Origin of the sequence: Streptomyces sp. LS1784, from assembly GCF_020103755.1 — a bacterium.
Taxonomy (GTDB): domain Bacteria; phylum Actinomycetota; class Actinomycetes; order Streptomycetales; family Streptomycetaceae; genus Kitasatospora.
Genome location: NZ_JAHSQD010000007.1, coordinates 1 through 50,681, shown reverse-complemented (window position 1 = coordinate 50,681; position 50,681 = coordinate 1). Strand labels below are relative to the sequence as shown.

Here is a 50,681-nt window from a genome sequence, read left to right as displayed (position 1 = left end):
AGCGCCTCGTAGGCCTCGGCGCGGCGCACCTGCGGCAGCCCGCCGCCGGGGCCGGCCGGGGCCGGCTCGCGGACCAGCGGCTGCTCGTCCAGGTGCGGGAACTCGCTGACGCCGGTGACCGGTTCGCGCCGCTTGGCGAGCCGCACCGAGCGCTCCGCCCAGGTCGCGGCGATCCGCTCCTCGACGAGACCGGACGCCAGGGCGGCCTGCTGCCCGCCGGCCCGCTCGATCTCCTGGAACCAGGCCCAGGCCGCCCGCGCCAGCTCCTCGCTCAGCTGCTCGACGTACCAGGAGCCGCCGGCCGGGTCGATCACCCGGGCCAGGTGGGACTCCTCCAGCAGGATCGCCTGGGTGTTGCGGGCGATCCGGCGGGCGAAGGCGTCCGGCAGGCCGAGCGCGCTGTCGAAGGGCAGCACCGTGACGGCGTCGGCGCCGCCGACTCCGGCGGCCAGGCAGGCGACCGTGGTGCGCAGCATGTTCACCCACGGGTCGCGGGCGGTCATCATCACCCGGGAGGTGACGGCGTGCTGGCGCTGCGCCGAGGCGGCCGCGCCGGCCCCCGAAACCTCGGCGACCCGGGCCCAGAGGCGGCGCGCGGCACGGAACTTGGCGATGGTGAGGAACTGGTCGGCGTCCGCGGCGTAGCGGAACTCCAGCTGGCCGAGCGCGTCGTCCACCGGGAGCCCGGCGGCGGTGAGGGCGCGCAGGTAGGCGACGCCGGTGGCCAGCGAGCAGCCCAGCTCCTGGGCGGGGGAGGCGCCGGCCTCGTGGTACGGCAGGGCGTCCACGGTGAGCGCCCGCAGGCCCGGGTACCCGGCGGCGCAGCGGGCGGCCAGCGTGGTGGCCTCGGCGAGCAGTGCCTCGGTGCGGGTGCTCTCGCCGGTTCGGGCCTGGAGGCCCAGCGGGTCGGCGCCGAGGTTGCCGGCGGCGGCGCCGGGGGAGACCTCGCGCTCCTCGTAGAGCTTGAACAACTGCTCGGCGGCATCGGTGAATTCGGGTCCGGCGTCGAGCGCCAGGGCGGCGAGGTCCAGGTACACCCCGGCCAGCGCCTCGGGCAGGGCCTCCACCGGCAGGCCCGCGCCGCCCAGTTCCAGCCACAGCGAGCTCACGCCGTGCTCCAGGTCGGCCAGCACGGCCTCGTTGGTGCGACGGCGGTCCGGGTCGGCATGCCGCTGGCGGACGTCCCACCCGGCCACGGCGGAGCCCTGCGGCCGGCCGCCGCGCACGAACGGCGGGAAGCCCGGGTAGCCCGGGTCCGCGGCGGTGTCCTCGGCGGTGTACAGCGGGCGGGCGCTCAGCCCGTCCTGGAGCCGGGTGGTGAGCGCCTGCTCGGCGGCGGGGCCGTCCTCGGGCTGGGCACCGGACTTGCGCAGCACACCCTGGACGAGCTGCTGCCACTGCTCACGGTGCACGGCCGGGAACTCGGCGGCGAGGGGGAGCCTTTCGGGCGGGACCTTCATGTGCGCAGGTTAGCGCTCGTTCGCAGGGCCGCAGGAGGGGGATCCCGTGTGACCTTTCCCTCGATTCGGCCGATTTCGAGCACTGCCCGGGAGGGGGAGTGCCACGGGCGTCGGGGTGGTGACACCCGGGGCCGGAGGAGGTGTCGTGACGGGTGGTCTGCGGGGCCGAGCGGGTGCGTCCCCGCCGTCGGCGGCGGTGGGCGGCGTCCGATCAACGCCGATGGCGCGGAACGCGATCGATGTCCCGTCATGCTGCCAAAACGTCATGATCAGGGGGATTGCGGAACCCGGCCCCTCATCTATTAAGTTACTTCGAAGAAGGTGGGCGGGGCAGCACCCCCCCGTTGCTCGCCCTGCCCGCCTTCGCCGTCCCCGGCCCCGGCCGAGCCGTCCCCCGGCTCGGTCCGGACCGTCCCCAGATTCCCCCGAAGGAGAGCGACCGCCATGGGAAAGCGTCGCAAGCCCAGCCCCCCGAGCCGGGCCCGCATGGCAGTCCTCACCACGGCCATGGCGGCCGGCGGCGCGGTCCTCGCCTCCGGCACCGCCCACGCCGAGCCCGCCCCGAGCCTCGCCTCCGTCAAGGAACAGGTCGACCAGCTCAACGAGGACGCCGAGCAGGCGATCGAGAAGTACAACGGCTTCCAGGCGAAGCAGCAGAAGCTCCAGGGCGAGGCCAACCAGATCCAGGAGAAGGTCGCCCGCGGCCAGGAGGCGATGAACGAACTGCGGACCCGGCTCGGCGCGGTCGCCGCCGACCAGTACCGCACCAACGGCATAGACCCGTCGGTCCAGCTGATGCTCGACTCCGACCCGTCCGCCTACCTGGAGCGCGCCGCGGTGCAGAACCAGGTCTCCGACTCCCAGGCGAGCCTGCTCAAGCAGGCCCAGGACGAGCAGCGCAAGCTGGACCAGGACCGCGCCGAGGCCACCGCCACCCTGGCCGCGCTCGACTCGGTGGGCACGCAGCTGGCGGAGCAGAAGAAGGACATCCAGACCAAGCTGGCCCAGGCGCAGGAGATGCTGAACAAGCTCAGCGCCGAGGACCGGGCCAAGATCAACGCCCAGCAGAACGCCGAGAAGGCCAAGGCCGAGGCCCAGCAGGCCGCCGCCGCGGCCGCCAAGGACCGCGCCTCCCGCGGCGCCGAGCGCCCGGACATGAACGCCCCGGTGCCGTCGGCGAGTGGCCGGGCCGGCACCATCATCGCGTTCGCCCAGGCACAGCTCGGCAAGCCGTACGGCTGGGGCAAGAACGGTCCCGCCAGCTTCGACTGCTCCGGCCTCACCAGCCAGGCCTACCGCGCCGCGGGCGTCACGATCTCCCGGACGTCCGAGGCGCAGTGGAAGGACGGCCCGCACGTCGACCGCGCCAACCTCCAGCCCGGCGACCTGGTCTTCTTCTACGACGACCTGCACCACGTCGGCCTGTACATCGGCGACGGCAAGATGATCCACGCCCCGCGCACGGGCAAGAACATCGAGGTCCTACCGATCTCCGCGATGCCCTACATGGGCGCCGTCCGGCCGGCCTGACCGCACGCCTCCGGTGGCCCGCTCCCGCTTCGGCGGGGGCGGGCCACCGTCGTTGTGGAGGCGTCGGCTCAGGCTCGCCTTGAGAATCCCGCCTGTGCGGGCCTGCGCGAGACCGCCGGAGCGTACCTGCGGCACCGGTGGCAACGCCGGCCCGGGCGCGCGGGTTCAACCGCGCGGGTCAAAGTCCCGGCAAATCTCACGGACCCCCACCCCCGACCCCCCCACCCGGGGCCCGTCGGCACCCCCACGCCCACGGGCCCACAGGGGTGTCTCAGGGGTGCGGCGCGCAGACCAGCAGGTACGGGAGCAGCGGCAGCACCGACACCCCGAGCCGCCAGGTCAGTCGGCGGCGTCCGCTCCCCGGCCGGGCCAGCCGCCGCACCCGGGCGAGCACCCCGGTGGACGTCGCACCCAGCGTGGCGCCGTCCGCCGAGGCTTCCCGGACAGGAGCGCCGCCGGTCGCCAACGCGCAGAGCGCGGAGGCCAGTTCATCCCGTGAGACCCGCTCCAGCGCCGCGTCGTCGGCCGCCATCTCCAGCAGCAGCGCCACCTCGGAGCGCCCCAGCCGGGCCAGCGGCAGTGGCCCGAGGAGCAGCGCGAAGGTGTCGGCCGGCAGCCGGAACAGATGGTGTCGGCCGCGGATGTGTCCGTGCTCGTGCGCCACGGCCGCCGTGAGCTGCCGCTCGTCCAGGAGCCGCAGGGCCCCGCGCGACAGCACCACCCGGGAACGGCGACCGGGCAGGCAGTAGACGGTCGGACGGGCGTGCTCCAGCACCAGGGCGCCCCAGCGCCGGTCCGGTACGGCGATCACGTCCAGCACCGCCCGGTGCCGCCGCCGGGCGCGTCCGGTGCGCAGGCCGACGGCCGTCACCAGGGTGGCCGACAGGGCTCCGCCGGCGGTGAGCAGCCACCAGTCGTGGGTGTGCGGCAGCACCGGCTCCGCCGGTTCGGCGTGCGGGAGCAGGCCGAGCAGCCCGGCCGGCGGGTGGGCGAAGGGTTCCAGCGCGTGGTGCGCGGTGAGCAGCAGGGCCACGGTGAACGAGGCCATCAGCGCGAGCCAGAGCGCCGCGCCCGCCGCCGGACGGGCCTGGAGCCGGGCGGAGCCGGCCAGCCGCCGGGGCAGCAGGACGCCGGTCACCGCAAGGTGGAAGCAGAGCAGCGCGAGCGTCACTCAGGGCCCCGGGACTTCACCTGTTCGAGCGCGGCGAGCAGGGCCGAGGCCTCGTCCCCGCTGATCCGGTCGACGAAGTGGAGCAGCGCGCCCGCCCGGTCGGGGGTGGTCTCCAGCGCCTGGTGCATCAGCTGGGCGGTGTACTCCTCGCGGGTGCAGGTCGGCTCGTACACCCAGGCGCGGCCGACCTTGTCGCGGCGCAGCCAGCCCTTGGTGTGCAGGATGTCCGCGACCGTGGTGACGGTGGTGTACGCGACCGCCCGCTCCTGCTGGAGGTCGTCCACCACCTCGCGCACCGTGGCGGGCCGGCCCCAGGACCAGAACCGGTCCATGATCTCGGCCTCGAGATCGCCGAACCCCCGTAGCACCGCCCTCTGCTCCCTCGCCGAGCCGACCACCGGCGCCCTTCGCCGGCCGGAACGCGGCCCATGCTACGGCGAGCGCCGGGCGCCCGCCCCCGGACGAAGGGGGCGGACGCCCGGCGCGGCCCGGGTGGTGCCCGGGTGGTGCCCAGGTGGTGTCCAAGCGGTGTCAGCCGGTGGTCGGCGAGTGTCCGAGCCGTGTCCCAGGCCGACCGTGAGCACTCAGGACAGCCGCCGCCCGAGCGGGATGCGGGACCGGGTGAACAGCGCCGCGAGCAGCCCCGCGACCACCGGCAGCACCAGCACGACCAGCAGCAGCTCGCCCCAGGGCGCGGTGACCAGCGCCGGCTTGGCCCCGAATCCGCTCGCCCGGGACTTCAGCAGCCCCACCGCCGGCACGAACCCGTTGACCGCCCCGAGCAGCGCGCCCAGCAGGGCGATCAGCGTGCACTGGAGGCCCGCCATGCTCCGCCGGATCCGCGGCGGCGCGCCGACCGCGGCCAGGGTGGCCTGGTCCTGCCGGGAGTCGGCGGCCGCCAGGCCGGTGGCGATCCCGGCCGCGCCGAGCACGACCAGCCCGGCGAAGCCGGTGAGGGCCAGGGTGAGCGCGTCGCTCTTCGGCTGGTACCCCCGCTCCACCTCCAGCCTGGCGAAACGGTCCAGTTGGACGGTGGCCGCCTCGGCGCGCTGCTGCGCCTTGCGGTCGGGCGGGGTGGCGGGCAGCCAGACCGAGCCGGTCGGCTGGGAGGAGAGCCCGAGCCCGGGCAGGGCGGAGGGCAGTACCAGGCCCTGGGCGAAGCCGGCGGCGGCCGGGTTGTCCACCAGCACCGCGTCGACCGGGACCTCCTGAAGGTCGGGCTTGGGCACCTCGCCCGGCTGCACCGGGGCGCCGCCGCCACCGCGCAGCATCATCACGGCCTTGCCGTCGGCGCCCACCAGGGCCCGGTCGAAGACCAGCAGTTTGCCGGTGGCCAGCGCCTGTTCGGCGGCCGGATCATGGACGGCGAACAGGTTGTGCAGCACGTTCGCGTCACCAGTGGCCAGGTGCGGCGGGGCGCCGAGGCCGCGCCGCTCCACCGGGCCCTTGAGCTGGACGGTGCTGGAGCAGTTCTCGCAGAAGCGGTACAGCACCTCGCCGAGGTCGCCGCGCGGGCCGAGCCCGGTCAGCTGCTTCTCCAAGGAGGCGCGCTCCTCGTCGAGCCGGGGGCCGTCGACGTAGGTGATGAGCTGGACGGCGCCGTACGGGGCCTGGGGCCGGTAGTCGCGCCGGTTCTCGGCGTCGGTGCTGGCGGTGTAGACGCCGATGGCGACGGCACCGGCCACCGCGGCCATCACCGCGGCCACCGCCGGAGCGGTGCGCGAGCGGTGCCGGGCGGAGTCCCGCAGCGCGAGCCGGGGCCCGAGCGGCAGCCGGCCGGCGGCCCGGCCGATCAGCGCGACCAGCATCGGGGTGCACAGCAGCAGGCCGAGCTCGGCGGTCACCGAACCGCCGAGCACGGTGAGCGTACGGGTGTCGTAGCCGCCCACGCCCGGCTGGTCGCGCTGGATCGCGCCCGCTCCGTACATCGCGAGCACGGCGCCGAGGGCGACCAGTACCGCGCCGCACACGGTGACCCAGCGGCTGGGCCCGCGGACGGTGTCCCGGCCGGTAAGCCCGGCGGTGACACTGCGGCGGGCGGCCTGAAGCGCCGGCAGCGCGGCCGCGAGCAGCGCGGTGGCCAGGCCGATCCCGGCGATCGCGATCAGGTCCAGCGGCGGCACGGCGAAGTGACCGAAGCGCACGCCGCCGATCTGCTCGATCCACGGCCGCAGCAGGGCGACAACCACGGTGCCGAGCACCACGCCGACCACCGCCCCGGTCGCGCCGAGGACCACGCCGCCGCCGAGCACCACCGCACCGACGTGGGTCCGGCTGCCGCCGGCCGCGCCGAGCAGGGCGAGTTGGCGGCGCGAGCGGCGGGCGCCGACCGCGAAGGCGGGCCCGGCGAGCAGGGCGACCTCCAGCAGCGCCATGCCGGTGACCGTGGCGACGACCACTCTGGTGTTGTCGGCGCCCGTCGGACCGCTGTAGCGGTACGAGTCGCGGTAGTAGGGGACGGCCCGCTCCGGCGGCGGGGCGAGCGCCACCGAGCGTGCGGTCAGCGTGTAGCCGTGGGCGTTGAACCGCTGGACCGTGGCCCAGTCGAGGGTGGCGCCGGACGGCAGCCGGACCAGCCAAGCGGACCGGGTGGCCGAGGGCTTCTCCGCGGCGGGCCCGCCGACGGCCGTCGCGCTGCTCAGCGGGTCGATCAACTCGCCCGGCCGGGAGATGAGTTCGACTCGGCCCAGCTCACTCGGGTGCTCGACCACGCCGGTGATGGTGTAGGTGGTGCGCTCCAGGCCCTGGACGGTGGTGGTGGCGCCGGGCTTCAGCCCGGAGCGGCCCAGGAAGGCCCGGGTGACGGCCACTTCGTGCGGGGCGCTCGGGGCGCGGCCCTCGACCAGGTCGAGCCGGCCGCGCCAGATCGGGTCACCGAGGTCGGCCTCGGTGGTGAGGGTGCGGACCAGGCCCTCGGGCGAGGTCGCGCCGGTCTCCGGCCCGGGCCGGGCCGGGGTGAGCGCGCTTCCGGGCGGCAGCAGCGAACCGATCAGGGCGGTCGGGTCGGTGCTCGCCCCCTTCTGCTGTTCAGGTGTCGGCTGTTCCCCAGGGCGGGGCGGGACGGAGAAGACGCCGTCCTCGGCGATCGGGGCCTGCTCGACCAGCCGGCCCGGGTCGAGCGACGTGACCAGGGCGTCCGCGCCGCCCACCACCCGCTCGACCCGTTCGGCCGGGGTCAGCTGCCCGCTGCGGTGGACCACGTCGGCGCCGGTGACGCCGAGGACGGGCAGCGCGATCATGGCGGCGATCAGCGCGCTGCGGCCCTTGGCGCGCAGTGCGTCGCGGCGGGCGATGCGCAGGGCGACCCGCCAGGCTCCGATCCTCACGGCGCCACCTCGCCGACCGCGCCGGACCGGTGCACCGCCGCGAGGCGGGCGGAGGAGCGTCGACCGGGGGTCTCCGAGGCGATCGCGCCGTCCCGCAGGTGGACCACGCGGTCCGCCCAACTGGCGTGGGCCGCCTCGTGGGTGACCATCATCGCGGCCGCGCCGGCGTCGCAGCGGGCGCGCAGCACGGCGAGCACCGCCTCGCCGGTGGTGGAGTCGAGGGCGCCGGTGGGTTCGTCGGCGAGCACCAGCCGGCGCTCGCCGATCAGCGCCCGGGCGATCGCGACCCGCTGCTGCTGGCCGCCGGACATGTCGTCGGGGAAGCGGTCGGCGAGCTCGCCGATGCCCAGCTCCTCCAGCGCGGCCAGCGCCTCCCGACGGGCCCGGCGTCCCGGGACGCCGTCCAGTTCGCGCGGCAGGGCGATGTTCTCGGCGGCGGTGAGGGCCGGGATCAGGTTGTAGTCCTGGAAGACGTACCCGATCGAGCGCCGCCGCAGGTCGGCGAGCCTGCCGCGGCCGAGGCCGCCGAGCGCGACCCCCTCCACCAGCACCTCGCCGTCGGTGGGCTGGTCCAGCCCTCCGGCCAGGGTCAGCAGGGTGGACTTCCCGGAGCCGGACGGGCCCATGACGGCGACGAACTCGCCGGGGTGGACGGCCAGGTCGATGCCGCGCAGGGCGTGCACCTCGGCGGCGCCCCGCCCGTGCACGCGGGTGACGTCGGCCAGGCGCAGGACGGGCGCGGGCCGGGTCGGATCGGTGTGGGACACACTTCCCCCTCGTGAGCTTCTCAACTGCATATGTCGGTGAACTATATATGCCGGAGGACGTGGCGCAGGGCGGGGTGGTTCCCGGGTGGGAGTGATCGGATTCGGTCAAACTTCTACAAAGCTGTCGAGGGTGCGGATGGAAACCCGACCCGGGTCGTTCGGGGTCGGTCTATGCTCGGGAAGGTTCACGGCTCCGGGCCGCCGGCGCCCGGCCATGGCGCGAGACGCGTCGCCCGACGCGCGGTCAGGTGCGCGTGCGCCGGCCCGCAGGGCTGGTGCGGCCGCCCTGCGCGCCTACCCGCCGGGCGCGACGGCGGTGGTCATCATCGAGGTCGTCCCGATCGCGCGCCGAACCACTGACCATGTGTCACCGCCCGTACGGACGGGCGGTGTGCGGTGGCTCGCCACCCGTCCGTACCCTCCTCCCGTGAAGGAGGTGCCGTCGTGCACACCCTGACCACCGCCGACTTCCTCGCCCGGACCGCCACCGGTGTCGCCTGCGGCGCGCTGATCGGCGTCGATCGCCAGTGGCGGTCCGGGACGGCCGGCCTGCGCACCAACGTCCTGGTCGCCGCCGGCGCCACCCTGGTCGTGCCGTACGGCGAGGCCGTCGGCGACGTCGGCGGCGAACAGGTCGTCACCCGGCTGTCGTCGGAGCCCGGCGTACGCGATCTGCACCGGCACCTGGACGACGAGCCGGAGGAGCCGGGGAGCCCGGCGCTCGCCTGAGGGAGTGGAACGGAAGGCCCGCCACCACCCGAAACCGTCACCCGAACCGTCTGGAGGCCCGATGCCGACCCCCGAACCCGAGCACGGGCTGCTGGTGTCGATGCTGCTGGTGCTGACCGTGGTCACCGGAGTGGTGGACGCGGTCAGCTACCTGGAACTCGGCCACGTCTTCGTCGCCAACATGACCGGCAACGTGGTGTTCCTCGGCTTCGCCCTGGCCGGCGCGGCCAACCTCTCCGCCACCGCCTCGCTGGCCGCTCTCGCCGCCTTCGTGCTCGGCGCCCTGGCCGGTGGCCACCTCGCCCGCCGGCTGCCCGGCCACCGCGGGCACCTGCTGACCGCCGCCGTCGCCGTCCAGTCGGTGCTGGTCGCGGCGGCCACCGTGCTGGCGGCCGTGGCCGGCCACACCTCCGACCCGGCCCGCTACACCCTGATCGGGCTGCTCGGCTTCGCCATGGGCGGTCAGAACGCGGTGGTCCGTGCCCTGAAGGTGCCCGACCTCACCACCACCGTGCTCACCATGACCATCACGGCCCTCGCCGCCGACCGCGCCGGCCCCCGCCGCCTCGCCTCCGCGGTCTGGATGTTCGCCGGAGCCCTGTTCGGCGCCCTCCTCGTCCTCCGTGTTGACGTTCCGGTCGCGCTCGCCCTTGCCTTCGCCCTCCTTCTCGCCGTCGCCGCCCTCACCCACCACGCCGCCAGACGTACCCCCACCCCGGCCTGGACCCGCCCGCTCTGACCGGCCACGTCGGCCCCGGAGCCGACGCCCGCCCCTCCGCCCGTCGCCCGTCTCCGATCGGCCCGCGTCAGCGCTGGGCCCAGCCACGGTCCTGCCGGTGCGCTACCGTCCCGGCAGGTCCGCGGCCTGCGGATCGTCGTGAAAGGACAAGTGAGTTGAATGGGCGCCAGCGCCTGGTCGTACGCGGTTCCCTACCGGGAGGATCTCCAGGCCGCCCTGGATGCGCTGAGGGAGAAAGTCCTCACGGAGCACGAGTACTACCGGGAGGAGGGGATCGAATCGCTCGCGGAGCTCATGGACTCCGGTCATCTGGAGGAGGAGGGCGCGCACTCCGTGCTCGACGTGGTCACCGTGGTCCACTGCGCCGTCGACGAGGAGGACCACGGCGACGTCCGGGTGGTGGAGGGGGCCGAGGTCGCGGAGCTGTTCGGTACCGACCGGCCTTCGCTGGACACCGTCCGCGCCGCGGAGGAACAGGGCGGGGGCGACATCGACTTCCCGCCCTCCTTCCGGGGCTCGGGATGTTGCACGATCACCTACGGACCGGACGGCGCTCCTGACGGCCTGTACTTCTGGGGCACCACCGGCGACTGACGGGATGCCGGGTCGGCGCCGGGCTCCCGCCTCGGCCCGGTCAGTCCTCCCGGCGGTGGCCGGCGCGGCCGCTCCAGAGGGGTTCGAGGCGGGCCCAGTCGGAGGTCCAGGCGGCTTCGGCGCGACGGTCGAGGGTGTGGAGGCGCACGCGGAGGGCGAGGGCGAGCAGGGCCAGCAGGGTGAGGAGGGCGCCCGCGCCGGTGCAGGCGGCGGAGACGGCGAGGGCCGCGCGGTCGGCCGGGGGATCGGAGACGGCGCCGGCCGGGTCGACCCAGACGGGGACGCGGCTGCCGACGACGGCCGAATGCGGGGCCTGGACGGTGCCGAGGTGCTGGGTGCCGTCCGGGGCGGTCCAGGCGGCGTCGACGTCGACGCGGTCGCTGTAGCCGCCGGCGAAGCGGCTGCCGGCGGCGGTGCGGTCCGGGACGTTGCGGACCACCGCGTCGACCTGGCGCAGCCGGGCGCGGTCGGCGTCGGCCCGGGGCGCGGTGGAGCGGTAGAGGAGCAGGCTGCCGCCCACGGACAGGGCGAGGGCGAGCACCACGCCGAGCACGGCGGACAGCCAGGCGCGGGCCCGGGATCGGTCGAGGGGGCGGACGAGCGGCTCGTGCCGGGCACCGAGGGCCCGCCGCAGCCGCCGGCCGGTGCGCCGCGGGAGCGACGCGGGCCTGGCCGGACGGGGTGTGCTGGACACGGTGAGTGCTCCTCAGGGGCGCGGGGACGCGGGGAGGTTCCGCCCCCAATGTCCACCAGGCGGCCCACCGCGCACAAGAGTCGTGCGCGTCCGTAGGACCGCCAGGGCCGCTCGGCCCCGCGGGCGGGACGTTCGGCCCCTCGGCGGTCGCCGCCCGGTCCGGCAGGCTGGGAACCGGCGGCGTCCTCCCGGTGCTTGGGCGCGGCCGTGGCCCGGTTCGACCGTGGGGGCGCCGGGCCGAGGTGCGGAGCAGGGGGTGGTCGTGGGGTCACCCCCTGCCTGTGCCGTGTCCGGCTCCTGCCCGTTCTCCGCCCCTGCTCTGCCGGGAAGCTGACGTTGCCCCAGCTCGGGGCCGTATTCTGCCCAGATATACACTCGGAGTATACGCCGGGTGTATGTTTCTCTCATGAGTGTTCCTTTGACCCTGCTGGGGCTGCTGGAGCGTGAGCCGAGCCACGGCTACGACCTCAAGCGCGACTACGACGCCCTCTTCGGCCGCGGCAAACCCCTTCCGTACGGCCAGGTCTACGCGACCCTCGGGCGGCTGGCCCGTGACGGCAAGGTGGTGGCCGGCGAGGCGGAGCCCGGCGACGGGCCCGAGCGCAAGCGGTACGTCATCACCGAGACCGGGGCGACCGAGTTCGAGACCTGGCTCCAGGAGCCGGTCGCGCCCGAGCCCAACCTCCAGTCAGTGCTGTTCACCAAGGTGGTGCTGGCCCTGATGCTGGGCCGCGACGCCGAGCACTACCTGGACACCCAGCGCGCCGCCCACCTGCGCCGGATGCGTGAACTCACCGAACTGCGCCGCACCGGCGCCCTGGTGGACGCCCTTCTCGCCGACCACGGCCTGTTCCACCTGGAGGCCGACCTGCGCTGGATCGACCTCACCGCCGCCCGGCTGGACGCGCTCGCCGCGGAGGTGAAGGCGTGACTGCGATCATCGAGGCCCGCGACGTCGCCCTCGCCTTCGGCGAGACCCCCGCCCTGCGCGGGGCCGACCTGTCCGTGCAGGCAGGTGAGGTGCTCGCCATCATGGGCCCCAGCGGCTCGGGCAAGTCGACGTTACTGCACTGCCTGGCCGGCATCCTGGTGCCCGACGCGGGGGAGGTGCTGTTCAACGGGCAGCGCCTGGACACCATGCCGGAGGCCCGGCGCAGCGCCCTGCGCCGGGACCAGTTCGGCTTCGTCTTCCAGTTCGGCCAGCTGGTGCCGGAGTTGACGGCCGAGGAGAACGTCGCCCTGCCGCTGCTGCTGAACGGCGTACGTCGTGCCGCCGCGCTGGCCGAGGCCCGTCCGTGGTTCGCCCGGCTCGGCCTGGACGGCCTGGAGCGACGCCGCTCCGGCGAGCTGTCGGGCGGTCAGGCCCAGCGGGTCGCGCTGGCCCGCGGCCTGGTGGCCCGTCCGCAGGTGCTGTTCGCCGACGAGCCGACCGGCGCGCTGGACTCGCTGACCGGCGAGCAGGTGATGGAACTGATGGTCGCCTCGGCCAAGGAGCAGGGCACCACCGTCATCCTGGTCACCCACGAGGCCCGGGTCGCCGCGTACGCGGACCGCGAGGCGGTCGTCCGGGACGGCCGGGCCCGCACCCTCTCCGCCGGACCGGTGGCCTCGTGATCCCCTTCTCGCTCCGGCTGGCCGTCAGAGGCGGCCGGGAGGCGGTGGCCCGGCTGCTGATGATCGCGGCGGCGGTCGCGATCGGGGTCGGGCTGCTGCTGTCGAGCCTCGCCAGCCTCAACGCGGTCGAGCACTCCAACGGGCGGCTGCTCTGGATGAACACCGGCGCCAAGGGGTGGACCGGAACGGCCCAGGCGGACCCGCTCTGGTGGTACGGCCACGACCACTACTACCAGGGCAAGCGGATCGTCGAGTTCGACGTCGCCCCGGCCGGTCCCACCTCGCCGCTCCCGCCGGGCCTGAGCAGGCTACCGGCCCCCGGCGAGTACTACACCTCGCCCGCCCTGGCGGAACTGCTGCGCAAGACCCCGGCCGTCGAACTGGGCGACCGCTTCCCGGGCCGGCCGGCCGGCACCATCGGGCCCGAGGGGCTGGCCTCCCCGGACGCGCTGGCCATGGTGGCCGGCCGCACCGTGGACGAGCTCGAAACCGTGCCGGAGGCCAGGCCGGTCACCGCGATCGCGACCGCGATGCCGGCGGTCTGCGAGGCCGACTGCTTCGGCTTCGGCATCCACGGCGACGCCCTGACGCTCACCCTCAGCGTGGTGATCGGCGCGCTGATCTTCCCGGTGCTGATCTTCATCGGCACCGCGACCCGGCTGTCCGCCGCCACCCGGGAGCAGCGCTTCGCCGCGATGCGGCTGGTGGGGGCGACGCCGCGGCAGGTGTCGGTGATCTCGGCGGTCGAGTCCACGGTCGCCTCGGTGATCGGTACGGTCACGGGCTTCGGCGTCTACCTCGCGCTGCGCCCGGCGGTCGCCGACATGCGGCTCACCGGGGACCGGTTCTACCAGGCGGACCTGGGTCTGCACGTGGGTCAGGTGCTCGTGGTCGCGCTGGGCGTGCCGGTGGCGGCGGCACTGGCCGCGCGGTTCGCGCTGCGCCGGGTCACCATCTCTCCGCTCGGGGTCACCCGCCGGGTCACCCCGAAGCCGCCGCGGGCCCGGCGGCTGGCCCCGCTGCTGCTCGGCCTCGCCGAGCTCGGCTACTTCGTCGACAACCGTCCGCCGACCTCCAACGGGCAGGCCGCCGCGTACCTCACCGGGTTCCTGCTGGTGATGCTCGGCCTGGTGATCGTCGGGCCCTGGCTGACCATGACGGCGGCCCGGGCGGTCGCCCTGCGCACCAGCCGTCCGGCCGCGCTGATCGCGGTGCGCCGGCTCGCGGACGACCCGAGGGCGGGCTTCCGCGCGGTGGCCGGCCTGGTGGTGGCCCTGTTCGTCACCAGCGCGACCATCGGCATCATCGGCACCATCAATGTCAACCGGGGAGCCCAGCTGAGCGGCGACCCGGAGGTCCGTAAGGCGCTCGTCCTCACCCCGCACCAGCTGCGCTCCGCGGAGACGCTCGGTGCCGTACCGGACGGCCTGGTCGCCTCCGCCCGGTCCGTCCCCGGCTTCCGGGGGCTGGCACAGGCGCACGACAACCCGGCCCGGATCGGCGCGGATCCGGACCAACCCCATCTGCCCACACCCGCGTTGGTGCTCTGCTCGGAGCTGGCGCAGGTGCCGGTGCTGGGCCGCTGCGCGCCCGGCGCGGCGGTGGCCGTCGTCGCCCTCGGCCAGTTCCTCGACCTCCAGGAGGGCACCGCACAGCAGTGGCCGACCGCGCCGCTCTCGGCCGCGGAGGCCGCCGCGCTCCCGGTCAAGCTGATGTACGCGACCACCGACGGCTCCTCGTCGGCCAAGGAGCAGCTGCGGACCCTGTTCGCCAAGACCTACCCGAGGTACGAGGCCCGGATGGCCGAGGACTGGGGCACCGAGGTCCAGAAGAAACTCCAGGGCTGGCGCCAGCTGGCGAACGTGGTCCTGCTGACCACCCTGCCGATCGCCGGGTGCAGCCTCGCGGTGAGCGTGGTGGCCGGGCTCTCGGACCGCCGCCGCCCGTTCGCGATGCTGCGGCTGACCGGGGCGCCGCTGCGGCTGCTCCAGCGGGTGATCGGACTGGAGAGCGCGCTGCCGCTGCTGGTGGTGTCGGCGATCGCGGTCGGGACGGGCTTCGCGGCGGCGGCGATGTTCCTCAAGTCGCAGATGCAGTACGACCTGGTGTCCCCGGGGGTGCTGTACTTCGGGCTGACGGCCTTCGGACTGGCCGCCTCGCTCGGGATCATCGCCTCGACGCTGCCGCTGCTGAAGCGGATCACCGGGCCGGAGGCGGCCCGCAACGGCTGATCCCCTCCGGCCCGGAGCCAGCCCCGTCGCCCGCCGTCAGCGGTCCGCCTTTCGCAGGCCGTCGTCAGCGGGCGACGGGGTAGCCGTGCGTCCCGTCCGCCCGCACCACGTTCAGCCCCGGCAGCCAGCTGCCGAGCACCAGCGCGGACGGGTAGAACATCGGCTCCGGCAGCGCGTCCACCGGGAAGCGCTCCCAGCCGGCGCAGGCGTGCGGCTCGGTGACCACGGCCTCGGCCAGGCTGGGCGGGGCCAGCACGGCGGCGGTCAGCCGGGGGCGGCCGAGCTCGTGGTCGAGGTGGACGGCGAGCACCCGCATCCCCTCGGCGGGCAGCACGATGCCGGTCTCCTCGGCGAGTTCGCGGGCCGCGGTCTGCTCGAAGGACTCGCCCGGGTCGACCTTGCCGCCGGGCAGGCTCCAGGTGGGCGGCTCGCCGGCGGTGATCCGGCGGCCGATCAGCACCCGGCCGTCCCCGGTGGGCACGACGATCCCGGCGCCGAGCAGTGGTGCGGTCGGTGCTGTGCTCAACTCGCCATCTCCTTCAGCTGGTTACCAGTTGGCGCGCTCGTAGTCCTTGAGGAAGCAGCCGTACAGGTCCTCGCCCGCCTCGCCGCGCACGATCGGGTCGTACACCCGGGCCGCGCCGTCGACCAGGTCGAGCGGGGCGTGGAAGCCCTCGTCGGCCAGGCGCATCTTGTCCGGGTGCGGACGCTCGTCGGTGATCCAGCCGGTGTCGACGGCCGTCATCAGGATGCCGTCGGACTGGAACATCTCCTGCGCGCTGGTGCGGGTGAGCATGTTCAGCGCGGCCTTGGCCATGTTGGTGTGGGGGTGCCCCGCACCCTTGTAGCCGCGCGAGAACACGCCCTCCATCGCGGAGACGTTGACCACGTACTTGCGGCGGGACGTGGAGGCGGCCATCGCCGGGCGCAGCCGGCTGATCAGGATGAACGGCGCGGTGGAGTTGCAGAGCTGGACCTCCAGCAGCTCCATCGGGCCGACCTCGCTGACGGTCTGCACCCAGCTGTTGGTGTCGGCGAGGTCGGGCACCAGGCCGCCCGCGTCGATCGCGGTGCCGGCCGCGATCCGGGCCGGGGTGGCGGAGCCGGTGACCAGGGCGAGCGAGGTGACGTCCTCCGCGGTGATCCGCCGCTCGTCGCCGCTCGCCTGGTGGGGGAGGGCGGGCAGGTCGACGCTGCCGCTGCCGAAGCGGCCGATCGTGGTGGCCTGCGGCAGCTCGCCGGCCGGCAGCGGCGCGGACTCGGCGTTCACCAGCTCGCGGTAGGACTCCGGCGGGCGGCGCACGGTCTGCGCGGCGTTGTTGATCAGGATGTCCAGCGGGCCGTCGGCGGCGACCTCGTCGGCCAGCGCCATCACCTGGGCCGGGTCGCGCAGGTCGATGCCGACGATCTTGAGGCGGTGGATCCACTCGGCGCTGTCCGGCATCGCCTTGAAGCGGCGGATCGCGTCGTTGGGGAAACGGGTGGTGATGGTGGTGTGGGCGCCGTCGCGCAGCAGCATCAGCGCGATGTACATCCCGATCTTGGCCCGGCCGCCGGTGAGCAGCGCGCGCTTGCCGGTGAGGTCGGCGCGGGCGTCCCGGCGGGCGCGGTTCTTGACGGCGCAGTCCTGGCAGAGGTTGTGGTAGAAGGCGTCGACCTCGACGTACCGCTGCTTGCAGGTGTAGCAGGAGCGCGGGCGCTCCAGGATGCCGGCGATCTCGGTGGTGGTGACGGTGGTCAGGCCGAAGGCGCCGGCCGTCTCGTCGTCGATCCGGGTGGGCGCGCCGGTGGCGGTGCGGGCGGTGACCGCACGGTCGTTGGCGGTCTTGCGGGCCCGGGTCTCCTGGCGGCGGCGCTGCTTGAGGGTGCGGAATATGCCACCGACGGCCTGGCGGACGGTGATCGCGTCCGGGTGGTCCACGTGCAGCTCGTCGAGCTCGGCGATCACCTCCAGGCAGAGCCTCAGCCGCTCGGGGTCGAGGCCGGGACCGTAGTCGACCTCCTCCTCGGTGTCCTCGATCCGGCCCTGCTCGATGTCCGTCTGCCCGATGCCCACGCCTGCTGTCGCTTTCCCGTTCGCCACGCCCACGCGTGAAGCCCTGCCCATTACCGCGTGAATGCTACGGGAGCGGTCCGGACCAGGGCGAAAGTCGGACGTCGGAAGGGGTCTTTGGATGATCCTCCATGTCTACGCGCGGAGCGCTGGTCACGGTTTGTGCACAGCCCCAGCAATGCCCCTCGAACTGGCATTTGCCCCCCGTCCTCACGGAGAATCGAACGCTGGGTGCCGGGCGCCCGAGTGCGCCCCGGCGGCATCGCCGCAACCGCACCCGAGGTGTATCCCCCAGCCAGAGAGCCCTTCTTCATGCGCTTCCTGAACGACCTCAAGCCCTCGTACGACCTGACGTACGACGACGTCTTCATGGTCCCCAGCCGTTCCGCCGTGGGCTCCCGGCAGGGCGTCGACCTCTCCTCGAACGACGGCACCGGCACCACCATCCCGCTGGTCGTGGCCAACATGACCGCCATCGCCGGCCGCCGGATGGCGGAGACCGTCGCCCGCCGCGGCGGCCTGGTCGCCATCCCGCAGGACATCCCCACCGAGGTCATCGCCGAGGTCGTCTCCTGGGTCAAGCAGCGCCACCTGGTCTTCGACACCCCGATCACGCTCGCTCCGGGCGCCACCGTGGCCGAGGCGCTCTCGCTGCTGCCCAAGCGCGCGCACGGCGCCCTCGTGGTGGTCGAGGACGGCAGGCCGGTCGGCGTGGTCACCGAGTCCGACTGCCAGGGCGTGGACCGTTTCACCAGCCTGGCCGACATCATGTCCCGCGAGCTGCTGGTGCTGGACGAGGACGTCGACCCGCGCGCCGCCTTCGACAAGCTCTCCGAGGCGCATCGCAAGCTCGCCCCGGTGGTCGACGCCGAGGGCCGACTGGTCGGCATCCTCACCCGCAAGGGCGCGCTGCGCGCCACCCTGTACACCCCGGCCGTGGACGCCGACGGCAAGCTGCGGATCGCCGCCACCGTGGGCATCAACGGCGACGTCGCGGGCAAGGCCGAGGCGCTGATCGACGCCGGGGCCGACGTGCTGGTGGTCGACACCGCGCACGGCCACCAGGAGTCCATGATCAAGGCGCTGCGCGCGGTGCGCGGCCTGGACCCGCGGATCCCGGTCGTGGCCGGCAACGTGGTCTCCGCCGCCGGCGTCCGCGACCTGGTCGAGGCGGGCGCCGACATCCTCAAGGTCGGCGTCGGACCGGGCGCCATGTGCACCACCCGGATGATGACCGGCGTGGGCCGCCCGCAGTTCTCCGCCGTCCTGGAGTGCGCCGCCGAGGCCCGCCGGCTCGGCAGGCACGTCTGGGCCGACGGCGGCGTGCGCCACCCGCGCGATGTCGCCATGGCGCTGGCCGCCGGTGCCTCCAACGTGATGATCGGCTCCTGGTTCGCCGGGACGTACGAGTCCCCGGGCGATCTGCAGACCGCCGCCGACGGCCGCCAGTACAAGGAGAGCTTCGGCATGGCCTCGGCCCGCGCGGTGAGCAACCGCACCGCCCAGGACTCCACCTACGACCGGGCCCGCAAGGCGCTGTTCGAGGAGGGCATCTCGCACTCCCGGATGTTCCTGGACCCGGCCCGCCCGGGCGTGGAGGACCTGATCGACTCGATCGTGGCCGGCGTGCGCAGCTCCTGCACCTATGCGGGCGCCAACACCCTGGAGGAGTTCCACGAGAAGGCGATCGTGGGCGTCCAGAGCGCGGCCGGCTACGCCGAGGGCAAGCCGCTGCACTCCAGCTGGGCCTGATCGCCCGCGCCCGTCCCGCCGTCCGGCCGGTTCCTCGCCTCGGGGAGCCGGCCGGCGGCCGTCGACGGCCCGTGGTGCAGCGTCTCGTGGTGCGGGCCGAGGGGGAGCAGCAGTGCGTGGCCGAGCAACCCGACCGAGCCGTCCAGCGCGGCGGCGAAGGCCTGCGCGGCGTCCGGCACCCGGCGCAGTTCCCACAGCGCCCGGACGGCAGACCAGGCCGCCTCGCGTGCGGCCTCCACCGACCAGGCGCCGAGCAGGTGGGCGAGCGGCTCGACCCGCGCCGGCAGGTCGGGCTCGGGCAGCAGCTGCTTCCGGACGGCGGCCTCCACCTCCGTCAGCACGTCGTTGATCCGGTGGTAGTCGTCCTCGACGTCGTCCGGCTCGCGCCCGAGCCGGTGGCAGGTGTCGACGACGGCCAGCGGCAGGTCGTGCTGGATGTGGGCGTTCATCCCGGCCAGCGCGAACTGGAGCGGGTGCACACCTGGGTGGGCGCGCAGCGCGAACAGCGGCCGCCAGCAGGCGGGCGGCTCCTGCCCGGCCGCGTCGGCGGCCACGGTCAGCAGGTACCGCCCGGCGAACACCACGTCCAGCTCGGCCACCGCCGCCGGATCGGCGAAGTACGGGCCGCCGAGGCGTTTCCGGACGGCCTGCGTGACGGTGAGGTAGGCGCGGTTGAACACCGCCACCCCGTCGTCCGGCGGCAGGTCCGCCTCGATCTCCCGCAGCCGGCCGACCACGCCGTCGACCGTGACCACCGGACTGTCCGCCGTGCCGTCCGCCGCCGCACCGGGCATGGGCCGCCCTCCGATGCCGATCGTGCACTGATCGCATCAGCGTGGCAGTGCCGTCGGCGGCCCGGTGCGCGCGGCGCGCAGCCGACGCCTGTTCAGCCCAGCTCGTACTCCAGGACGTAGGTGTGCGCGCCGTCCTCGCCGACGGTCAGGTGGAACTCGCCGGTGAGCCCGGCCAACTCGCCCGAGCCCGTCCCCGGTACGACGCGTATGGTCACCGCGCTCGTCTCCCACGCCGCGTGCTGGAGCACGAACGAACCCTTCCGCCCGTCGAGCTCGCCGGTGACGTGCTCCACCGCCACGTACGAGGCCGGGCCGCCCGAGGTGTCCCCGACGGACAGCATCCGCACCTCGCTCGTGCCCGTGATCCCACCCGTGAACGTCTTGGCGATCCGGATCCGGCCGAAGCTCGCCCCCGCCCGCTCCTCCGTCTCCACCGGTTCGAAGGCGGTCAGCTCGAATGCCCCGCTCGCCTTGTTCCCCATCCCCTGCTCCCCTCGACGATCGTGCCTGCGGCCGCATCCGTCGACCGTGGGCAGAGCCTTGCACACACCACTGACACCGACGGCGCCCGCGGTGCGCCGGTCACTGCTCCCAGCGGAGCGCGAGCAGCGCCGCGTCGTCCGCCGGCCCGGCGGGGCCGACCCAGCCGTCGACGTCCGCGAGCAGGGCGTCCAGCAGGTCCGCCGGGTTCCCCGCGGGCAGGCCGGGCAGACGTTCCGCCAGCGGGTAGAACCGGCCCTCGGCGTCCCGGGCCTCGGACACGCCGTCGGTGTGCAGGAGCAGCAGGTCGCCGTGCCGCGGCTCGAAGCGGCTCGCCGGGTAGCCGCCGCCGGTCAGCCCGAGCAGGCCCAGCGGCGGCGCCGGGAGCGGCGGCTCCAGGTCGCTCACCCTGCCCGCGCGGCGCAGCAGCGGGTTCGGATGGCCGCAGTTCACGATCGTCACCGACCCCCGGTCCGGTGGCACCTCCAGCAGCAGCGCGGTCGCGAACCGCCCGTCCTCCGTGCGTGCGGTGAGCGCCGCGTCCAGCCGCTCCGCCAGGCGGATGAGGGCGGGCTCGGTCCGCGCCGCCTCCCGGAACACGCCCAGCACGTCCGCCGCCGTCTCCACCGCCGGCAGCCCGTGCCCCTGCACGTCGCCGAACAGGATCCGCACACCGAAGCGGGTCTCGACGACGGCGTACAGGTCCCCGCCGATCCGTGCCTCGGCCGCCGCCGCCACGTACCGCACGGCCACACGCAGCCGCCCGATCCGCTCCGGCGGCGGGCGCAGCAGGGCCCGTTGCGCCGCCTCGGCCACCGTCCGGACCTGGAACAACTCCCGTTCCCGGGCCGCCACCAGGACGACGTTGGCGGCGCTGGCGAACGTCGCGGCGAGCACCGTGATCAGCGCGGTGACGTGCACCTCGGCCGGCAGATCGGTGTTGGTGGACTCCAGCAGCCCGACCGCGAGGGCGGCGATCGCCCCGGCGATCAGCGGCACCCGGGCCGTCCGGGTGGTCGCTCCGGCCAGCACCGGCGCCACCGCGAGGACGGGGGAGAGCGTCGTGCCAGGGCCGGTCACCAGATCGGCCACGACGGCGCCGACCAGCAGCAGGAAGGAGACGCACAGCAGCCGCCGGGCGCGTCGCGGCAGGTGCAGCGGCGGCACACCGGCCGGGCCGTCGTCGGCGGTCACGCGTCCTCCAGGGCTGAGCGGCTGAGCGGGCCCACCGTCCACTCTGCTCCGCGCCCCCCGCCGGCGGCACCTCGGACGAGGACGGCTGGGCGCACCCGACTAGGCTGGGCCGCGAGATGAGACGAAAGAGCCGCCGCCCGGCCTCCCCCCTCCCGCAGCGCAACGGCGTGGACCCGGTGCACCTGCGGCTGCCGGCCGAGGGCTCCTGGCCGACCGTTCGCGCCCACCTGGTCGAGCGGCTGCCGGCCGTGGCGGCCGAGCGGATCGACGCGGCGTTGCACGGGCGGGAGATCGTCGGCGAGGACGGGCCGGTCGCGCCCGACGCGCCGTTCCGGCCCGGCGCGCACCTGTGGTTCTACCGGGACCTGCCGGACGAGGTCCGCGTCCCGTTCGACCTGGAGGTGCTGCACCGGGACGAACACCTGGTCGTCGTCGACAAGCCGCACTTCCTGGCCACCACCCCGCGCGGCAGGCACGTCGCCGAGACGGCCCTCTCCCGGCTGCGGCACGCCCTCGACCTGCCCGCGCTCAGCCCCGCCCACCGGCTCGACCGGCTCACCGCCGGCCTGGCCATGTTCGTGGTCAGGCCGGAGGACCGCGGGGCCTACCAGACCCTGTTCCACGACCGGCTGGTCCGCAAGGAGTACCGGGCCGTCGCCCCCTACGACCCGGCGCTGAGCCTGCCGTGTACCGTCCGCAGCCACATCGTCAAGGAACGCGGCGTGATCGCGGCCCGCGAGGTCGACGCCCCGCCGAACAGCGAGAGCCGGATCGACCTGCTCGACCACCGCGACGGCCTCGCCCGCTACCGGCTCCGCCCGCTCACCGGGCGCACCCACCAGCTGCGCCTGCACATGTGCGGGCTCGGCGTGCCGATCCTCGGCGACCCGGTCTACCCGGTGGTGCTGCCCGAACCGGCCCCGGACGACTTCCGCCGCCCGCTCCAGCTCCTTGCCTCCGCCGTCGAGTTCACCGACCCGCTGACCGGCCGCGAGTGCCGTTTCGAGAGCCGCCGCACGCTGTCCGCCTGGACCGACCCGGAGGGCTGGGCTCTCGGCGCGTCCTAGGTCCGGCGAACGACGGGGCCCAGGCCCGGCGGCCGATCCGCCGCCCGGCCCCGCGGCGCGTTCGCGGGGGCATGAACGCAGCACTGCCCACCGCCCCGCACTCCTCGGGAGTCTCGCGGGCCCTGTGTACCCGCGAGACCGGCGCACCACCGTGATCACAGGAAGTCGAACGCCGACATCCCCCGCAGGGTCAGGCCCGGACGGCGACGCGGTGCCCGCGGTGGTGCCGACGGTGGCGGCGCCGTCGCCGCCGACCGCTCCCGGACGCCGACGATCCGGACCGGCCGGCTCGGGCCCACGAGGCGTCCGAGGACGAGTCGGCGGAGGACTCGTCCGACTCCTGGTCGGAGCCTTCCGGTGCTGAGGCCAGCACGTCGATCCGGCCCATCTGGCCGTGCGAGGAGTGCACCATGTGGTGGCAGTGATAGACGTACTGGCCCGGGTAGTCGCCCCAGGTCATGGCGATCCGGACGGTCTCGCCCGGATGGATCGGGACGGTGTCCTTCAGCCCGGCCTCGGCCGGGCCGACCGGCTCCCCGTCGCGGTCCAGCACCCGGAACCGCACCAGATGGGTGTGGAAGGAGTGGGGGGCGTGGAAGACCCCGGCCGGCCGACGGGTGAGGTGGTTGTGGATCGTCCAGATCTCGCTGGTGCCGACGGTGGTCCGCACGTCGGTCCGGTCCGCGTCGTACTTGCGCCCGTTGATCCTGGTGTCCGGGAAGGTCGTCAGCCAGAACTCCCGGTGCACCGCCGCCTCCGGGATCGGCGGCAGGGTGGCCAGGACGTCCGGTACCCGGCTACGGTCCTCGGCCGTCCGGGTGATGTCGAAGCGCAGAACCTCGGAGCGCTCGCTCTCCAGCGCGGCCGTGTTCTCCAGCACCACCGATTCGCCGACCGGGTAGCGGGCGAAGTCGACCACGATCTCGGCGCGTTCCGCGCCGTGCAGGGTCAGCTCGTCCAACTGCACCGGCCCGGCGAGCAGCCCGCCGTCGGAGGCTATCTGGGTGAACGGCTCGCCGTCGGCGAAGCGCAGCGAGATGTGGCGGTTGGGCGAGACGTTGAAGACCCGCAGGCGGTACTTGCGCGCCGCCACCTCGAAGTAGGGCCGCTCCTTGCCGTTGACCAGCATGTGCGGGCACTCGTACGGGTCGGTGTAGACCAGCCTGCCGTCCGTCTCGATCCGGGCGTCCCGGATCAGCAGCGGGATGTCGAACTCGCCGTCCGGCAGCGGCAGGCTGCGCTCGTGCGGGTCGCTGAGCAGGTAGGCGCCGGCCAGGCCGCGGTAGACGTTCTCGGCCTCCAGCCGGTGCGCGTGGTCGTGGTACCAGAGCGAGGCGGCGACCTGTTCGTTGGGGTAGCGGTACTCGCGGGTCTCGCCGGGCTCGACGAGGTCCATCGGCAGACCGTCGTACTGCGACTGCACATGGCCGCCGTGCAGGTGGACGGCGGTGTGCACGCTCAGGTCGTTGGTCTGCTGGACCACCACCTCCCGTCCCTTGACCGCCCGGATGGTCGGACCGGGGAAGCAGTCGCCGTAGGCCCAGACGGTGGTCCGCAGCCCCTTGACGATCTCCACCTCGGTCTCGGCCATCCGCAGCTGGTACACGTCCGAGGAGTCCGTCCGCGACATCGGACTCAGCACCGGGGGCACCGGCATGGCGTGCGCGAAGGGGACGACCCTTGCGGCCCGCCCCCCGGACCCCGACCTGGCCGGAGCGGCCGGCAGCGCGGCCGCCGCGGCCTGGGCCGGGCTTGGTGCGAGGCCCCATGGGAAGAGGGCCACAGGGCCGCCTATGGTGGCGGCCCTGAGGAGGTCTCGTCGGTTCAGCATCCTCGGTTTCTCCGTCCAGGACTCGGCGGTCGGTACGCCGCCAGGCAGGTGGTCGCCGGTCGTGGCTTCCGTCCGCCCCGCCCAACGGCTGCTGCGCTCACGACGGCGCGCGGCCGGGTGTTGCGGATCGTGGCGCCCTGGCCGCGTTCCGTCACCGCCCTTCGGCTCAGTATCGGCGAGCTTCGCGCGCTCCGCATCGCGACCGCACCTGCCGGGAACCAGGACGCCCATCGGAACGGCCGGCGGCCACGTGGTGCGGGGGCGAGCGCCCGGTGCGCTCCCTGCAGCCGGCCGCGCTCGTCGCGCATGGCCGGGGGAGGGCGTGCCGTCGGCGCCGGTCAGTCAGACGGTGGCCGGCGTGACATTGGTGACGGCGAGTGCGGGGCGGACCGCTCTGGCCAGGGCCACGGCATCGCCCACGGCCCAGATGTGGGTGAAGAAGAGGCGCGGCTCGTCCGTCAGGCCGTGGTTGTGGAGTTCGACCAGGTCGATACCGCCCCGCCGCAGTGCCGCGTGCACCTCCTGGACCTCGGCGGCGACCATGGCGAGGTCGCCGCTGAGCGCCGCCCGCCCCCCGCCGAGCGGCTGGAAGTTGAAGGCCGAGGTCGCGCCCAGGCCGGGCGGCAGCACGTGCCCCTCCTCGATGATGGTCTCGCGGCGGACGAAGACGCAGGCATGGACGTCCTCGCTGCTCGTGCCCGTGGCACCCAGCGCGGCATTGATGCCGGCGATGTCCAGATCGAGGGGCCGGGGCGATCCGGGCCGGTGGGGTGGTGGAGTGCCGGTCAGGCCGAGCGCGGCCCGCAGCCCGCCGGCCAGTGCCGCGGCGTCATGGCCGTGCGCACAGATGTGAGTCCACCAGATGTCAGGGGTCTGGGCCGGCAGGTGTTTGTGGATGGCGGTCTGGGCGATCCCATGAGCATGGAGGGCGTCGGTCAGGGCCGGCAGTTCATCTGCGGTCACCGCCAGATCGCCCATCATCAGCGTGCTGCCGTTGTCGTACCGGGCGAAGGAGACGTGCGAGCCCAGCGCGAGCCCGGGGCTGACGACGACGCCGCGGCTGACCACGTGCAGGTCGTGCCGGGGGAAGGGCGTGTGATGGTAGGTCCGGCGGATGAGCCGGCCCGGCCGGCCGAGAGCCCGCACGACGTCGACCCAGTCCGCCTCGGTGGTGGGCACCGGGGTGGGCAGCGGTTTGACCGGTGGACCACTGCCGGGATCATGGGCTGAAGCCGACTGTGCGGTGCTGTCCCCTCCCAGGCCGACCAGCACTGGCGCCAGCCCGGCCGCCGCCAGCAGCGGCCGGCGCGGGACAGCGGGGGGAGTACTTTTCCCGGGGGTTCCGTCTCCGGTCTTCACAGGCACACCTCCAAAGCCGTAGGCAACCACAGGAGCCGGTCCCCGCGTCGTCGCCACGGCGGCGCGCGGGCACCGACTCCCGTCCGGATCGACCGATAGGGGTATGCCGACGGCCGGACGAGCGGCCGGATGGAGGAGTGGAGGCACGGGACGGCAGCCGCCTGACGGCGCCACCCGGAGCCCCGGGCGGCCGAACCCCACGACGGGCTCGACCGACCCGACTCGGAAGGCGGAGCGCCGGACTTCGCGCGTCAGGAATCGGGCGACGCCCAGGTGCCCAGGGACATCTCGGCGGTGATGCCCGGGCCGAACCCGGCCAGCAGCCCGTGGTGGCCGTTGAGAGCCGACTTCTCGTCGAACATCCGGCCCAGGGCGTCGAGCACGACCGCGCTGGCGATGTTGCCGTACTCGGTGAGGGTGGCCCGGCTGAAGCGGAACGCCTCGGGCGGCACCTCCAGGAAGTGACTCAGGTCGTCCAGGATCCGCGGACCGCCGGCGTGGACGATGTAGAAGTCCAGCATGCCCACGTCCCACTGGTGCTGCTCCGCCACCGCACGCAGGGCCGGGCTGAGGGGCTCCATCGTCTTCGGCACCCGTCTGTCCAGCTGGAAGTGGAATCCGGTGGAGCGGACCGCGTAGGAGATCCACTCCTCGGTGTTCGGAATGAGGTACGAGCCGTTGCGCTCCAACCGGATGCCGGTCCCGCCCTCGCCCCGGACCACGGCGGCGGCGATCCCGTCGCCGAACAGGCCGTTGGACAGCAGCGACCCCACGCCCAGGTCGGTGGGCTGGTAGCACAGCGAGCAGAACTCGCAGGCCACGATCAGCGCGTTGGCGCCCGGGTAGGCCGAACAGAAGTCATGGGCCCGGTTCACCGCCGCACCGCCGGCCGCACAGCCCAGTTGGGCGATCGGCAGCTGCCGGGTCTCCGGCCGGAAGCCCAGTTTGTTGATCAGCCATGCCGTGAGCGACGGCATCATGAAACCGGTGCACGACACATAGACGATCAAGTCGATCTGCGACGGCTCCACTTGGGCCTGTTCGAGGGCCTTGACCACCACCGCCGGGACGCGGGCCCTGGACTCCGCCTCGAAGACGGCGCTCCGCTCGTCCAACCCCGGGTGCTTCAGCACCACGTCGATGGGTTGGATCAGATGCCGTTTCCGCACTCCGGTGTTCTTGATGAGGCGCAACGCCAGATCGAGCTGTGGATGATCGGGGTGGAGCCTGCGTGCCAGTTCGAGGGTTTCCTCGTTGGTGATGACGTGCTCCGGTACAGCTACCGCCGGCTTGCACAGAACGGCCATGGGACTTCCTCCTGACGGGCGGAGTTCCCGGTGTGCCTCTTGCCGGGCGGTGACCTCATCACTCGACGGCAGCCGCTGCGAGCCGGACATGTGGAGACGGCGCGGCGGCGGGACTCACCGGGCGGGACCCAACAGCGTGGCGGACGAGCAGGCAGAGCGAGGATCGGATGCTCGCAGTGCGGGCTGTCGTACCGGCCGCGAGTTGGTTCGAGCCGCGTCAACCCAATCTACGGAAGGTGGGTCCGGCGCGCACGTCGGCCCGCACACTCCGAGGTGTGCGGGCCGACGTGCGCGGCGATGCCGGAAGCGAGATGGCGGCGGGCGAGTGCCAGAGCGTGGGGGCACCGTCACCAGGTGACCGGCAGCGCGAGCGGATAGCGCCAGATCGACGTGGTGTTCCACGCCAGCTCCGCGGCCGGCTTCGCCAGCGCGATCCTGGGGAAGCGCTCCAGCAGGGTCCCGAGGGCGACTTCGAGTTCGGTGATGGCCAGCGGTGCGCCGAGGCAGTGGTGCGCGCCCCAGCCGAAGGTCATGTGGGAGGGGCTGGTCCGCTCCAGGTCCAGCTCGTCAGGCCGGTCGAACCTGCGGCCGTCCCGGTTGGCGGTCAGGTAGGAGACGTGCACGATGTCCCCCGCCGAGATCTTCACCCCGCTCAGCTCCACGTCCTCAAGGGCCACCCGGGGAATGCCGACGCCCTTGCGGAAGGGGATGAAGCGCAGCAACTCATGGAGCACCTGGGTGAGCATCTCGGGCCGCTCGCGCAGGGTGGCGCGCACGTCCGGCCGGGTGAGGATGGTGTACGAGAGGTTGCCGAGCTCGTACGTCGTGGTGTCCTGGCCGGTGATCAGCAGGACCATGGCCATCACGGTGAGTTCCTTCTCGTCGAGGACCTCGTCGCCGTCGCGGGCCGTGGCCAGGGCGCTGATCAGGTCGTCACCGGGGTTCCTGCGCCGTTCGGCCGTCAGCTCGGCGAAGTACGCCCGCAGGTCGGCCTTGGCCCGCACCGCGTCCGGCTTGTTGTCCAGGCCCACGTTCATCATCGTCCGGGCGTTGGCGCGCAGCTGTGCGCTGTTGGCCTCGGGGATCTCCAGGACCTCGCAGATCGTGATCAGCGGGAGCGGGTGGGCCAGGTGCTCCATGAGGTCGGCCGGGGGACCCTGCTCCCGCATGCGGTCCAGCAGCTCGTTCACCACGTGCTGGGTACGGTCCCTCATCCGCTCGATGTGGTCGGCTGTGAAGCCCTTGGACACCAGGCTGCGCAGGCGGGCGCTGGCAGGCGGGTCCATGACGTTGATCGCCTCGGCCTGGACGATCGGCTCGGGAGTCATGCGCGGAAAGTCCCGGCCGACGATGGCGTGCCGGCTGAAACGCCGGTCGGTGGTCACCGTACGCACGTCGTCGTACCCCGTGACGAGCCAGGCCTCCCCCTCGCCGTAGGGGAGGCGGATGCGGCTGACCGGTGCGTCGTTCATGAGCTGCCGGAGCGTCGGGTCGAACTCAAGGGCCTCGGCGAAGTCGAACGGGCAGTTCCGTGGGCTGGAGTCGGTGGACATGCGGACCTCCAGGTCTGGGCCGTGCAGGCCGGATGGGAAGGCGGATGGAATGGACTGAGCACCGGTACCCGATCGGTCGGCCGCACACACCGGTGGACGTGCCGGAGCGCCGGTAATTCATCCGGGCTGATCAGCGGCGGGAGCGCCCGTACCCCGTGGACGGCGATCCGGCAACGGACGATCCGGAGATCACGGCCCGGGCGAGCCCGGCCCCGCCGGACCGCCGCGGCGGGGGTGCGCGCCTGACGGCCCTGCCCTCCACGCACGATGCCGCCCTGGCCACCGAGCGCCGGTCCGCCGCAGCCCAAGAGCTGAACCTCGTCACGTGAGCACCGTTGCAGTACTAGGCCCAACGAACGACGGGCCCCCGGCCCGGTGGCCGATCCGCCGCCCGACCAGGCGGCGCGATCGTGGGGGTATGAACGCAGCACAGTCCGCCGCCCCCGTCGCCGTCGTCACCGGCTCCTCCCGCGGCCTCGGCCTGGCCCTCGCGCACGCCCTGGCCGCCGAGGGCTGGCAGTTGGTGATCACCGCCCGCGGCGCCGCCGAACTCGCCGCCGCCGAGGCGCGGCTGGCCACCGTCACCAAGGTCGTCGCACTGCCCGGCACGATCACCGACGACGACCACCGCGCCCACCTCGTCGAGGCCGCCGCCGGGCTCGGCGGCGCGAGCCTCCTCGTGAACAACGCCGGCACCCTCAACGGAACCGACGACGTCACGGCCGCACCGCTGCCCCGGATCGCCGACATCCCGCTGCCCGCCCTGCTGGAGACCTTCGAGGTCAACGCCATCGCGCCGATCGCGCTCACCCAGCTCGTCCTCCCACAGCTGCGCGCCCACGCCGGTGCCGTCCTGAACATCAGCTCGGAAGCCGCCGTGGTGCCCTACCTCGGCTGGGGTGGCTACGGCGCCAGCAAGGCGGCGCTCGACTACGCCACCGCCGTACTCGCCCGGGAAGAGCCGGAGTTGAGCGTCTGGGCGGTCGACCCGGGCAGCATGCGCACCCGGATGCTGCAGGAGGCCGGCCCCGGCGAGGACATCTCCGGCGAGCCGCTGCCCGAGGAGATCGCGCCCCGGCTGCTCGGCCTGCTGCGCGGCCGCGTCCCCTCCGGCCGCTACCGCGCCGAGGACCTGGCCGCGACGCCCGCCGCCTCGCCTGCCGCGGACCGGGGCGGGCGATGACGGCCCTGGCCGGTCCCGGCTTCGGCCCCACCGTCCCGCCTGGTGGGCCACGTCCGGGCCGGGGGCGGCCGGGTGATCGCCGTCGGCACCACCGTGGTCCGTGCCCTGGAGTCGGCCGCCGCTGCGGACGGCACCGTCCAGGAGGCCAACGGCTGGGCGGAGTTGGTCGTCATCCCGGAACGCGGCGCGCATGCCGTCGACGGCCTGCTCACCGGCTGGCACGAGCCCCGGGCCTCCCACCTGCTGATGCTCGCCGTCGTCGCGGGCCGCCCGCTGCTGACGGTCTGCTACCGCGAGGCGGCGCGACACCGTTACCTGTGGCACGAGTTCGGCGACGTCAACCTGCTGCTGCCGGACTGAGCGCGAGGGATCAACCGCCGGCGGGGTGGACCCGGACCTCCTCGGGCTGCGGACGGGAGCCCGTGCCACCGGCCGGCGGAGCGAGGCTCAGGCCAGCAGGGTCCGTGCGACGTGATCGGTGTCCAGGTACTCGCGGACGGCGGTGATCAGGCCGTCCGTCACCGTGAACACCCCCAGGCAGTGGTTCTCGTACGCGGTGCCGTTGGCGGCCGTGCCGACGGTGGTCCACTCGGCCACCGCCTGCGGGCCGTCGGCGAGGACGTGGGTGAGGGTGATGACCGGCAGGCCGTCGGCGGCGAAGAGGACGCCGATCTGGCCGAGGAAGTCGCCGAAGATCTCCTGCTTGCCCCGCCAGGTGCGGGAGAGCGCGAGGTCGCCCGGGTAGCTCCAGGTGGCGTCCTCGGCGAACAGGGCGATCGCGGCCTCGCGCTCTCCCGCCGCGATGAGGGTGACGTAGTCGGTGACGACGGTGCGGGCGTCGGGGTGCTGCACGGTGGCTCCTTCGGTCCGTTCGGGCGGGGCCGTCCCGCCGTGGCACCAGGTAACCGCCGGGGTGGGCCGCCGGGCCAACAGCCGCGGCGGCAGTCCGACAACCGTCCGTTGTTCATGCAGCCGGTGCGGTCCCCGGGGGCAGTTCCAGCTCGAACCAGACCACCTTGCCGTCCTTGGTCCGGCGGCTGCCCCAGCGGTGCGCGAGCTCGTTGACCAGGTGGATGCCGCGCCCGCCCTCGTCCTCGCTGTGGGCGCGGTGGATCCGCGGCACCTCGTACTCCTGGTCGGCGACCTCGACGGTGAGCACCCGGTTGCAGTACAGCCGCAGCTGGGTGGGTGATCCGGCGTGCACCAGGGCGTTGGTGATCAGCTCGCTGGTGAGCAGCTCGGCACAGTCGGCGAGCGCGTCGAGCCCCCAGGCGGCCAGCGTCTCGCGGGTGAAGCGGCGCGAGTGGGCGACCATCGCGTGGTCGCCGGTGAGCGGCAGGGTGGCGATCCGGTCCGTGCCCCGGGGGTGGGCCTGCGCCATGATGACGGCGATGTCGTCCTCGCTGGTGCTTTCGGTGAGCCGGCTCAGGACGGCGTCGCAGGTCTGCTCCAGCGAGCCGCGCCGGTCGGCGACGGTCCGGCACAGCAACCGCAGCCCCTCGTCGAGGTCCTGGCCACGGCGCTCGACCAGTCCGTCCGTGTAGAGCGTCAGGATGCCCTCCTCGGGGAGGGTGAACTCGGCGCTCTCGAAGGCGAATCCGCCGACTCCCAGCGGCGTGCCGGACGGCAGCTCGACCAGGTGCGCCCGCCCCTCGGCGTCGGCGACCACGGGCGGCAGGTGCCCGGCGCCGGCCGCGGTGCAGCGGCGGTCCACCGGGTCGTACACCACGCAGACACAGGTGGCGAACTGGCCCTCGCCGACCGTCGCCGTTGCCTCGTCCAGCCGGTACAGAACCCGCGCCGGGTCCAGGTCCAGGGTGATCAATGTCCGTGCCACTGTGCGGAGTTGCCCCATGGTCGCGGCGGCCCGGATGCCGTGGCCCATCACGTCGCCGACGATCAGCGCGACCCGCCCGGAGGACAGCGGCACCACGTCGAACCAGTCGCCGCCGACCTCGCTGACCACGCTGCTGGGCAGATAGCGGTAGGCCAGGTCCAGCCCGAGCGTGCGGTGCACCTCCTGCGGCAGCAGACTGCGCTGGAGGGTGAGAGCGGTGTCCCGCTCGCGGCGGTAGAGCCGGCCGTTGTCGATCGCCAGCGCGGTGCGGGCGGCCAGCTCCTCGGCCAGTGACCGGTCCGCCGGCCCGAACGGCGCCGGGTTGCGGGTGCGGACGAACTCCGCGCCGCCCAGCACCTGCCCGCGCGCCACCAGCGGCACCATCAGGTACGAGTGCACCCCGGCGTCCAGGCTCGGCTGCACCCGGTCGGGGGAGGCGACGATCCGGCTCAGCTCCTCCTCGGTCACCTCGGCGACCAGCATCGAGTGCCGGGTGTGCAGGCTCTGCGCGTACAGCTCGGCCGACTGCGAGGTCTCGCCCACCTGGTCGGCCGCCTCGTGCATGCCGCCGTCCGAATCGGTGTCGCCGACCGCCACCGCCCGCATCAGCACCGGGCCCTTCGCCGGGACCGGCCCCGGCTCCTCGCCGCTGAGCACCGCCTCGCGCAGGTCCACGGTGACGAAGTCGGCGAAACGCGGGATCACCACCTCCACCAACTCCCGGGCGGTGCGGTGCAGATCGAGCGTGGTGCCGATCCGGTTGCTGGCCTCGTTCAGCAGCGACAGCCGCTGCTGGGCGGCCCGGGCCTCGTCCAGCGCCCGCTGCCGGGCGGCGGCCGCGTCGCGCTCGCGGGTGAACAGCAGCGCGTTGTCGATCGAGACGGCCGCCCGCACCGCCAACTCCCCGGCCAGCGCCACGTCGTCGTCCTCGTACGGGCGCTCGACCAGGGTGCGGTAGAAGCCCGCCACGCCGACCGGGGTGCCGCGTGCGATCAGCGGGACCACCATGAACGACAGCACGTTCTGCTCCCGCGCGGCGGCCCTGCGCACCGGGTCGTCGGCGAACCAGGCCATTCCCTCCTCGTCCATCCGCGGCACCAGTACGGGCTTGCGGTGCGCCAGGCACCACGCGTACGGCGAACCGGGCAGGAAGCGGTGCAGGTTGCCGATGCGGGCTATCGGCGACATCGTCGAGCCGGGCACCGAGTGGAAGGCCATCCGCCGCAGCAGCGCCGAGCCGTCCGCCGGGGCGGTCGCCTCGCGTTCGCCGCGGACCAACTCCTCCAGCACCTCCACCACCACCGTGTCGGCCAGCCGGGGCGTCGCCACCTCAGCCAACTCCTGGGCGGTCTGGGCGAGATCGAGCGTGGTGCCGATCCGGGTGGAGGCCACGTTGACCAGCGCCAGGCGCTCCTGCGCGGCCTTCGCCTCACGCAGCGCCTGCTGCCGGGCCAGCACGGTCTGGTGCTGGCGCAGGTACAGCCGGGCGTTGTCGATCGCGACGGCCGCGCGCGAGGACAGCTCGTCGCCGAGCGTGATGTTGGCCGCCGCGAAGGACTCCCGCGCGGCGCGCCGCGAGTACACCACCATGCCGAGCGTCGTGCCGCGCGCCACCAGTGGGGTGATCCGCACCGAGCGCGGCCGGTCACCGAGGTAGGCCTGGCGGCGGCCCTCGTCGAGGCTCTCGCCCAGCACCGGCAGCTCCCAGGACGGCACCACCACCGTCCGCCCGCCGGTCAGTGCCCGGGCGAACGGGGAGTCCGGCGGCAGCTCGTACACGGCGTCCACCGGCACGGACTCGGCCGGGTAGAGCGGGTCGGTGCTGGCGATCGCGAGGCGGCGCACCAGCAGCGGGGCGTCCGGCACGGGCGGCTCGACGCTCCGGCCGGCCACCAGCACCTCCAGCCCGAACACCGCGCTGATGTCGGCGACCCTGGGCACCATCGCGTCGGCCAGCTCCCGGGCGGTCTGCCGCAGGTCCAGCGTGGTGCCGATCGAGGCGGTCGCGTCGACCAGCAGGGACAGCCGCTCCTGGGCGCGGGCCGCCCGCGCGTCGGCGCGGGACCGCTCGGTGATGTCGACGACCGTGGCGCTCACCCCGAGCACCCGGCCGCTGCGGTCCTCCAGCCGGAAGTACGACGCCGACCAGGCCCGGTCCTGGTGCGGGTTCCCGGGAGTGCGGCCGTGCGAGCGGGTGTCCACCACCGGCTCGCCGCTCGCCAACACCTGGCGCATCACCTCCTCGGACTCGGCGCCGTTGATCCCCGGCAGCACTTCGGTGAGCCGGTGGCCCAGGTGCTGCTCGGCGGTCAGCCCGTTCGTCCGGGCCAGCGCCTCGTTCAGCCGGACGAAGCGCAGGTCGGTGTCGAAGACCGCCAGACCGACCGGGGACTGGGTGAAGAACCCGTCGAGGACCGCCAGGTCCGCTTGGAGCCCGCGCAGCGTGGTCACCTCGGAGGCGACCGCCAGCACCATCGGGGCGCCGCCGGGACCGCGGATCGGATGGGTACGGAACTCCAGGTTCACCAGGTGCCCGTCCCGGTGGCGCACCGGGAACACCCCGGACCAGGACCGGCCCGCCAGGATCTGCCGGAACAGCTGGAGCACCTCCGGCCGGTGCTCGTCGGAGGTTAGCAGTGTCGCCGCCCGCGCCCCCACCGCCTCCCGCGCACGGTGTCCGAGCAACGCCTCCGCGTCACTGCTCCAGTGCAGGATGCGCCCCTCGGCGTCGATCAGCGCCGTGGCGATCGGCACCATCAGCAAGGCGTCCTGCCGCGGCTGCCCCGCGCGCTGCGCGTAGTCGTCCACCATGGCCAGAGAACCGTCCCAGAAACCGTCCGGAGATCGTTCCCACCAGCCCTGCCATCTTCGCACGCGGCCCCAGCCGGTGCAGCTGTCCCGCAACCCCCATCCGCCCACCCACCACCAGCAGCCCGAGTCGACTCCCCACGTCGCACCCTGCCGCCTCTCCGGACGGGCCGTAGTGGCGCGGCTGCGGACAGGTGCCGCATGAAGCGTCGCCCGAGGCGACTTCCCACGCCGCACCCCGCAGACGCCGTCCGCGGTGCGGTTCGTCGAAGTCCGCGGTGCGGTTCGTCGAAGGGGGAGATCGCCGGCCCGCGCCCGACGCATCGGTGCGAGCGGGCCGGCGGCGCCCGGCTCACGCTCCACGCCTTCGGAGGGCGCAGTCCCTACAGTCCGGCCTCGGCGGCGCTGCCCGGCCGGCCGTCGGTCCCGCCCCGAGGACCGCTGTCGTTCGGGGCCGGCCGTCAGGGGGTGAACCGCACCTCCGGGTTGGCGGCGCTCGGCCCGTCGAGCAGCGGCTGCGGGACGCCCTTCAGCTGGAGATCGAAGAACGCCCCGACGTACTGCCGGGTGAGGGCCACGGCCCGCCGGCCCCCGATGGTGGTGTACGGGCCCTTGGGGATGCCGAGCCCGTCGTAGAAGACCGGGTAGTCGGTGAAGCTGCTGTGGTCGGTGCCGTCGACGGTCAGGAAACGCTTCCAGCCGTCCAGTCGGGCCCAGCTCGTGAGCCAGCTCGCGTCCTCGCCTCCGCCGGGCAGCGGGTGGCCGATCATCATGAACGGCTTGCCGTTGAGGCCGGACTCGGGCACCAGGTAGTGCATGGTGCCGTCCATGTTCACCCCGGCCCGGATCCGGTCGTCGGTGAGCAGGGCCGGGACGGTGGACGCACCGCCGGCGGAGTGCCCGGCCATGCCGATCCGGTCGCGGTCGATCAGCCGGGCGTAGCGCCAGGCCGGGTGCGGGCGATCGGTCAGCTGGTCGATGACGAAGGAGACGTCCTTCGCCCGGCCCGCCTCCAGGTGCGCCGCGCCGTCGTCGCCGATGACCTTCCCGCACGCCTCACAGGGGAGCGTCTGCCCGTCGGGGAAGGTGGTCCCGGTGTTCTCGTAGGTGTGGTCGATCACCGCGACGACGTAGCCGTGGCTGGTCAGGTCCTCGGCGAGGCTGCTGAGGGTGGCGCGCGGCATGGTGAAGCCGGGCGACAGGACCACCAGCGGGTAGTGGCCGCCCTGCGGTCGCGCCCCGGACTCCGCCCAGGTCCGGGTGCCGGACACCGCCTCGGTCGGGATGGTGTTGTGCGGCATTTTCCAGTCCAGCATGGCCCGGGCGGCGGCGGGCGTCATGTACGGGGCGGGGGTGCCCGTCCCGGCGTGCGCGGGGTAGTACATCGAGACCATCAGCCGGCGCGGGCCGGCGGAGGGCACCCACGGGTCCGGACGGTTCTGGTCCACCAGGTGCAGGACCTCCTGCCCGACCGCGTACGGCCCGGTCGGACGCGGGAGTTCGACCTGGGCGGCGGCCTGGGTGGTCGAGTCGGCCGGGGCGGTGGTGGCGGAGTCGGTGGCGATGGGCGGCGCGGCCAGGGCGGGCGCGGCAGCGGCGACGGACAGCGGCAGAGCGAGCAGCAGGGCTGCCGCGGCGGCGGTCGTGCGGAGTCGGCTCATAGCGGCGACGGTAGATCGCGGGAAAGGGAGCTGACGTCCACTCAGCGGCGTACTGATCCCTTCCGGGAAGGGTGCGTGATACCCCTTAGGGGTCGGCTTTTGAGGGATTCGGGCCGGCTCGGGCGGGCGGCCGCCGAGGGCGGTCACCCGAGGGAAGCCGTCCGGAGGTCCTCCAGGAAGTCGGCGGCCGCACGGGCGTTGGGCACCGGGAAGGTGAGTGGGAGACCGGCCGAGTGCGTCCGGATCTCCAACTCACCGAGGCCGGAGGCCCGGGCCGAGCGCAGCTCCGTCCACCGGTAGGCCTCCGTCGCGGCGAGCGGGTGCGGCGGCCGGTGCGCCAGCCCGCCGACCGTCACCGTCAGCCGCCCCCGTACGAAGCGGACGCTCCCCTCGGTGCGCAGCGTCTCGTGCAGTGCGGCCCGGAGCCAGGGGGAGAGGCACTCCTCCAGCTCCCGGAACAGCCCGTCCAGCCCGCGCAGGTGTGCCAGCACCAGTGGCTCGCCCGCGCCCGCCGGCCATATTCGCCCGTGCTCGTGCACCCCGCGCGGCCCCCCGGGGGAGTACTCGGTGGCCTCGATCGCGCGCCAGGGCAGCGGCTCCTCGCCGCCGTCCGCCGAGACCAGCACCAGCCCGCCCTCGTGGACCCGTACGGACCGCAGCCCGGGTGCCTGCCGCAGCCGCTCGTACCCGCTCACCGCCACCACCGCCGCTGCGGCCAGCAGGGGCGCGGGCCACCACTCACCGAGCGCCAGACAGACCGCCACGGAGACGGAGATCCCGCAGGAGTGCAACCACACCCGCGCCGGCCAGGACAGCGGCCGGAAGCGCCGGTGCACCCGCACCACCGGGCCGAGCCCGCCTGCAGAACCGGCCGCAGAACCGGCCGCACCGGCCGCACCGGCCGAACCCGCAGACCGCGCCCGCGTCGGCGACCACGTCACCGCCACGTCGGCCCCCTTTCACTCGGCGGACTTCCCCTTCGGAACCGCGACTGCCGGATCCCCAGCATCGACCGCCCGTCGCCCCTGGCGACAGTGCCAATCGGCACTTTTTGGCCCGAAACGACCCCTTCATCATCGCGCCCCGGCCGGGACCACCCGCCACGGGGGTGGGTACGAACGGGGCAGACACCACCCGGGCCGGGCGGCAACGCCCGCCTGGGCAGCAGCACAACCGTCATGTCGAGCTCCTTCCGCTCCGCGGCCCCCTCGGGGGAGCCGCCGTCGTCGGATGCCCAGGATCGACTCCTGGCTGTGCCAGCCAACAGTGCCGATCGGCATATTTGCCGCATTCGGGCTGAAACCACCGGCCGCAGGGGGGCGGCCCCTCACCCCGCCGCCGAGAACCCGTTCTGCAGCCTGCGCAGCAGTGCCGTGCCCGCCGGATCGGCCGACCGGCGGGTATTGGCCAGCACCACCACGCCGACCTGCTTCTCCGGGTCGAAGGCCGTGAACGAGCTGAACCCGCCCGTCCCCCCGTTGTGCCAGATCTGGAGGTGTCCGCCCTGCTGGGTGTGCAGCCGGTGGCCGAGCCAGCCCAGGTGTGTCCAGGCGAACGGGTTGACTCGGTGGCGGGTCTCCCGGGTGAGGGCGATCGCGGGCGACAGCGGCGCGTCCGGCTCGCGTTCGGTGGCCAGTTGGGCCCGCAGGAACACCACCAGGTCGGCGGCGGTCGACCGGAGCGCGCCCATGCCGGGCACGGCCGCGAGGTTCCAGTAGGGCACCGGCCGGCCGCCCGGGGTGTGCCCGTGAGCCAGCCGCGCGGACTGGTCCGGGTCCGATCGCACGCAGGTGTCCACCAGGCCGAGCGGCGCGCAGACCTCGCGCGCCACCAGCTCCTCGTACCCGATGCCGCACCGCTGCGCGAGGGCCAGGCCGAGCAGCCCCGCGCCGAGGTTGGAGTAGCGGAAGCCGCGCCCGGGCGCGGTCCGCAGCCGTGTCCGCGCAAGCCCGTCGAGCACCCGATCGGCGGTGCAATCGGCGTACGGATCGGGCCTGTTGGGTGCCATCAGCGACTGCACCACCATGCCCCGGGGCAGCCGGGGGAGCCCCGAGGTGTGGGTGGCGAGGTGTCGCAGGGTGATCGGCTGCGGGCCCTTGGCCGGGACGACGGCGCGCCCGCCGGCCGCCCCGGTGAGCACCTCGGCGAGCGGCTCGTCCAGCCGGACCGCACCGTCGAGGGCCAGTCGCGCGAGCACGAGCGAGGTGAACACCTTGGTGACGGAACCTATTTCGAACAGCGTGTGCGGTCCGGGCACCCCACCGCCGGGACCGGTCCGCCCGGCACCGCGGATCTCCACGTCGCCGCCGGCCAGCCCGGCGACCACCACGCCGACGTGTCGGCCCGAGAGCCGGTCGGCCGTCTGCTGCACGAGGCAGGCGAGTTCGTTCATGCCGGTGAGCCTAGGTGCCCCCTACGGACCGGATCGTCCGCCCGGAAAACGATATCGACCCCCGCCGATGCGACCGCAGAGGTACGCCCCGATGTGCCTCGCACCCCCTTCAGTCCGCCAGTGCCTCCCGCAGCCGGGCCGCGACCTCCGCCGCCCCCGCCTCGTCCGGATACCGCCGCCGCGGCCAGAAGAACCCGCGCAGCCCGTCCTGCGGATTGCGCGGCACCACGTGGACGTGCAGGTGCGGCACCGACTGGCTGATCCGGTTGTTCGCCGCCACGAAGCTGCCCGCGGCGCCCAGCCCGTGCTCGACGGCCGTCGCCACCCGCTGCACCCGCAGGAAGAACGGTCCGACCTCGGCGGCCGGCAGGTCGGCCAGCGTCACGTGGTGGGCGCGCGGCACGACCAGGACGTGCCCGGGGAACAGCGGCCGACGGTCCAGGAAGGCCACCGCCACCTCGTCGTCCAGCACCTGGTGCGCCGGCTCCTCGCCCGCCACCACCGCACAGAAGACGCAGTCCATCCGTCCATTCAAACCACCGGCGGCCGTCCCGGCACCCCTGCGAACGCCGGTGAACCCGGCTTCACCCGTCCGGGTGCCGCCCGGGTGCGGCCGCCCGGCGTCGGGCACACGGTGCTGCCGGGGGCCGATCAGCGGGCGCGCCGTGCGCCCCACGAGGAGGTGGCCCGGATGTCGGGCAGGTTCGAGGTCTACCAGGACTCCGGTGGCAAGTACCGGTTCCGGCTCAAGGCGGGCAACGGCGGGATCGTCGCCACCGGCCAGGGCTACGCCAGCAAGGAAGCCGCGCACAAGGGCGTTGACGCCGTCCAGCGGGCCGCCGACGGCACGACCGGGGCGGACGCTTCCAAGGCCGCCTGAACGCGCGGGCCCGGCGGGTTGCCGATCCCGATGGGTCGGCCGGCCGGCGGGTGACCGACCCCCGCCCGTCGGGCCCCGCGAAGCGGCACCACAGCGCCACCGTGCCGCCCACCTCACTCGTACCGGTACAGCAGCGCCTCCCGCTCGTTCTGCTCGATCATCTCCACGGTCAGCGACTCGTCCCGCAGGTGAGAGAGCGTGACCTCCGCCGAGCTCGGCTGCGCGTCCTTGGCGAGCCAGTTCTCCGGCTTCCACGCCGAGGAGCGCAGGAAGGCCTTCGGGCAGTGTCCGTACACCTCCTCGACGGCGACCACGATCGCGCTGCGCGGCGGCTTGCCGACGGCGGTCAGCTGCCGCAGCAGCCCGGGGTCGGTGGAGACGCAGGCCCGCCCGTTGACCCGCAGCGTGGCATCCCGGCCCGGGACGACGAAGAGCAGTCCGACCCGGCCGGTCTCCAGGATGTTGTGCAGGGTGTCCAACCGCTTGTTGCCGGTGGCGTCCGGAATGGCCAGGGTGTACTCGTCGAGCACCGAGACCAGCCCGGCCGGTCCGCCGCGCGGGGAGACGTCGCAGCGCCCGGCGGCGTCCGAGCTGGCCACGAACACCAGCGAGGAACAGGCGATCAGGTGCTGGGCGACCTCGTGCAGGCGGTCGACCTGCTTGCGGCGCGCATGGTCGCCGGGCTGCTCGTAGATCTCGCGCAGTTGGGCGGGATCGCTGAGCGCGCCCGCGTGGAGGGAGTCGAACAGGCTGCCCGGCCGGTCCGGCGCGGTGGTTGACGGAGTGACAGATTCCGGTGTGGTCGTCATACCGGGAATGTAGCCGAGGCCGCTCGGCGGACCCTGCCCCGGCACCTCCGGAGCCCCTCGGCGAAATCCCGGCCCCACCCCTCCCCACCAGCGGTTTTCCGCTCATAATGGGGGCCAGGGACCACCGGCCGGGGACGACTGGGGCCAGGAGCCGGCGGGCCCGGGACGGCAGCCGCAGCCGGAGGTGGTGGTCGTGATCGTCAGAATCTGGACCGGGCAGGTCATGGCCGGTCGCATCGAGGAGTTCTGCGCGCACCTGGCCGCCCAGGTGATCCCGCAGCTCGGGCGGACCGAGGGCTGCTTCGGCGGCGAGCTGCTGCGCTCGGTGTCCGAGGACGGGCACCGGGTGGTGGTGGTGAGCCGCTGGCGCGACGAGGAGGCCCTGCGCGTGTACGCGGGGCCGATGTGGCGGATCCGGCCGGTCTGGTCGGAGGGCGAGCTGAGCTACCTCGCCCACCCCCCGGAGGTCACCCACTTCACGTCGGTCACCGCCCCCACCGTGCCCTGAAGCCCCATGGCCACCACCCCCGCGCCCCGGGCGGCGGCGCGGGTGCACATGGCCGCGCATTCCCCGCAAGTCCGTGAAACAGACCACAGCCGGAGGCTCTCCCCGCCCTTGCGCGGACCGTGGCACAATGACGGCATCAAGCAGTGACGTTCAGCGCACTCCGGGGTCGGTGAAAATCCGAACCGGCGGTTACAGTCCGCGACCCGTCCGCAGCCAGCGGCCGGTTGACCAGGTGAAATTCCTGGACCGACGGTTAAAGTCCGGATGGGAGGCGTGCGCGGGCGGACGAAGAGCAGTACCCGTGGTCCAGCGGCAGGCGACTGCCTCCCGGGCCTCGGTCAGGTGTGTGGTGGGAGCGGTGTCTCCCGTGCCGGGGGAGCGATCTCCCGGTGGCCTCGGCATCCCCGGCGACGGGTCGTGCCACGGGCCCGCGTGCCGGTGCCCGTCCGTGTCATCTCCCCTGCCGCCCCGGAGTCCGCGCCCCAAGCGCGAGGAGAACCCGGGTGTTCACCGGCATCATCGAAGAGCTCGGCGAGGTCGTGTCGATCGAGGAGATCGGCGACTCCTCACGCATCCGTCTGCGTGGCCCGGTGGTCTGTACGGGTGCCCGTCACGGCGACTCCATCGCGGTCAACGGCGTCTGCCTGACCGTTGTCGACAGCCCGGAGGAACTGGCCGCCGGCACCGGCGAGTTCAGCGCCGACGTGATGGCGGAGACGCTGCACCGCTCCAGCCTCGGCGAGCTGGCACCCGGCTCCCGGGTCAATCTGGAGCGCGCCATGGCGCTCGGCGCCCGGCTGGGCGGCCACCTGGTCCAGGGTCATGTCGACGGCACCGGGCGGCTGTTGAGCCGTGAGCCCGGGGAGCGCGACGCGGAGGGCAGCCTGCGCTGGGAGGTGCTGCGGTTCTCGCTGCCCGGCACGATCTCCCGCTACCTGGTGGAGAAGGGCTCGATCACGGTCGACGGCGTCAGCCTCACCGTGGTGGAGGCCGCCAGGGACAGCTTCACCGTCAGCCTCATCCCGACCACCCTCGCGCTGACCACGCTCGGCGCCAAGACCGTGGGGGAGGGCGTCAACCTGGAGGTGGACGTGCTCGCGAAGTACGTCGAGCGCCTGCTGGAGTCCCGCACCCTGCCGAACCTGCCCGACCTGTCGATCGACGCGACCCCGGGGGAGTCCGAGTGAGCTGGCTCAGCGGCGAGGCGTTCACCGTCCTCGGCGAACACGTCAAGTGGGCCGACATGTTCGGCAACATCCTCGGCTTCGGCGGGCTCGCGCTCGGCTGGCGCCGTTCGGTCTGGAGCTGGCCCGTCCAGCTGCTGTCCGGCGCGGTGCTGATCGCCGCCTACCTCGGCGGCCACGTCCCCGGCCTGATCGGCAAGCAGCTGATCGTGATCGCCACCGCCTCCTGGGGCTGGGCGCAGTGGCGGCGGGGCCGCCGCGACGGCGGCACGATCGCCGTACGGTTCGCCCGTTGGCCCGAGCGGATCGTGCTGGCGGCGGGCACCGCGGCCGGCACAGTGGCGCTCGCCCTGCTCTTCACGTCCTTCCCCAGCCTCTCCTGGAGCCCCTGGTCGGACGCCTACATCTTCGTCGGCACGCTGGCCGCGATGGTCGCCCAGGCCCGCGGCTGGGTGGAGTTCTGGTTCGCCTGGATCGCGGTCGACGCGGTCGGCGTGCCGTTCGCCTTCAACAGCGGCTACACCTTCTCCGGCCTGACGTACTCCGTCTACTTCGTCCTGGTGCTGCTCGGCCTGCGTTCCTGGTGGCTGAGCACCTGTGAGCCGCGCGCCAAGTCCGCCACCGTCCCGCAGGGAGCCACGGTATGACCGAGAACCAGTCCAGCAGCGGCGCCACCGAACCGGAGCTCGTCCTCGACCCGGTCGAGCGGGCGATCGCCGACATCGCGCTCGGCCGGGCCGTGGTCGTGGTCGACGACGAGGACCGCGAGAACGAGGGCGACATCGTCTTCGCCGCGTCCGCCGCGACCCCCGAGCTGATGGCCTTCACCATCCGCTACAGCTCCGGCGTGATCTGCGCCCCGATGACCGGCGAGGAGCTGGACCGCCTCAAGCTCCCGCCGATGACCCAGGTCAACGAGGACCGCAAGGGCACCGCGTACACCGTCTCGGTGGACGCCCGGGAGGGGGTCGACACCGGCATCTCCGCCGCCGACCGCGCCCGCACCGTACGGCTGCTGTCCTCGCCCGGCACCGAGCCCGGCGACCTCACCCGCCCCGGGCACGTCTTCCCGCTGCGCGCCGTCGAGGGCGGCGTGCTGGTCCGCCCCGGCCACACCGAGGCCGCCGTCGACCTGGCCCGGCTCGCCGGGCTGCCGCCGGCCGGCGCGATCGCCGAGGTGGTCAACGACGACGGCACCATGGCCCGGCTGCCCGAGCTGGTCGCCTTCGCCCGCGAGCACGGCCTCGCGATCATCTCCATCGAGGACCTGATCGCCTACCGCCGCCGCACCGAGCTGCACGTCGACCGGGCCGCCGCCACCGCCCTGCCCACCGCGCACGGGGAGTTCACCGCCGTCGGTTACCGGGGCACCATCGACGGCGTCGAGCACCTCGCGCTGGTGGCCGGCGGCCTGGACGCGGAGGGCCGGCTGCCGGACGGCGAGGACGTCCTGGTGCGGGTCCACTCCGAGTGCCTGACCGGTGACGTCTTCGGCTCGTTGCGCTGCGACTGCGGCCCGCAGCTGGAGGCCTCGTTGCAGCGGGTCGCCGAGGCCGGGCGCGGCGTGGTGCTGTACCTGCGCGGCCACGAGGGGCGGGGGATCGGCCTGGCCCACAAGCTGCGCGCGTACGAGCTCCAGGAGCAGGGGCGGGACACCGTCGACGCCAACCTGGACCTCGGCCTGCCGGCCGACGCCCGCGACTACAGCATCGCGGCCCAGATGCTGGTGGACCTCGGCGTCCGCTCGCTCACCCTGCTCACCAACAACCCGCAGAAGCTGGCCGCGCTCACCGAGCACGGGCTCAAGGTCAAGGGGCGCGAAGCGGTCGAGATCGCGCCGGGCGAGCACAACCTGCGCTACCTGCGCACCAAGCGCGACCGGATGGGCCACGACCTGCCCGGCCTCGGCTCCTGAAGCTGCTGAAGCACCTGAAGCACCTGAAGCACCCCCATCAGAGACACACAGGAAGTAGGAGAAGCGCATGAGCGGCCACGGAGCCCCCGAGCTGACCATCGACGGCGCCGCCGACCTCAAGGTCGCCGTCGTCGCCGCCCAGTGGCACGACAAGGTGATGAACGGCCTGCTGGACGGCGCCCACCGCGCGCTCAAGGAGCTGGGCGTCACCGAGTCGACCGTGCTGCGGGTGCCCGGCACCTTCGAGCTGCCGGTCGCCGCCAAGCGCCTCGCCGAGCGCGGCTACGACGCCGTGGTGGCCCTCGGCGTGGTGATCCGCGGCGGCACCCCGCACTTCGACTACGTCTGCCAGGCGGCCACCGCCGGCCTCACCCAGGTCAGCGTCGACACCGGCGTCCCGGTCGGCTTCGGTGTGCTGACCTGCGACAACGAGGAGCAGGCGATCGACCGGGCGGGTCTGCCGGGCTCCGCCGAGGACAAGGGCCACGAGGCCGTCACCGCCGCCGTCGCCACCGCCGTGGTGCTGCGCGCCGCGCTCTGACGACGCCCGTACGGTCCCGGAGCGCGGAAGTCCACCGGACCGTCCACGCTCCGGGACCGTTTACCGTCCGTCCGCCCGCACACCGTAAGGTGGCCCCATCATGGCTTCGAAGACATTCGAGGAGCTCTTCGCCGAGCTCCAGCAGAAGGCCGCCACCGGCGACCCCTCGTCCTCCCGTACCGCGCAGCTCGTCCAGCAGGGCGTCCATGCGATCGGCAAGAAGGTCGTCGAGGAGGCCGCCGAGGTCTGGATGGCCGCCGAGTTCCAGTCGGACGAGCAGACGGCGGAGGAGATCTCCCAGCTCCTGTACCACCTTCAGGTGATGATGATCGCCCGCGGGCTGACGCTCGACGACGTCTACAAGTACCTCTAGACACCCCGCTCTCCCGAGCGCGCCCATCCTCCCTACAGGTAAGGAAGCAACCTCCCATGCTGCGCATCGCCGTCCCCAACAAGGGTTCTCTCTCGGGTCCCGCGGCGGAGATGCTCCATGAGGCCGGCTACCGCCAGCGGAAGGACCCCAAGGAGCTCGTCCTCGTCGACCCGAACAACGAGGTGGAGTTCTTCTTCCTCCGCCCGCGTGACATCGCCGTCTACGTCGGCTCCGGCCGCCTCGACGTCGGCATCACCGGCCGCGACCTGCTGCTGGACTCGCACTCCAACGCCGAGGAGGTGCTCGCCCTCGGCTTCTCCGGGTCGACCTTCCGCTTCGCCCGTCCCGAGGGCGTGACGGTCGAGGACGTCAAGGGCCTGGAGGGCCTGCGGATCGCCACCTCCTACACCGGCCTGGTCGAGCAGCACCTGGCCGACCACGGCGTGAAGGCGACGGTCACCAAGCTGGACGGCGCGGTCGAGACCGCCGTGCAGCTGGGTGTCGCCGACGTGATCGCCGACGTGGTGGAGACCGGCACCAGCCTGCGCAACGCGGGCCTGGAGGTGTTCGGCGAGCCGATCCTGGTCTCCGACGCCGTGGTGATCCGGCCCAAGGGCGCGGGCGAGGACGCGCGGGTGGAGCAGTTCCTGCGCCGCCTCCAGGGCGTGCTGGTGGCCCGCCGCTACGTGCTGATGGACTACGACATCCGCGCCGAGAAGGTCAGCGCCGCCGTCGCGCTCACCCCGGGCCTGGAGTCGCCGACCGTCTCGCCGCTGCACACCGAGGGCTGGGTCGCGGTGCGTTCGATGGTGCTCCGCAAGGAGGCCCAGCAGATCATGGACGACCTGTGGAGCATCGGCGCCCGGGCCATCCTGGTCACCAACATCCACGCCTGCCGCCTCTGACCCGCCCGCCCGGGTGACCCGTTCGCCCGGGTGAGCGCGACGACCGAGCGGCCGCGATGCCCGGGGAACCCGCTCGCCCGGGTGGCCTGCTCACCGGTCCACGAGTAAAGAACGGTTCAATGGGCGGGGACGCCGACCGCGTCCCCGCCCCTCGTGCTGCCGTCACCAGAACCACCCCCGGAGATCGCCCGTGTCCACGCCGCCCGTCGAGTTCCCCGTCACCTGGGCGCCGCGCCGCACCCGCGCCGTGCTCCTGCCGGTCTGCGTGCTGCTGGTGGTGCTGTTCTCCGCGATGGCCGTGCTGCTCCCGGAGAACTGGCAGCTCAACGACCGGATCATGATGACGGCCAGCGGCATCCTCTTCGCCGCCGTCGGCCTGATGCTGGCCCGCCCCCGGGTGAGCGCCGACGCGGAGGGCGTGACGGTGGTCAACTTCGTCCGCAGCCGTCGGCTCGCCTGGGCCGAGATCGTCCGGGTCAACTTCCGCCAGGGCGACCCGTGGGCGACCCTCGACCTCGCCGACGGCACCTCGCTCGCCGCGGTCGGCATCCAGTCCGGGGTCGGCCAGGCGCAGGCGATCGCGGACGCCCGCGCGCTGCGCGACCTGGTCGAGCACCACGCCCAGGTCTGAGCCCGGACCTCCTCCCACCTGGGGTTCCCGGACCATGGCGGGCCGAACGGGCTTCCTACCCCCATCCGGGTATGGTCTACGCTGGTAAAAGTGGGGCAAAGTCCGCTCTGCCCGAAATCGAGTGCCCGACCGACCTGAGGAGTGACACTCCCCCTCGATGGACGATCCGTCCGGTAGTACCTGCGCCGCCTCGCTTCCGACCCCCGGAAGGCAGGCGGCACTGTGATCACCGCCTGGCTGCTGTTGCTCGCGGCCGTTCTCCTGATCCTCGCCAACGGCCTGTTCGTGGCCGCCGAATTCGCCTTCGTGACCGTCGAGCGCGGGGCAGTGGAACGTGCCGCCGAGGCGGGTGACGCCAAGTCCCGCCGCGTCGCCGGCGCCCTGCGGCACCTCTCCTTCGAACTCTCCGGCGCCCAGCTCGGCATCACCGTCACCTCGCTGGTGGTCGGCATGCTCGCCGAGCCGGCCCTGTCCACCCTGCTCGCGCCCGTCATGTCCGCCATCGGCGTGCCCGACGCGGCCGCCCGCGGCGTCGCCGTGATCGTCGGCATGGCGCTGGCCACCGTCGTCCAGATGGTGATCGGAGAGCTGGTGCCGAAGAACTGGGCGATCTCCCGCCCGCTCCAGGTGGCCCGCGCGGTCGCCGCCCCGCACATGGCGTTCTCCTTCGCCTGCCGTCCGCTGATCAGCTTCCTGAACGGGACCGCCGACCGGACCGTCCGGGCCTTCGGCATCGAGCCGCAGGAGGAGCTGGGACACGCCCGCACCCCGGACGAGCTGGTCTCGCTGGCCCGCCACTCGGCCAAGGCCGGCGCGATAGACGAGGAATCGGCGACCCTCTTCGTCCGCACCCTGGGCCTGGGCGAGCTGACCGCCGAGTCCGTGATGACCCCGCGGGTGGACGTGGCCGCGCTCCAGCGCGACGCCACCGCCTCCGACGTCATCAACCTCACCCGGGCGACCGGCCTGTCCCGCTTCCCGGTCTACACCGACAGCCTGGACGAGGTCACCGGCACCGTCACGCTCAAGGACGCCCTGGCCGTCCCGGCCGTCCGGCGCGGCCTGGTGCGGGTCGGCGAGCTGGCCTCGCCGCCGCTGCTGGTGCCCGAGACGCTGCCCGCCGAGCGGCTGCTCGACCAGCTGCGCCGCCTCCAGCCGATGGCCATCGTGGTCGACGAGTACGGCGGCACCGCCGGCGTCGTCACCGTCGAGGACATCGTCGAGGAGATCGTCGGCGAGGTGCAGGACGAGCACGACCCCGACGACCACCCCGAGCTGCTCCCGCTGCCGCCGGTCAACGGCCTGCCGGTCTGGGAGGCCGACGGCCGCGCCCGGATCGACCAGCTGGAGCGGATCGGCCTGAACGCCCCCGACGGCCCGTACGAGACCCTGGCCGGTCTGGTCGCCGACCTGCTCGGCAAGCTCCCCGAGGTGGGCGAGCAGGCCCACCTGCCCTGCTGGCGCTTCACCGTGACCGGTGTCGACCGCCACCGCACCACCGAGGTCCGGGTGGAGCGCACGAGCGCGCCCGCGCAGTTCGACGAGGACGGGCAGGAGAGCCGATGACCGCCCTGCAACTGGCCGTCGCGCTGCTGCTCCTGCTCGGCAACGCCTTCTTCGTCGGCGCCGAGTTCGCCGTGGTGTCGGTGCGCCGCAGCCAGATCGAGCCGCTCGCCGAGGCCGGGCACAGGCGTGCCCGCACCGTGCTGCACGCGCTGTCCAACGTCTCCGCGATGCTGGCCGCCGCCCAGCTCGGCATCACCGTCTGCTCGCTGGGCCTCGGTGCCCTCGCCGAGCCGACCATCGCCGTCCTGCTGGAGGGTCCGTTCCACGCGATCGGCGTCCCGTCCGCCCTGATGCACCCGCTCTCGTACGGGATCTCGCTCGCCGTCGTGGTCTTCCTGCACATGGTGATGGGCGAGATGGTGCCGAAGAACATGGCCATGGCCGGCCCGGAGCGGGCCGCGCTCTGGCTCGGCCCGCCGCTGGACCGGCTGGCCCGCTGGCTCTCCCCGGTGATCCGGCTGCTGAACGCCTTCGCCAACGGCGTGCTGAGGCTGTTCCGGGTGGACGCCAAGGACGAGGTCGAGTCGGTCTTCACCACCGAGCAGCTGATGTACCTGCTGGCGGACTCCCGGGACGCCGGCCTGCTCGACGAGAGCCGCCAGGAGCGCCTGGAGGACGCCCTGGAGCTGGGCCACCGCCCGGTCACCGAGGTGCTGCTCAAGCCCGAGCAGCTGGTCACCGTGGACACCGAGGCGACCGCCGCCGAGGTCGAGGAGCTGGCGCTGCGCACCGGCTTCTCGCGCTTCCCGGTCACCGATGGCGATCCGGCCGGCCACGGCTACCTCGGCTACGTCCACCTCAAGGACGTCCTCGACGTGGACGACCCCTCGATGCCCGTCCCGGCCCGTCTGCGGCGGCCGATCACGGCTCTGCGCGGCAGCCTCCCGCTGGACGACGCCCTCGGCGCGATGCGCCGGGCCGCCTGCCACCTGGCCGCCGTCCTGGACCAGGACGGGCGCACGCTCGGGGTGGTCATGCTGGAGGACGTGCTGGAGGAACTGGTCGGCGAGGTGCACGACCCGGACCACCGCGCCACGGTCTGACACCCCTCCGGAAAGTTCCGGCTTTCGCTGACGGCGTGTCCGCTCCCGGCGATTCCGCCCAGAGCGTTCAGCCGTTCCATGCCGACCACCCTGGCAGCAGGGTGGTCGGCATGAGACTTCTCCTGCTGGGTGGAACCAGGTTCGTCGGACGGGTCATCGCCGAGGAGGCGTCGGCCAGGGGATGGGAGGTGACGGCCCTCAACCGCGGCACGCAGCCCGCGCCCGAGGGCGTCCGGGTGCTGAAGGGCGACCGCACCACCGAGGACGGCCTCGCGGCGCTCGGTACGGGGGAGTGGGACGCGGTGGTGGACACCTGGTCCTGGGCCCCCGCGGCGGTGCGTGACAGCGCCCGACTCCTCAACGGCCGGGTCGGCCACTACGCGTACGTCTCCAGCCGGTCGGTGTACGACTACCCGCTGGCGGCCGGGGCCGGCGAGGCCGCGCCGGTGGTCGCCTCCTCCCCGGACCTCACCGGCGAGGTGCCCTACGCCGAGGCCAAGCGCGGCGCGGAGCTGGCGCTGGAGGCGGAGTACGGCGGGCGGGCGCTGCTGGCCCGGGCCGGGCTGATCATCGGCCCGCACGAGAACATCGGCCGGTTGCCCTGGTGGCTCAACCGGATCGCCGAGGGCGGCCCGGTGCTCGCCCCGGGGCCGCGTGACCTGGCGCTCCAGTACATCGACGTGCGCGACCTCGCGGCCTGGATCCTGGACGCCGCGGTGGCCCGGCTCGGCGGCCCGTACAACCTGGTCAGCCCGTCCGGCCACGCCACCACGGGCGAACTGCTGGAGGCCTGCGTACGGGCCACCGGCTCGGACGCCGAACTGCGCTGGACGGACCCGGAGCGGATCCTCGCGGCGGGCATCGAGCCGTGGACCGAGCTGCCGGTCTGGCTGCCGCCCGGCGAGCTCTACGACTTCCTGCACACCGGCCTGGTCGAGCGCGCGCTCGGCGCCGGGCTGCGCTGCCGCCCGGTCGCGGAGACCGTCGAGGACACCTGGGCCTGGCTGCGGTCGATCGGCGGCAGCGCCCCGCAGCGGGCCGACCGGGCCGGGGTCGGGCTGGACCGGGAGCGGGAGGCCGCGCTCCTCAAGGGCTGACACTGCCGACACCGGGGTCCTCGACGGCCGGACCCGGGCCGCACCCGGGCACCAGCACGGGCACCGGGGCGCAGCCGGTCCCGGGGGAGCCGGTCCCCGGAGTCGGGGATCAGCTCCGGCCGTCGATCAGCTCCCCGTACGCCTGGACCAGGTCCGGCAGCCGCAGCGTGGCCAGGTCCTCCCGGCCCGGCGGCTCGCGCAGCAGCGACAGTCGCAGGTCCCGGTAGGCGCAGGACTTCTCGTACAGGGTGCGGATGAACCGGCCGTTGCCCAGCTCGTCGATCCAGCCCTCACGGACCACGTGGGCGCAGATGCTGGCCAGCTCCTCGGCGGCGTCCTCGTCCCAGCCGTCGCCGTCCCGGCCGGCCAGCGCCGCACCGATCGCGGTCAGCTCGCCGGGGCGGTAGCTGGGGAAGTCGACCCGGGTGGTGAAGCGGGAGTTGAGGCCGGGGTTGGTGGCGAGCAGCCGGTTCATGCCCTCGGGGTAGCCGGCCAGGATCACCACCAGCCGGTCCCGGTTGTCCTCGGCACGCTTGAGCAGCACCTGGAGCGCCTCGTCGCCGTACGCGTCGCCCTTGGTGTAGCCGGAGTTGGAGAGGCTGTACGCCTCGTCGATGAACAGCACGCCGTCCAGGGCGGAGTCGATCAGCTCGTTCGCCTTCACGGCGGTCTGGCCGAGGAACTCGCCCACCAGGTCGGCGCGCTGGGCCTCCACCAGGTGGTCGCCGGAGAGCAGGCCGAGGGCGTGGAAGACCCGGCCGAGGATGCGGGCCACGGTGGTCTTGCCGGTGCCCGAGGGGCCGGAGAAGACGAAGTGGCGTTTCGGCGGCTGGACGGGCAGACCCTGCTCGGCCCGGAGCCGCGACATTCTCAACTGGGCGGACAGCGCCCGCACCTGGCGCTTGACCGGCTCCAGGCCGACCATCAGCGAGAGTTCGGCCAGGGCCGCGTCCAACTCCCGTTCGTCGCCACCGGTCCGGGGCTGGGGTGCGGCGGCGGTCCGGGGCTGCGCCCTGCCGAAGGCGGGCAGCGGCGGCGGTACGGCGGGGCCGGACGGCGTGCCGGAGCCGGAGCGCTCCCCGGCAGTCTGCGGCGCGCCGTCG

45 protein-coding genes, 2 pseudogenes and 1 riboswitch are annotated in these 50,681 nt (G+C 73.6%); of the genes and pseudogenes, 24 read left to right on the top strand and 23 right to left on the bottom strand.

Going from position 1 to position 50,681, the window contains the following annotated elements:
• A partial coding sequence (locus KS423_RS02265) for a methylmalonyl-CoA mutase subunit beta (protein WP_224274224.1) occupies positions 1–1,460 on the bottom strand: 1,460 nt, incomplete at its 3' end.
• 444 nt (positions 1,461–1,904) lie between these two features.
• Here KS423_RS02265 and KS423_RS02260 point away from each other — a divergent pair.
• Positions 1,905–2,990, top strand: a complete 1,086-nt coding sequence (locus tag KS423_RS02260) for a C40 family peptidase (protein ID WP_224274222.1) — start codon at positions 1,905–1,907, stop codon at positions 2,988–2,990.
• A 271-nt stretch (positions 2,991–3,261) separates the two neighbouring features.
• Here the strand turns inward: KS423_RS02260 and KS423_RS02255 are convergent, their stop codons facing one another.
• The 4 genes from KS423_RS02255 to KS423_RS02240 all read right to left on the bottom strand — a co-directional run bounded on the left by KS423_RS02255 (position 3,262) and on the right by KS423_RS02240 (position 8,284).
• Entirely contained in the window at positions 3,262–4,161 is a 900-nt protein-coding gene (locus KS423_RS02255) for a M56 family metallopeptidase (protein ID WP_224274220.1), read from the bottom strand.
• Positions 4,158–4,529 carry a BlaI/MecI/CopY family transcriptional regulator gene (locus tag KS423_RS02250; protein ID WP_224274219.1) on the bottom strand — a complete coding sequence of 124 codons (372 nt, stop codon included), beginning with the start codon at positions 4,527–4,529 and terminating at the stop codon, positions 4,158–4,160. Before KS423_RS02250 ends, KS423_RS02255 begins: the two co-directional genes overlap by 4 nt.
• 216 nt (positions 4,530–4,745) lie before the next feature.
• Positions 4,746–7,487, bottom strand: coding sequence for an FtsX-like permease family protein (locus KS423_RS02245; RefSeq protein ID WP_224274217.1), 2,742 nt, complete (start codon positions 7,485–7,487; stop codon positions 4,746–4,748).
• The gene (locus KS423_RS02240) at positions 7,484–8,284 is read right to left on the bottom strand and encodes an ABC transporter ATP-binding protein (RefSeq protein ID WP_374119888.1); all 801 of its coding nucleotides are present in this window, start codon (positions 8,282–8,284) and stop codon (positions 7,484–7,486) included. Before KS423_RS02240 ends, KS423_RS02245 begins: the two co-directional genes overlap by 4 nt.
• 414 nt (positions 8,285–8,698) lie before the next feature.
• Between KS423_RS02240 and KS423_RS48360 the strand changes: the two are divergent.
• From KS423_RS48360 to KS423_RS02225, 3 genes and pseudogenes are all read left to right on the top strand, one after another.
• Positions 8,699–8,843, top strand: a pseudogene (locus tag KS423_RS48360) (MgtC/SapB family protein); the annotation flags it as partial.
• 201 nt (positions 8,844–9,044) lie between these two features.
• Positions 9,045–9,722 (top strand): YoaK family protein, encoded by a 678-nt coding sequence (locus KS423_RS02230; RefSeq protein ID WP_224274213.1) that lies wholly within the window; start codon positions 9,045–9,047, stop codon positions 9,720–9,722.
• Positions 9,723–9,881: 159 nt separating this feature from the next.
• On the top strand, positions 9,882–10,316 hold the full coding sequence (locus KS423_RS02225; RefSeq protein ID WP_224274206.1) for a hypothetical protein: 435 nt from the start codon (positions 9,882–9,884) through the stop codon (positions 10,314–10,316).
• Positions 10,317–10,356: 40 nt separating this feature from the next.
• Here the strand turns inward: KS423_RS02225 and KS423_RS02220 are convergent, their stop codons facing one another.
• Positions 10,357–11,010, bottom strand: coding sequence for a hypothetical protein (locus KS423_RS02220; protein WP_224274205.1), 654 nt, complete (start codon positions 11,008–11,010; stop codon positions 10,357–10,359).
• A gap of 406 nt (positions 11,011–11,416) precedes the next feature.
• Between KS423_RS02220 and KS423_RS02215 the strand changes: the two genes are divergently transcribed.
• Genes KS423_RS02215 through KS423_RS02205 form a run of 3 tightly spaced genes read left to right on the top strand, consistent with a single transcriptional unit; the run spans position 11,417 to position 14,855 of the window.
• Positions 11,417–11,941, top strand: coding sequence for a PadR family transcriptional regulator (locus KS423_RS02215; protein ID WP_224274203.1), 525 nt, complete (start codon positions 11,417–11,419; stop codon positions 11,939–11,941).
• Positions 11,938–12,624: an ABC transporter ATP-binding protein gene (locus KS423_RS02210; protein WP_224274202.1), complete on the top strand. Its 687-nt coding sequence runs from the start codon at positions 11,938–11,940 to the stop codon at positions 12,622–12,624. The genes KS423_RS02215 and KS423_RS02210 overlap by 4 nt, the downstream gene beginning before the upstream one ends.
• Positions 12,621–14,855, top strand: a complete 2,235-nt coding sequence (locus KS423_RS02205; RefSeq protein WP_224274200.1) for an FtsX-like permease family protein — start codon at positions 12,621–12,623, stop codon at positions 14,853–14,855. The genes KS423_RS02210 and KS423_RS02205 overlap by 4 nt, the downstream gene beginning before the upstream one ends.
• A 64-nt stretch (positions 14,856–14,919) precedes the next feature.
• Here the strand turns inward: KS423_RS02205 and KS423_RS02200 are convergent, their stop codons facing one another.
• Positions 14,920–15,381, bottom strand: coding sequence for an NUDIX hydrolase (locus tag KS423_RS02200; protein ID WP_224274198.1), 462 nt, complete (start codon positions 15,379–15,381; stop codon positions 14,920–14,922).
• Positions 15,382–15,402: 21 nt separating this feature from the next.
• Entirely contained in the window at positions 15,403–16,905 is a 1,503-nt protein-coding gene (locus KS423_RS02195; protein ID WP_374119889.1) for an SDR family NAD(P)-dependent oxidoreductase, read from the bottom strand.
• 315 nt (positions 16,906–17,220) lie between these two features.
• Here KS423_RS02195 and KS423_RS02190 point away from each other — a divergent pair, with 315 nt between their 5' ends.
• Positions 17,221–18,660, top strand: a complete 1,440-nt coding sequence (locus tag KS423_RS02190; RefSeq protein WP_224274197.1) for a GuaB1 family IMP dehydrogenase-related protein — start codon at positions 17,221–17,223, stop codon at positions 18,658–18,660.
• Here the strand turns inward: KS423_RS02190 and KS423_RS02185 are convergent.
• From KS423_RS02185 to KS423_RS02175, 3 genes are all read right to left on the bottom strand, one after another.
• Positions 18,621–19,454 carry a DUF5995 family protein gene (locus KS423_RS02185; protein WP_308020120.1) on the bottom strand — a complete coding sequence of 278 codons (834 nt, stop codon included), beginning with the start codon at positions 19,452–19,454 and terminating at the stop codon, positions 18,621–18,623. The two genes, KS423_RS02190 and KS423_RS02185, sit on opposite strands and share 40 nt — an antisense overlap.
• A gap of 92 nt (positions 19,455–19,546) precedes the next feature.
• Entirely contained in the window at positions 19,547–19,936 is a 390-nt protein-coding gene (locus tag KS423_RS02180) for a DUF3224 domain-containing protein (RefSeq protein WP_224274195.1), read from the bottom strand.
• Positions 19,937–20,036: 100 nt separating this feature from the next.
• Positions 20,037–21,128, bottom strand: coding sequence for a PP2C family protein-serine/threonine phosphatase (locus tag KS423_RS02175; RefSeq protein ID WP_224274193.1), 1,092 nt, complete (start codon positions 21,126–21,128; stop codon positions 20,037–20,039).
• A 116-nt stretch (positions 21,129–21,244) separates the two neighbouring features.
• Between KS423_RS02175 and KS423_RS02170 the strand changes: the two genes are divergently transcribed.
• Positions 21,245–22,195 (top strand): RluA family pseudouridine synthase, encoded by a 951-nt coding sequence (locus tag KS423_RS02170; protein WP_224274191.1) that lies wholly within the window; start codon positions 21,245–21,247, stop codon positions 22,193–22,195.
• A 190-nt stretch (positions 22,196–22,385) separates the two neighbouring features.
• On the opposite strand, the gene KS423_RS02165 is transcribed toward KS423_RS02170, so the two are convergent.
• From KS423_RS02165 to KS423_RS02150, 4 genes are all read right to left on the bottom strand, one after another.
• Positions 22,386–23,825 carry a multicopper oxidase family protein gene (locus KS423_RS02165; protein ID WP_224274189.1) on the bottom strand — a complete coding sequence of 480 codons (1,440 nt, stop codon included), beginning with the start codon at positions 23,823–23,825 and terminating at the stop codon, positions 22,386–22,388.
• Positions 23,826–24,368: 543 nt separating this feature from the next.
• Entirely contained in the window at positions 24,369–25,205 is an 837-nt protein-coding gene (locus KS423_RS02160; protein WP_224274188.1) for an LppY/LpqO family protein, read from the bottom strand.
• 431 nt (positions 25,206–25,636) lie between these two features.
• Positions 25,637–26,692 (bottom strand): type III polyketide synthase, encoded by a 1,056-nt coding sequence (locus KS423_RS02155; RefSeq protein WP_224274186.1) that lies wholly within the window; start codon positions 26,690–26,692, stop codon positions 25,637–25,639.
• A 347-nt stretch (positions 26,693–27,039) separates the two neighbouring features.
• Positions 27,040–28,245 (bottom strand): cytochrome P450, encoded by a 1,206-nt coding sequence (locus KS423_RS02150; RefSeq protein ID WP_224274184.1) that lies wholly within the window; start codon positions 28,243–28,245, stop codon positions 27,040–27,042.
• A gap of 155 nt (positions 28,246–28,400) precedes the next feature.
• On the opposite strand from KS423_RS02150, the gene KS423_RS02145 reads away from it, so the two are divergent.
• The 3 genes and pseudogenes from KS423_RS02145 to KS423_RS02135 all read left to right on the top strand — a co-directional run.
• Entirely contained in the window at positions 28,401–28,574 is a 174-nt protein-coding gene (locus tag KS423_RS02145) for a hypothetical protein (RefSeq protein WP_224274182.1), read from the top strand.
• Between the two features lie 89 nt (positions 28,575–28,663).
• Complete coding sequence (locus KS423_RS02140) at positions 28,664–29,428, top strand: SDR family NAD(P)-dependent oxidoreductase (RefSeq protein WP_224274181.1); 765 nt, start codon at positions 28,664–28,666, stop codon at positions 29,426–29,428.
• Positions 29,429–29,461: 33 nt separating this feature from the next.
• A pseudogene (locus KS423_RS02135) lies at positions 29,462–29,788 on the top strand (S-adenosylmethionine:tRNA ribosyltransferase-isomerase); the annotation flags it as partial.
• An 87-nt stretch (positions 29,789–29,875) separates the two neighbouring features.
• Here the strand turns inward: KS423_RS02135 and KS423_RS02130 are convergent.
• The 6 genes from KS423_RS02130 to KS423_RS02105 all read right to left on the bottom strand — a co-directional run bounded on the left by KS423_RS02130 (position 29,876) and on the right by KS423_RS02105 (position 38,649).
• Complete coding sequence (locus KS423_RS02130) at positions 29,876–30,280, bottom strand: nuclear transport factor 2 family protein (RefSeq protein WP_224274179.1); 405 nt, start codon at positions 30,278–30,280, stop codon at positions 29,876–29,878.
• 112 nt (positions 30,281–30,392) lie between these two features.
• On the bottom strand, positions 30,393–34,076 hold the full coding sequence (locus KS423_RS02125) for a SpoIIE family protein phosphatase (RefSeq protein ID WP_224274177.1): 3,684 nt from the start codon (positions 34,074–34,076) through the stop codon (positions 30,393–30,395).
• Between the two features lie 458 nt (positions 34,077–34,534).
• The gene (locus KS423_RS02120; RefSeq protein ID WP_224274175.1) at positions 34,535–35,734 is read right to left on the bottom strand and encodes an alpha/beta hydrolase; all 1,200 of its coding nucleotides are present in this window, start codon (positions 35,732–35,734) and stop codon (positions 34,535–34,537) included.
• A 143-nt stretch (positions 35,735–35,877) separates the two neighbouring features.
• Complete coding sequence (locus KS423_RS02115) at positions 35,878–36,498, bottom strand: hypothetical protein (protein WP_224274173.1); 621 nt, start codon at positions 36,496–36,498, stop codon at positions 35,878–35,880.
• 563 nt (positions 36,499–37,061) lie between these two features.
• Positions 37,062–38,126 (bottom strand): serine hydrolase, encoded by a 1,065-nt coding sequence (locus tag KS423_RS02110; protein ID WP_224274171.1) that lies wholly within the window; start codon positions 38,124–38,126, stop codon positions 37,062–37,064.
• Between the two features lie 109 nt (positions 38,127–38,235).
• Positions 38,236–38,649 carry an HIT family protein gene (locus tag KS423_RS02105; protein WP_224274169.1) on the bottom strand — a complete coding sequence of 138 codons (414 nt, stop codon included), beginning with the start codon at positions 38,647–38,649 and terminating at the stop codon, positions 38,236–38,238.
• 168 nt (positions 38,650–38,817) lie between these two features.
• On the opposite strand from KS423_RS02105, the gene KS423_RS02100 reads away from it, so the two are divergent.
• A complete protein-coding gene (locus KS423_RS02100; RefSeq protein ID WP_224274161.1) occupies positions 38,818–39,006 on the top strand; it encodes a DUF1508 domain-containing protein in 189 nt (62 codons plus the stop codon).
• Between the two features lie 113 nt (positions 39,007–39,119).
• Here the strand turns inward: KS423_RS02100 and KS423_RS02095 are convergent, their stop codons facing one another.
• Positions 39,120–39,815 carry an MSMEG_1061 family FMN-dependent PPOX-type flavoprotein gene (locus KS423_RS02095; RefSeq protein WP_224274160.1) on the bottom strand — a complete coding sequence of 232 codons (696 nt, stop codon included), beginning with the start codon at positions 39,813–39,815 and terminating at the stop codon, positions 39,120–39,122.
• 193 nt (positions 39,816–40,008) lie between these two features.
• Between KS423_RS02095 and KS423_RS02090 the strand changes: the two genes are divergently transcribed.
• The 11 genes from KS423_RS02090 (at position 40,009) to KS423_RS02040 (ending at position 49,578) form a co-directional block, all read left to right on the top strand.
• Positions 40,009–40,323 carry an antibiotic biosynthesis monooxygenase gene (locus tag KS423_RS02090; RefSeq protein WP_224274158.1) on the top strand — a complete coding sequence of 105 codons (315 nt, stop codon included), beginning with the start codon at positions 40,009–40,011 and terminating at the stop codon, positions 40,321–40,323.
• A 152-nt stretch (positions 40,324–40,475) separates the two neighbouring features.
• Positions 40,476–40,603, top strand: a riboswitch (FMN riboswitch).
• A 223-nt stretch (positions 40,604–40,826) separates the two neighbouring features.
• Positions 40,827–41,510, top strand: coding sequence for a riboflavin synthase (locus KS423_RS02085; RefSeq protein WP_224274156.1), 684 nt, complete (start codon positions 40,827–40,829; stop codon positions 41,508–41,510).
• Positions 41,507–42,154 (top strand): nicotinamide mononucleotide transporter family protein, encoded by a 648-nt coding sequence (locus tag KS423_RS02080; protein ID WP_224274154.1) that lies wholly within the window; start codon positions 41,507–41,509, stop codon positions 42,152–42,154. The genes KS423_RS02085 and KS423_RS02080 overlap by 4 nt, the downstream gene beginning before the upstream one ends.
• Entirely contained in the window at positions 42,151–43,422 is a 1,272-nt protein-coding gene (locus tag KS423_RS02075) for a bifunctional 3,4-dihydroxy-2-butanone-4-phosphate synthase/GTP cyclohydrolase II (RefSeq protein WP_224274152.1), read from the top strand. Before KS423_RS02080 ends, KS423_RS02075 begins: the two co-directional genes overlap by 4 nt.
• Positions 43,423–43,489: 67 nt before the next feature.
• The gene (ribH, locus tag KS423_RS02070) at positions 43,490–43,963 is read left to right on the top strand and encodes a 6,7-dimethyl-8-ribityllumazine synthase (protein WP_224274151.1); all 474 of its coding nucleotides are present in this window, start codon (positions 43,490–43,492) and stop codon (positions 43,961–43,963) included.
• Between the two features lie 100 nt (positions 43,964–44,063).
• Positions 44,064–44,336 carry a phosphoribosyl-ATP diphosphatase gene (locus KS423_RS02065; protein ID WP_097238956.1) on the top strand — a complete coding sequence of 91 codons (273 nt, stop codon included), beginning with the start codon at positions 44,064–44,066 and terminating at the stop codon, positions 44,334–44,336.
• Between the two features lie 56 nt (positions 44,337–44,392).
• Positions 44,393–45,241: an ATP phosphoribosyltransferase gene (hisG, locus tag KS423_RS02060; RefSeq protein ID WP_224274149.1), complete on the top strand. Its 849-nt coding sequence runs from the start codon at positions 44,393–44,395 to the stop codon at positions 45,239–45,241.
• 190 nt (positions 45,242–45,431) lie between these two features.
• Positions 45,432–45,872, top strand: coding sequence for a PH domain-containing protein (locus KS423_RS02055; protein ID WP_224274147.1), 441 nt, complete (start codon positions 45,432–45,434; stop codon positions 45,870–45,872).
• A gap of 222 nt (positions 45,873–46,094) precedes the next feature.
• Complete coding sequence (locus KS423_RS02050; RefSeq protein ID WP_224274146.1) at positions 46,095–47,438, top strand: hemolysin family protein; 1,344 nt, start codon at positions 46,095–46,097, stop codon at positions 47,436–47,438.
• The gene (locus KS423_RS02045; protein WP_224274144.1) at positions 47,435–48,481 is read left to right on the top strand and encodes a hemolysin family protein; all 1,047 of its coding nucleotides are present in this window, start codon (positions 47,435–47,437) and stop codon (positions 48,479–48,481) included. Before KS423_RS02050 ends, KS423_RS02045 begins: the two co-directional genes overlap by 4 nt.
• A gap of 110 nt (positions 48,482–48,591) precedes the next feature.
• Entirely contained in the window at positions 48,592–49,578 is a 987-nt protein-coding gene (locus KS423_RS02040) for an NAD-dependent epimerase/dehydratase family protein (protein ID WP_224274142.1), read from the top strand.
• Between the two features lie 109 nt (positions 49,579–49,687).
• Here KS423_RS02040 and KS423_RS02035 read toward each other — a convergent pair.
• The coding region (locus tag KS423_RS02035; RefSeq protein WP_224274140.1) for an AAA family ATPase at positions 49,688–50,681 on the bottom strand (994 nt) is incomplete at its 5' end.

What these genes read in the sequence shown, in the direction of transcription:
- KS423_RS02260 (WP_224274222.1), top strand. Translation starts at nt 1,905, where the DNA reads ATGGGAAAGCGTCGCAAGCCCAGCCCCCCGAGCCGGGCCCGCATGGCA.
- KS423_RS02240 (WP_374119888.1), bottom strand. Translation starts at nt 8,284, where the DNA reads ATGCAGTTGAGAAGCTCACGAGGGGGAAGTGTGTCCCACACCGATCCG.
- KS423_RS02230 (WP_224274213.1), top strand. Translation starts at nt 9,045, where the DNA reads ATGCCGACCCCCGAACCCGAGCACGGGCTGCTGGTGTCGATGCTGCTG.
- KS423_RS02225 (WP_224274206.1), top strand. Translation starts at nt 9,882, where the DNA reads ATGGGCGCCAGCGCCTGGTCGTACGCGGTTCCCTACCGGGAGGATCTC.
- KS423_RS02215 (WP_224274203.1), top strand. Translation starts at nt 11,417, where the DNA reads ATGAGTGTTCCTTTGACCCTGCTGGGGCTGCTGGAGCGTGAGCCGAGC.
- KS423_RS02190 (WP_224274197.1), top strand. Translation starts at nt 17,221, where the DNA reads ATGCGCTTCCTGAACGACCTCAAGCCCTCGTACGACCTGACGTACGAC.
- KS423_RS02185 (WP_308020120.1), bottom strand. Translation starts at nt 19,454, where the DNA reads ATGCCCGGTGCGGCGGCGGACGGCACGGCGGACAGTCCGGTGGTCACG.
- KS423_RS02180 (WP_224274195.1), bottom strand. Translation starts at nt 19,936, where the DNA reads ATGGGGAACAAGGCGAGCGGGGCATTCGAGCTGACCGCCTTCGAACCG.
- KS423_RS02170 (WP_224274191.1), top strand. Translation starts at nt 21,245, where the DNA reads ATGAGACGAAAGAGCCGCCGCCCGGCCTCCCCCCTCCCGCAGCGCAAC.
- KS423_RS02165 (WP_224274189.1), bottom strand. Translation starts at nt 23,825, where the DNA reads ATGTCGCGGACGGACTCCTCGGACGTGTACCAGCTGCGGATGGCCGAG.
- KS423_RS02155 (WP_224274186.1), bottom strand. Translation starts at nt 26,692, where the DNA reads ATGGCCGTTCTGTGCAAGCCGGCGGTAGCTGTACCGGAGCACGTCATC.
- KS423_RS02150 (WP_224274184.1), bottom strand. Translation starts at nt 28,245, where the DNA reads ATGTCCACCGACTCCAGCCCACGGAACTGCCCGTTCGACTTCGCCGAG.
- KS423_RS02140 (WP_224274181.1), top strand. Translation starts at nt 28,664, where the DNA reads ATGAACGCAGCACAGTCCGCCGCCCCCGTCGCCGTCGTCACCGGCTCC.
- KS423_RS02125 (WP_224274177.1), bottom strand. Translation starts at nt 34,076, where the DNA reads ATGGTGGACGACTACGCGCAGCGCGCGGGGCAGCCGCGGCAGGACGCC.
- KS423_RS02120 (WP_224274175.1), bottom strand. Translation starts at nt 35,734, where the DNA reads ATGAGCCGACTCCGCACGACCGCCGCCGCGGCAGCCCTGCTGCTCGCT.
- KS423_RS02110 (WP_224274171.1), bottom strand. Translation starts at nt 38,126, where the DNA reads ATGAACGAACTCGCCTGCCTCGTGCAGCAGACGGCCGACCGGCTCTCG.
- KS423_RS02105 (WP_224274169.1), bottom strand. Translation starts at nt 38,649, where the DNA reads ATGGACTGCGTCTTCTGTGCGGTGGTGGCGGGCGAGGAGCCGGCGCAC.
- KS423_RS02100 (WP_224274161.1), top strand. Translation starts at nt 38,818, where the DNA reads ATGTCGGGCAGGTTCGAGGTCTACCAGGACTCCGGTGGCAAGTACCGG.
- KS423_RS02095 (WP_224274160.1), bottom strand. Translation starts at nt 39,815, where the DNA reads ATGACGACCACACCGGAATCTGTCACTCCGTCAACCACCGCGCCGGAC.
- KS423_RS02075 (WP_224274152.1), top strand. Translation starts at nt 42,151, where the DNA reads ATGACCGAGAACCAGTCCAGCAGCGGCGCCACCGAACCGGAGCTCGTC.
- ribH (WP_224274151.1), top strand. Translation starts at nt 43,490, where the DNA reads ATGAGCGGCCACGGAGCCCCCGAGCTGACCATCGACGGCGCCGCCGAC.
- KS423_RS02065 (WP_097238956.1), top strand. Translation starts at nt 44,064, where the DNA reads ATGGCTTCGAAGACATTCGAGGAGCTCTTCGCCGAGCTCCAGCAGAAG.
- hisG (WP_224274149.1), top strand. Translation starts at nt 44,393, where the DNA reads ATGCTGCGCATCGCCGTCCCCAACAAGGGTTCTCTCTCGGGTCCCGCG.
- KS423_RS02045 (WP_224274144.1), top strand. Translation starts at nt 47,435, where the DNA reads ATGACCGCCCTGCAACTGGCCGTCGCGCTGCTGCTCCTGCTCGGCAAC.
- KS423_RS02040 (WP_224274142.1), top strand. Translation starts at nt 48,592, where the DNA reads ATGAGACTTCTCCTGCTGGGTGGAACCAGGTTCGTCGGACGGGTCATC.